The sequence below is a fragment of the Halosimplex aquaticum genome (genome assembly GCF_028747785.1).
GTDB classification, from domain to species: domain Archaea; phylum Halobacteriota; class Halobacteria; order Halobacteriales; family Haloarculaceae; genus Halosimplex; species Halosimplex aquaticum.
In genome coordinates this window covers 1,404,413-1,457,192 of the sequence record NZ_CP118158.1, presented here as the reverse complement: position 1 = coordinate 1,457,192, position 52,780 = coordinate 1,404,413, and the positions used below count along the sequence as shown (strand labels likewise).

Annotated in this window: 65 protein-coding genes (2 of these 65 cut by a window edge); 29 read left to right on the top strand and 36 right to left on the bottom strand. The window is 67.7% G+C overall.

The genetic code is table 11. From position 1 onward, the window contains the following. Positions 1–906, bottom strand: the 5' portion of a protein-coding gene (locus tag PSC72_RS07290; RefSeq protein ID WP_274325231.1) for an ABC transporter substrate-binding protein. It extends 309 nt beyond the left edge of the window; only the first 906 of its 1,215 coding nucleotides appear in the window; the start codon lies at positions 904–906; its stop codon lies off the left edge, out of view. Further along, positions 907–2,145 (bottom strand): ABC transporter substrate-binding protein, encoded by a 1,239-nt coding sequence (locus PSC72_RS07285; protein WP_274325230.1) that lies wholly within the window; start codon positions 2,143–2,145, stop codon positions 907–909. It lies immediately after the preceding gene. A 179-nt stretch (positions 2,146–2,324) separates the two neighbouring features. On the opposite strand from PSC72_RS07285, the gene PSC72_RS07280 reads away from it, so the two are divergent. After that, positions 2,325–3,422: an aminopeptidase gene (locus PSC72_RS07280; protein ID WP_274325229.1), complete on the top strand. Its 1,098-nt coding sequence runs from the start codon at positions 2,325–2,327 to the stop codon at positions 3,420–3,422. A 54-nt stretch (positions 3,423–3,476) separates the two neighbouring features. Then, positions 3,477–3,908, top strand: a complete 432-nt coding sequence (locus PSC72_RS07275) for a dCTP deaminase/dUTPase family protein (protein WP_274325228.1) — start codon at positions 3,477–3,479, stop codon at positions 3,906–3,908. A 10-nt stretch (positions 3,909–3,918) separates the two neighbouring features. Here PSC72_RS07275 and PSC72_RS07270 read toward each other — a convergent pair whose 3' ends face one another. Beyond that, complete coding sequence (locus tag PSC72_RS07270; RefSeq protein WP_274325227.1) at positions 3,919–4,146, bottom strand: hypothetical protein; 228 nt, start codon at positions 4,144–4,146, stop codon at positions 3,919–3,921. 105 nt (positions 4,147–4,251) lie between these two features. Between PSC72_RS07270 and PSC72_RS07265 the strand changes: the two genes are divergently transcribed. The 3 genes from PSC72_RS07265 (at position 4,252) to PSC72_RS07255 (ending at position 5,794) form a co-directional block, all read left to right on the top strand. Next, the gene (locus PSC72_RS07265) at positions 4,252–4,695 is read left to right on the top strand and encodes a GNAT family N-acetyltransferase (RefSeq protein ID WP_274325226.1); all 444 of its coding nucleotides are present in this window, start codon (positions 4,252–4,254) and stop codon (positions 4,693–4,695) included. 109 nt (positions 4,696–4,804) lie between these two features. Then, a complete protein-coding gene (locus PSC72_RS07260; protein WP_274325225.1) occupies positions 4,805–5,191 on the top strand; it encodes a 30S ribosomal protein S6e in 387 nt (128 codons plus the stop codon). 126 nt (positions 5,192–5,317) lie between these two features. Then, the gene (locus tag PSC72_RS07255) at positions 5,318–5,794 is read left to right on the top strand and encodes a hypothetical protein (protein ID WP_274325224.1); all 477 of its coding nucleotides are present in this window, start codon (positions 5,318–5,320) and stop codon (positions 5,792–5,794) included. Between the two features lie 58 nt (positions 5,795–5,852). On the opposite strand, the gene PSC72_RS07250 is transcribed toward PSC72_RS07255, so the two are convergent. The 3 genes from PSC72_RS07250 to PSC72_RS07240 form a co-directional block, all read right to left on the bottom strand. Then, complete coding sequence (locus PSC72_RS07250; protein WP_274325223.1) at positions 5,853–7,025, bottom strand: inorganic phosphate transporter; 1,173 nt, start codon at positions 7,023–7,025, stop codon at positions 5,853–5,855. Positions 7,026–7,133: 108 nt separating this feature from the next. After that, complete coding sequence (locus tag PSC72_RS07245; protein ID WP_274325222.1) at positions 7,134–7,832, bottom strand: DUF5828 family protein; 699 nt, start codon at positions 7,830–7,832, stop codon at positions 7,134–7,136. Next, the gene (locus PSC72_RS07240) at positions 7,832–8,014 is read right to left on the bottom strand and encodes a hypothetical protein (RefSeq protein WP_274325221.1); all 183 of its coding nucleotides are present in this window, start codon (positions 8,012–8,014) and stop codon (positions 7,832–7,834) included. The genes PSC72_RS07245 and PSC72_RS07240 overlap by 1 nt, the downstream gene beginning before the upstream one ends. 408 nt (positions 8,015–8,422) lie before the next feature. On the opposite strand from PSC72_RS07240, the gene PSC72_RS07235 reads away from it, so the two are divergent. Continuing rightward, a complete protein-coding gene (locus PSC72_RS07235) occupies positions 8,423–8,881 on the top strand; it encodes a hypothetical protein (protein ID WP_274325220.1) in 459 nt (152 codons plus the stop codon). Between the two features lie 389 nt (positions 8,882–9,270). On the opposite strand, the gene PSC72_RS25715 is transcribed toward PSC72_RS07235, so the two are convergent. Beyond that, a complete protein-coding gene (locus tag PSC72_RS25715; protein ID WP_456071267.1) occupies positions 9,271–9,435 on the bottom strand; it encodes a hypothetical protein in 165 nt (54 codons plus the stop codon). A gap of 670 nt (positions 9,436–10,105) precedes the next feature. Here PSC72_RS25715 and PSC72_RS07230 point away from each other — a divergent pair. The 5 genes from PSC72_RS07230 to PSC72_RS07210 all read left to right on the top strand — a co-directional run bounded on the left by PSC72_RS07230 (position 10,106) and on the right by PSC72_RS07210 (position 13,286). Continuing rightward, the gene (locus PSC72_RS07230; protein WP_382261850.1) at positions 10,106–10,984 is read left to right on the top strand and encodes an aldo/keto reductase; all 879 of its coding nucleotides are present in this window, start codon (positions 10,106–10,108) and stop codon (positions 10,982–10,984) included. Positions 10,985–11,238: 254 nt separating this feature from the next. Then, positions 11,239–11,742, top strand: coding sequence for a prolipoprotein diacylglyceryl transferase (locus PSC72_RS07225; protein ID WP_274325219.1), 504 nt, complete (start codon positions 11,239–11,241; stop codon positions 11,740–11,742). A gap of 23 nt (positions 11,743–11,765) precedes the next feature. After that, positions 11,766–12,137, top strand: a complete 372-nt coding sequence (locus PSC72_RS07220) for an SPW repeat domain-containing protein (RefSeq protein WP_274325218.1) — start codon at positions 11,766–11,768, stop codon at positions 12,135–12,137. A gap of 112 nt (positions 12,138–12,249) precedes the next feature. Then, positions 12,250–12,621 carry a cupin domain-containing protein gene (locus PSC72_RS07215; protein ID WP_274325217.1) on the top strand — a complete coding sequence of 124 codons (372 nt, stop codon included), beginning with the start codon at positions 12,250–12,252 and terminating at the stop codon, positions 12,619–12,621. Beyond that, positions 12,618–13,286, top strand: coding sequence for a hypothetical protein (locus PSC72_RS07210; protein ID WP_274325216.1), 669 nt, complete (start codon positions 12,618–12,620; stop codon positions 13,284–13,286). The genes PSC72_RS07215 and PSC72_RS07210 overlap by 4 nt, the downstream gene beginning before the upstream one ends. On the opposite strand, the gene PSC72_RS07205 is transcribed toward PSC72_RS07210, so the two are convergent. The 6 genes from PSC72_RS07205 to PSC72_RS07180 all read right to left on the bottom strand — a co-directional run bounded on the left by PSC72_RS07205 (position 13,283) and on the right by PSC72_RS07180 (position 18,396). Continuing rightward, the gene (locus tag PSC72_RS07205; RefSeq protein ID WP_274325215.1) at positions 13,283–15,124 is read right to left on the bottom strand and encodes a carbon starvation CstA family protein; all 1,842 of its coding nucleotides are present in this window, start codon (positions 15,122–15,124) and stop codon (positions 13,283–13,285) included. The two genes, PSC72_RS07210 and PSC72_RS07205, sit on opposite strands and share 4 nt — an antisense overlap. 187 nt (positions 15,125–15,311) lie before the next feature. Further along, positions 15,312–16,088: a twin-arginine translocation signal domain-containing protein gene (locus tag PSC72_RS07200; RefSeq protein WP_274325214.1), complete on the bottom strand. Its 777-nt coding sequence runs from the start codon at positions 16,086–16,088 to the stop codon at positions 15,312–15,314. A gap of 171 nt (positions 16,089–16,259) precedes the next feature. After that, on the bottom strand, positions 16,260–17,204 hold the full coding sequence (locus PSC72_RS07195) for an ArsA family ATPase (RefSeq protein ID WP_274325213.1): 945 nt from the start codon (positions 17,202–17,204) through the stop codon (positions 16,260–16,262). 16 nt (positions 17,205–17,220) lie between these two features. Continuing rightward, complete coding sequence (locus PSC72_RS07190) at positions 17,221–17,535, bottom strand: hypothetical protein (protein ID WP_274325212.1); 315 nt, start codon at positions 17,533–17,535, stop codon at positions 17,221–17,223. 107 nt (positions 17,536–17,642) lie between these two features. Next, a complete protein-coding gene (locus PSC72_RS07185; RefSeq protein WP_274325211.1) occupies positions 17,643–17,867 on the bottom strand; it encodes a hypothetical protein in 225 nt (74 codons plus the stop codon). A gap of 118 nt (positions 17,868–17,985) precedes the next feature. Continuing rightward, positions 17,986–18,396, bottom strand: coding sequence for an SRPBCC family protein (locus tag PSC72_RS07180; protein ID WP_274325210.1), 411 nt, complete (start codon positions 18,394–18,396; stop codon positions 17,986–17,988). 197 nt (positions 18,397–18,593) lie between these two features. On the opposite strand from PSC72_RS07180, the gene PSC72_RS07175 reads away from it, so the two are divergent. The 3 genes from PSC72_RS07175 (at position 18,594) to PSC72_RS07165 (ending at position 20,514) form a co-directional block, all read left to right on the top strand. Further along, complete coding sequence (locus PSC72_RS07175; RefSeq protein WP_274325209.1) at positions 18,594–19,118, top strand: hypothetical protein; 525 nt, start codon at positions 18,594–18,596, stop codon at positions 19,116–19,118. 61 nt (positions 19,119–19,179) lie between these two features. Next, complete coding sequence (locus PSC72_RS07170; protein ID WP_274325208.1) at positions 19,180–19,617, top strand: thiol-disulfide oxidoreductase DCC family protein; 438 nt, start codon at positions 19,180–19,182, stop codon at positions 19,615–19,617. Positions 19,618–19,674: 57 nt separating this feature from the next. After that, positions 19,675–20,514, top strand: coding sequence for a YihY/virulence factor BrkB family protein (locus PSC72_RS07165; RefSeq protein ID WP_274325207.1), 840 nt, complete (start codon positions 19,675–19,677; stop codon positions 20,512–20,514). 15 nt (positions 20,515–20,529) lie between these two features. On the opposite strand, the gene PSC72_RS07160 is transcribed toward PSC72_RS07165, so the two are convergent. The 5 genes from PSC72_RS07160 to PSC72_RS07140 form a co-directional block, all read right to left on the bottom strand. After that, the gene (locus tag PSC72_RS07160; RefSeq protein ID WP_274325206.1) at positions 20,530–20,955 is read right to left on the bottom strand and encodes a hypothetical protein; all 426 of its coding nucleotides are present in this window, start codon (positions 20,953–20,955) and stop codon (positions 20,530–20,532) included. Positions 20,956–20,999: 44 nt separating this feature from the next. After that, complete coding sequence (locus tag PSC72_RS07155) at positions 21,000–21,134, bottom strand: hypothetical protein (protein ID WP_274325205.1); 135 nt, start codon at positions 21,132–21,134, stop codon at positions 21,000–21,002. Positions 21,135–21,383: 249 nt separating this feature from the next. Further along, positions 21,384–22,859 (bottom strand): tRNA guanosine(15) transglycosylase TgtA, encoded by a 1,476-nt coding sequence (gene tgtA, locus PSC72_RS07150; RefSeq protein ID WP_274325204.1) that lies wholly within the window; start codon positions 22,857–22,859, stop codon positions 21,384–21,386. 25 nt (positions 22,860–22,884) lie between these two features. Continuing rightward, a complete protein-coding gene (locus tag PSC72_RS07145) occupies positions 22,885–23,172 on the bottom strand; it encodes a hypothetical protein (RefSeq protein WP_274325203.1) in 288 nt (95 codons plus the stop codon). A gap of 37 nt (positions 23,173–23,209) precedes the next feature. After that, positions 23,210–23,764, bottom strand: a complete 555-nt coding sequence (locus PSC72_RS07140) for an NUDIX hydrolase (protein ID WP_274325202.1) — start codon at positions 23,762–23,764, stop codon at positions 23,210–23,212. 135 nt (positions 23,765–23,899) lie between these two features. On the opposite strand from PSC72_RS07140, the gene PSC72_RS07135 reads away from it, so the two are divergent. Beyond that, the gene (locus PSC72_RS07135; protein ID WP_274325201.1) at positions 23,900–24,367 is read left to right on the top strand and encodes an NUDIX domain-containing protein; all 468 of its coding nucleotides are present in this window, start codon (positions 23,900–23,902) and stop codon (positions 24,365–24,367) included. 52 nt (positions 24,368–24,419) lie between these two features. After that, on the top strand, positions 24,420–25,661 hold the full coding sequence (locus tag PSC72_RS07130) for a hypothetical protein (protein WP_274325200.1): 1,242 nt from the start codon (positions 24,420–24,422) through the stop codon (positions 25,659–25,661). A gap of 31 nt (positions 25,662–25,692) precedes the next feature. Here the strand turns inward: PSC72_RS07130 and PSC72_RS07125 are convergent, their stop codons facing one another. Then, positions 25,693–26,997, bottom strand: a complete 1,305-nt coding sequence (locus tag PSC72_RS07125) for an outer membrane protein assembly factor BamB family protein (RefSeq protein WP_274325199.1) — start codon at positions 26,995–26,997, stop codon at positions 25,693–25,695. Between the two features lie 322 nt (positions 26,998–27,319). Here PSC72_RS07125 and PSC72_RS07120 point away from each other — a divergent pair, with 322 nt between their 5' ends. Together PSC72_RS07120 and tmk are read left to right on the top strand one after the other, a co-directional pair. After that, on the top strand, positions 27,320–27,781 hold the full coding sequence (locus PSC72_RS07120) for an ester cyclase (protein ID WP_274325198.1): 462 nt from the start codon (positions 27,320–27,322) through the stop codon (positions 27,779–27,781). A gap of 123 nt (positions 27,782–27,904) precedes the next feature. After that, positions 27,905–28,510 carry a dTMP kinase gene (tmk, locus tag PSC72_RS07115; RefSeq protein ID WP_274325197.1) on the top strand — a complete coding sequence of 202 codons (606 nt, stop codon included), beginning with the start codon at positions 27,905–27,907 and terminating at the stop codon, positions 28,508–28,510. A gap of 38 nt (positions 28,511–28,548) precedes the next feature. Here the strand turns inward: tmk and PSC72_RS07110 are convergent, their stop codons facing one another. Continuing rightward, positions 28,549–28,899, bottom strand: a complete 351-nt coding sequence (locus tag PSC72_RS07110) for a hypothetical protein (RefSeq protein WP_274325196.1) — start codon at positions 28,897–28,899, stop codon at positions 28,549–28,551. Positions 28,900–29,423: 524 nt separating this feature from the next. Between PSC72_RS07110 and PSC72_RS07105 the strand changes: the two genes are divergently transcribed. After that, entirely contained in the window at positions 29,424–30,494 is a 1,071-nt protein-coding gene (locus PSC72_RS07105; RefSeq protein ID WP_274325195.1) for a thiamine pyrophosphate-dependent enzyme, read from the top strand. Between the two features lie 57 nt (positions 30,495–30,551). Here PSC72_RS07105 and PSC72_RS07100 read toward each other — a convergent pair whose 3' ends face one another. After that, positions 30,552–30,782, bottom strand: coding sequence for an Lrp/AsnC family transcriptional regulator (locus tag PSC72_RS07100; RefSeq protein WP_274325194.1), 231 nt, complete (start codon positions 30,780–30,782; stop codon positions 30,552–30,554). Positions 30,783–30,952: 170 nt separating this feature from the next. On the opposite strand from PSC72_RS07100, the gene PSC72_RS07095 reads away from it, so the two are divergent. Together PSC72_RS07095 and PSC72_RS07090 are read left to right on the top strand one after the other, a co-directional pair. After that, the gene (locus tag PSC72_RS07095) at positions 30,953–31,633 is read left to right on the top strand and encodes a potassium channel family protein (protein WP_274325193.1); all 681 of its coding nucleotides are present in this window, start codon (positions 30,953–30,955) and stop codon (positions 31,631–31,633) included. Position 31,634: 1 nt separating this feature from the next. Beyond that, entirely contained in the window at positions 31,635–31,865 is a 231-nt protein-coding gene (locus tag PSC72_RS07090; protein ID WP_274325192.1) for an Lrp/AsnC family transcriptional regulator, read from the top strand. Positions 31,866–31,913: 48 nt separating this feature from the next. On the opposite strand, the gene PSC72_RS07085 is transcribed toward PSC72_RS07090, so the two are convergent. The 7 genes from PSC72_RS07085 to PSC72_RS07055 form a co-directional block, all read right to left on the bottom strand. Further along, complete coding sequence (locus PSC72_RS07085) at positions 31,914–32,861, bottom strand: aldo/keto reductase (protein WP_274325191.1); 948 nt, start codon at positions 32,859–32,861, stop codon at positions 31,914–31,916. 111 nt (positions 32,862–32,972) lie between these two features. Beyond that, the gene (locus tag PSC72_RS07080) at positions 32,973–33,563 is read right to left on the bottom strand and encodes an NUDIX domain-containing protein (protein ID WP_274325190.1); all 591 of its coding nucleotides are present in this window, start codon (positions 33,561–33,563) and stop codon (positions 32,973–32,975) included. A gap of 102 nt (positions 33,564–33,665) precedes the next feature. Continuing rightward, positions 33,666–33,869: a hypothetical protein gene (locus PSC72_RS07075; protein WP_274325189.1), complete on the bottom strand. Its 204-nt coding sequence runs from the start codon at positions 33,867–33,869 to the stop codon at positions 33,666–33,668. A gap of 87 nt (positions 33,870–33,956) precedes the next feature. Continuing rightward, positions 33,957–34,847: a DMT family transporter gene (locus PSC72_RS07070; RefSeq protein WP_274325188.1), complete on the bottom strand. Its 891-nt coding sequence runs from the start codon at positions 34,845–34,847 to the stop codon at positions 33,957–33,959. 55 nt (positions 34,848–34,902) lie between these two features. After that, the gene (gene upp, locus PSC72_RS07065; protein WP_274325187.1) at positions 34,903–35,583 is read right to left on the bottom strand and encodes a uracil phosphoribosyltransferase; all 681 of its coding nucleotides are present in this window, start codon (positions 35,581–35,583) and stop codon (positions 34,903–34,905) included. A 459-nt stretch (positions 35,584–36,042) separates the two neighbouring features. Continuing rightward, positions 36,043–36,741 carry a type 1 glutamine amidotransferase domain-containing protein gene (locus PSC72_RS07060; protein WP_274325186.1) on the bottom strand — a complete coding sequence of 233 codons (699 nt, stop codon included), beginning with the start codon at positions 36,739–36,741 and terminating at the stop codon, positions 36,043–36,045. 106 nt (positions 36,742–36,847) lie between these two features. Then, positions 36,848–37,045, bottom strand: coding sequence for a hypothetical protein (locus PSC72_RS07055; protein WP_274325185.1), 198 nt, complete (start codon positions 37,043–37,045; stop codon positions 36,848–36,850). Between the two features lie 157 nt (positions 37,046–37,202). On the opposite strand from PSC72_RS07055, the gene PSC72_RS07050 reads away from it, so the two are divergent. The 4 genes from PSC72_RS07050 to PSC72_RS07035 all read left to right on the top strand — a co-directional run bounded on the left by PSC72_RS07050 (position 37,203) and on the right by PSC72_RS07035 (position 42,834). Continuing rightward, on the top strand, positions 37,203–37,520 hold the full coding sequence (locus PSC72_RS07050) for a hypothetical protein (RefSeq protein WP_274325184.1): 318 nt from the start codon (positions 37,203–37,205) through the stop codon (positions 37,518–37,520). Positions 37,521–37,618: 98 nt separating this feature from the next. Then, the gene (gene arcS, locus PSC72_RS07045; RefSeq protein ID WP_274325183.1) at positions 37,619–39,457 is read left to right on the top strand and encodes an archaeosine synthase subunit alpha; all 1,839 of its coding nucleotides are present in this window, start codon (positions 37,619–37,621) and stop codon (positions 39,455–39,457) included. A gap of 161 nt (positions 39,458–39,618) precedes the next feature. After that, complete coding sequence (locus tag PSC72_RS07040; protein WP_274325182.1) at positions 39,619–41,586, top strand: hypothetical protein; 1,968 nt, start codon at positions 39,619–39,621, stop codon at positions 41,584–41,586. Between the two features lie 156 nt (positions 41,587–41,742). After that, positions 41,743–42,834, top strand: coding sequence for an archaeosine biosynthesis radical SAM protein RaSEA (locus tag PSC72_RS07035; protein WP_274325181.1), 1,092 nt, complete (start codon positions 41,743–41,745; stop codon positions 42,832–42,834). Positions 42,835–43,181: 347 nt separating this feature from the next. On the opposite strand, the gene PSC72_RS07030 is transcribed toward PSC72_RS07035, so the two are convergent. Together PSC72_RS07030 and PSC72_RS07025 are read right to left on the bottom strand one after the other, a co-directional pair. Next, positions 43,182–44,426: an ABC transporter permease gene (locus tag PSC72_RS07030; RefSeq protein WP_274325180.1), complete on the bottom strand. Its 1,245-nt coding sequence runs from the start codon at positions 44,424–44,426 to the stop codon at positions 43,182–43,184. Positions 44,427–44,428: 2 nt separating this feature from the next. Beyond that, a complete protein-coding gene (locus PSC72_RS07025; protein WP_274325179.1) occupies positions 44,429–45,151 on the bottom strand; it encodes an ABC transporter ATP-binding protein in 723 nt (240 codons plus the stop codon). A 128-nt stretch (positions 45,152–45,279) separates the two neighbouring features. On the opposite strand from PSC72_RS07025, the gene PSC72_RS07020 reads away from it, so the two are divergent. Continuing rightward, positions 45,280–45,810, top strand: a complete 531-nt coding sequence (locus PSC72_RS07020) for an NUDIX hydrolase (RefSeq protein ID WP_274325178.1) — start codon at positions 45,280–45,282, stop codon at positions 45,808–45,810. 59 nt (positions 45,811–45,869) lie between these two features. Then, positions 45,870–46,058: a preprotein translocase subunit TatA gene (locus PSC72_RS07015; protein ID WP_274325177.1), complete on the top strand. Its 189-nt coding sequence runs from the start codon at positions 45,870–45,872 to the stop codon at positions 46,056–46,058. Between the two features lie 233 nt (positions 46,059–46,291). Here the strand turns inward: PSC72_RS07015 and purQ are convergent, their stop codons facing one another. From purQ to PSC72_RS06995, 4 genes are read right to left on the bottom strand one after another with little or no spacing between them, the layout of a single operon-like run. Continuing rightward, entirely contained in the window at positions 46,292–46,969 is a 678-nt protein-coding gene (gene purQ / locus PSC72_RS07010; protein WP_274325176.1) for a phosphoribosylformylglycinamidine synthase I, read from the bottom strand. Continuing rightward, positions 46,966–47,217 carry a phosphoribosylformylglycinamidine synthase subunit PurS gene (gene purS / locus PSC72_RS07005; protein WP_274325175.1) on the bottom strand — a complete coding sequence of 84 codons (252 nt, stop codon included), beginning with the start codon at positions 47,215–47,217 and terminating at the stop codon, positions 46,966–46,968. Before purS ends, purQ begins: the two co-directional genes overlap by 4 nt. Before the next feature lie 49 nt (positions 47,218–47,266). Further along, positions 47,267–47,929 carry a DUF7504 family protein gene (locus PSC72_RS07000; protein WP_274325174.1) on the bottom strand — a complete coding sequence of 221 codons (663 nt, stop codon included), beginning with the start codon at positions 47,927–47,929 and terminating at the stop codon, positions 47,267–47,269. Beyond that, complete coding sequence (locus PSC72_RS06995) at positions 47,926–48,858, bottom strand: GAF domain-containing protein (RefSeq protein ID WP_274325173.1); 933 nt, start codon at positions 48,856–48,858, stop codon at positions 47,926–47,928. The genes PSC72_RS07000 and PSC72_RS06995 overlap by 4 nt, the downstream gene beginning before the upstream one ends. A gap of 205 nt (positions 48,859–49,063) precedes the next feature. Here PSC72_RS06995 and PSC72_RS06990 point away from each other — a divergent pair, with 205 nt between their 5' ends. Then, positions 49,064–50,062: a formyltetrahydrofolate deformylase gene (locus tag PSC72_RS06990; protein WP_382261381.1), complete on the top strand. Its 999-nt coding sequence runs from the start codon at positions 49,064–49,066 to the stop codon at positions 50,060–50,062. Positions 50,063–50,251: 189 nt separating this feature from the next. Here the strand turns inward: PSC72_RS06990 and PSC72_RS06985 are convergent, their stop codons facing one another. Together PSC72_RS06985 and PSC72_RS06980 are read right to left on the bottom strand one after the other, a co-directional pair. Then, on the bottom strand, positions 50,252–50,638 hold the full coding sequence (locus tag PSC72_RS06985; RefSeq protein WP_274325171.1) for a CHY zinc finger protein: 387 nt from the start codon (positions 50,636–50,638) through the stop codon (positions 50,252–50,254). 19 nt (positions 50,639–50,657) lie between these two features. Beyond that, positions 50,658–51,710 carry a phosphoribosylaminoimidazolesuccinocarboxamide synthase gene (locus PSC72_RS06980; protein ID WP_274325170.1) on the bottom strand — a complete coding sequence of 351 codons (1,053 nt, stop codon included), beginning with the start codon at positions 51,708–51,710 and terminating at the stop codon, positions 50,658–50,660. A 238-nt stretch (positions 51,711–51,948) separates the two neighbouring features. Here PSC72_RS06980 and PSC72_RS06975 point away from each other — a divergent pair, with 238 nt between their 5' ends. Continuing rightward, positions 51,949–52,780, top strand: partial view of a sodium:calcium antiporter gene (locus tag PSC72_RS06975; protein WP_274325169.1) — the 5' portion only. 203 nt of this gene lie beyond the right edge of the window; only the first 832 of its 1,035 coding nucleotides appear in the window; its start codon is at positions 51,949–51,951; its stop codon lies off the right edge, out of view.

Below are 52,780 nucleotides of genomic sequence, written 5' to 3'. Positions count from 1 at the left end.
GTGGAAGTCCTTGATGTCCGTGCTGGCGAGGGCGTCGCGCACCTTGAGGTCCCGCAGGTGTTTGAAGCCGGACCCCTCGCCGACGACGTAGGGGTAGTACTGCTCGGGTTCGTTCCCGACGCCCCAGAGGACCGCCACCGCCGGCCGCTCGCCCTGGTTCGGGACGACCGGGGCGAGGTTGGACTGGAACTCGTCGTGGACGGCCTCGAAGGCCTCGTACCGGTCGGTCCGCTTGAACACCTGCGCCAGCTTCTCGAAGCCCTCCATCAGGGTGTAGTAGCGGTAGTCGGAGTGCCAGGGGTAGTGCTGGGCGTAGATGCAGTTACCGAAGATGGGCGCGACCTCCTCGCGGATCTCGGCCACGTCCGACTCCTCCCAGCCCTTGAAGCGGTTCATCAGGAAGTTCGGGTCGAAGACGTGCACGTCGGCGTCGAGTTCGAAGAACAGCTCCTTGCTGACGCCGTCCTGGTAGAGCGAGACCATGTCGCTCTTGTCGACGCTGACGCCCGGGATCTCGTCGTAGTACTGGGTGTGGTAGCGATTCGTCAGCCAGACGCCCTTCGGCGGCTCCAGCCCGAGTGCGATACCCATGTCGGCCCACGAGCCGTTGTTCGCGACCCACGTCTCGGGCACCGACTCGAACTCGACGCTGCCGACTGGCTCGATGGAGACGGAGTAGGGCGTCTCGGCCGCGGAGTCGGCGGTCGCCGTCCGCTCCGGCGTGTCAGTCGGTGTCGCCGTCGGTTCGGCCGTGGGCGTGTCGGTCGGAGTGGCGGTCTGGTCGGCGCCGCCGTCGGCCGGCGTGTCCGTCGACTCGCCCTCGGAACACCCCGCCAGCAGGCCGCCGCCGACGAGCGCGCTCCCGTACCGGAGCCACTCGCGCCTGGTCGGTCCGCCGTCGCTCATCTATAGGTCCCCGTTCACGATCTGTCCGACCCGCTCGCGGTCGAACAGTTCGGTATCGGCGCCGTACAGTTCGCCAGCGAGCCGTTCGGTGAGCACGAGGTTCGTGATCGGGCCCTGATAGAGGCTGCCGGCGCGGTAGACGTCGCCGTTCTGGACGGCGGTCAGCGCGCTCGCCGTCTGGTGGTCTTCGAGGAACGAGACGGTGGTGTTCTGGAACTCCGAGCGGGACTTCGCCTCCTGCCCGCGGAGCAGGATGACCGGCGGGTCGACTTCCAGCAGCGTCTCGAAGTCGATCGCCGCGCGCTCGCTGTGGAAGTCCTTCACGTCGGAGTCCGCCAGCGCGTCCTTGACTTTCAGGTCCCGGAGGTGCTTGAAGCTCGTCCCCGAGCCGATGGTGTACGGGTAGAACTGCTTCGGCTGGTCGCCGCTGCCCCAGACGACCGCGACCGACGGCCGCTCGCTCCGGCCGGGGACGACCGGGGCGAGGTTGGTCTGGAACTCCTCGTGGACGGCCTCGAAGGCCTCGTAGCGCTCCTGTTGCTGGAAGACCTGCGAGAGCTTCTCGAAGGCCTCCATCATCGAGTAGTAGCGGTAGTCCTGGTGCCACGGGTAGCCGGTCGAGAAGATGCTGTTGCCGAAGAACGGACCGACCTGCTCCCGGACCTCGTCGATGTCGGCCTGCTCCCAACCCTTGAAGCGGTTCATCAGGAAGTTCGGGTCGATGACGTGCACGTCGGCGTCGAATTCGAAGAACTGCTCCTTGCCCACGGCCCCGCCATCGGAGAGCGAGACCATGTCGCTCTTGTCGACGCTGACGCCCGGGATCTCGTCGTAGTACTGGGTGTGATAGCGACTCGTCAGCCAGACGCCCTTCGGCGGTTCCTGCCCGAGCGCGATACCCATGTCGGCCCACGAGCCGTTGTTCGCGACCCACGTCTCGGGCACCGACTCGAACTCGACACTGCCCATCGGTTCGATCGAGACCGAATACGGCGTCTCGACGCCGGACTGCGTGCTCGTCGGCGCCTCGGTCGTCTGTTCCGGCGTCTCCGTCGGCGTCGCCGTCGATTCGGCCGTGGGCGTGTCGGTCGGTGTAGCGGTGGTGTCGCCACCGTCGTCGGCCGGCGTGCCCGTCGACCCGGAGTCGTCCGAACAGCCGGCGATCGCCCCGGTCGCACCGAGGGCCGCCGCGATCTTTACGAACTGTCGTCGTGACCGCCCGGAAGTCTCGTCGTCCATGTCTTTTAGGCACCCCTAATTCTATAAAGGCGTTGCGGAATTTAGGCGATCCTAAAGCGGTGCGAAGCGGGCATATATCGTGAAAGAACGGGAGGATCCGGGTCACCTCGAACCGTCGAGGGCGGAAACGCGTAGGGCGACCACGCCACCGTTTTGGCCGTGGCGGCCGATTTCCGGCCATGGACGAACGCGTACGCGAGCACGCCGAGACGCTGGTCGACTGGAGCGCGCGCATCGAGGAGGGCGACGACGTGGTCGTGACCGTCGACGAGGGCGCGCACGACCTCGCCGTCGCCGTCGCCGAGGCGCTCGGAGAGCGCGGCGCGAACCAGACGACCGTCTACAGCTCCGAGGAGGTCCAGCGCGCGTATCTCCGCGCACACGACGGCGAGTTCGACGAGGACTCGATACACGAATTATCGCTATACGAAAACGCGGACAGCGTGCTCTCGCTGGTCGGCGGGCGCAACACCGCGGCGACCGCCGACGTACCCGGTGAGCGGACTCAGCGCTACGACCGCGCTCGACAGGACATCAGCGAGGCTCGCCTCGCGACCGACTGGGTGAAGACCGTCCATCCCACGCGCGCACTCGCCCAGCAGGCCGGGATGGCCTACGAGGAGTACGCGGACTTCGTCTACGACGCCACGCTCCGCGACTGGGAGTCCCTCGCCGAAGAGATGGGACAGCTCAAGGAGATTCTCGACGACGGCGAGGAAGTCCGCATCGTCAACGAGGGGACCGACCTCACCATGTCCATCGACGGGCGGACGGCCGTCAACTCGGCGGCGAGCGTCGCCTACGACTCGCACAACCTGCCTTCTGGCGAGGTGTTCACCGCACCGTACGGCACGGACGGCGTCATCACCTTCGACGTGCCCATGACGATCCGCGGCCGCGACGTGCGCGACGTGAGGCTCACGTTCGAAGACGGCGTCGTCGTCGACTGGGAGGCCGGCCAGGGCGAGGCGGTCGTCGACGAGGTGATCCAGACCGACGAGGGCTCGAAGCGCCTGGGCGAACTCGGAATCGGCATGAACCGGGGCATCGATCGCCCGACCGGACGGATCCTCTTCGACGAGAAGATGGCCGGGACCGTCCACCTCGCGCTCGGGCGCGCCTACGACGCGAACCTGCCCGAGGGCGAGGGCGGCAACGACTCGGCGGTCCACGTCGACCTCATCACCGACATGACAGGCGAGTCCCGGCTGGAAGTCGACGGCGAGGTGATCCAGCGGGACGGCGTCTTCCGCTGGGAAGACGGTTTCGAGGCGTAGCGCCGACGCCGGTCTGCCCCACTCTTTTGACGCGAGCGAGCGTCACGACCGAATATGACAGACCTGACGGCGTTCGTCGACGGCATCGTCCACGAACTGACCCAGACCGAGGGGCGAGGGCTGGATCTGACGGTCGCGGAGGTCTACGAGGTCACAGCGCCGGGCCGCGTCGACTTCGGCGGGGGCGAACTGGAGGCCGCGGATCTCGCGCCGCACGACCGGCAGTACCGGAACGAGGGCGACGACTACCAGTGGTGGCACCTCGACGAGGGGCAGTACCTGATCGAGTACAACGAGTCGCTGGCGCTCCCGGGCGATCTGACCGCAACGGTCCAGACCCGCGACGCCGTGCGAACGCGGGGCGCGTTCCACCCGACGATCCGGACCAGCGAACTCGATCGGGTCCCGCTGTCGGTCGGCGGCGCCGGGATCCGGCTGAAGGAGAACGCTCGGGTCTCGACCGTCGTCGACGTCGAGCGGGCGTAGCAACGGACTCTCAGTCCCGCTCCTGCCGATCCGCGAGACGGTGGACTCCGTCGGCGATGGCTTCGAGCGCCACGAGGAGTCGCCACAGGAAGTACGCGCACGCGACGATCAGCCCCGGAAGCAGTCCGAGCAGCAGTGTTCCGTGGACGAACAGGGCGTACGCCACCACGACCGCGTAGGCTGGCACGAGGCCGACGAGTACCATTCGATGGAGCGAGGGCGGGGACCATCCAGACATGGGCGGTCCGTCGGTCGTCCGTGGCAAGAAATTTCCGACTATCGCGGGCCGTCGCGGACCACGAGCATTCATTGTCGACGCCCCCGCAGGCCGAGTCGAACGGCGATGGCGACGGCCAGACTCATCGGGGCGGACGAACTCGACGACCTGCTCGACCTGTATCGGATGCTCAATCCGGACGACCCGGCGCTCGCTCCGGGGGACGTGGAGGGGCTCTGGCAGGAGATGATGGCGGACGACGACCTCGATATCGTCGTGGTCGAACACGACGGTCGCCTCGTCGCGACCTGCGTGCTCTCGGTGACGAAGAACCTGACGCGAGGCGCCCGGCCGTTCGCGCTAGTCGAGAACGTCGTGACCCACGAGGACTACCGGGGCGAGGGCTTCGGCACGCAGTGCGTCGAGGCCGCCGTCGACCGGGCGCGGGCGCGGGACTGCTACAAGGTGATGCTCCTGACGGGGTCGGAGGCTGGATGGAAACACGAGTTCTACGAAGGCTGCGGGTTCGACCGGGACGCGAAGACGGGGTTCACGCTGGACCTGACATAGCGTCCGAGGGGTGGATTGCCTGCGAGGGGAGTTCGTACACGCCGGGGGAGGCCGGGATCGGACGAGGCGTTCCGACGGGCTTTTGAACGCGCGCTGATTGCGGACTTATATGGCAGATTTCACCGTCGCCGTCTCCGACCCGGAGGACGGCCACACGTACCAGGTCGAGATCGACGGACAGGACGCGAACCGATTCATCGGCCGAGAGATCGGCGAGGAAGTCGACGGCGGCGCCGTCGGCCTCTCGGGCTACACGCTGGAGATCACCGGCGGCTCCGACGAGACCGGCCGACCGATGCGCGACGACGTGCGCGGCACGGAACTCAAGCAGATCATGCTCGAAGGCGGCACCGGCTACGACCCCAGCCGCGACGGCGAGCGCAGGCGCGTGACCGTCCGCGGCCGCGAGGTCGGCGAGGCCACCCGCCAGATCAACGCCCGGATCGCCGAGCGCGGCGGCGACGACCCCGCGGACCTGCTCGGCGACGAGGAGTAAGGTCGCGCTCTCCCTCCGGTCGAAGGCGTCGCTCCGTCCCTTTTCCGTTCGCCGCGTGATACGTGTTGACCAACGCCGCGAGACCCGTCCCCAGCGACTATCACGGTCCCGCCGGTCGGTCTGACCATGGACTCGATCGCCGATCGACAGTTCCGGGCGCTCGCGGTCGGAGACTCCCAATCGCGGCGGCGGTTGATCGTGACGGTCGCCGGGCTGTTGGCAGCGGGAACGGCCGCGTTCCTGCTCGGACTCCACGAGGGGTTCATCTTCTGGATCGCGGGGTCGTTCGCCGTCGCGGCCGTCGCCGGGGCGCTCCGCGCGGGGGTCGTGCCGGGCGTCGCGGCGACGTGGTCGGTCTCGCTCTGGAGTTACACGTTCCCGCCGCTCGTGGGGTACGTCACCGGCGCCTGGGGGCCGGCGTCGCGGTACAGCTATCCGCGGATGGCCGCGTTCGCCTACGGCTCCGCCCGCGCGGAGCTACGGGGCGGCCTCGAAGCCAGCGTCACCAGCGGCCTCCGACTGGCGGTCGCCTTCGGCGTCGTCGGCTACGTCGTCGGGTACGGCGTCCGCCGAACGGTGGATCGGGCCGTCGCGAGCGGATAGCTCGCTCGGGATCCCTCTCGGTCCCCGACCCCGACAGACGCGACCGGCGCCGAGGGACTCACAGCAGGGTGTCGACGGCGGTGAACGCGCCGTAGCTCACGCCGAGCGCGAGGACGAGCGAGCCGACCCACGCGGCGACGGTCTTGAGCATCTTCTCCTTGCTGACGGCGCTGTTGCCGGCGGCGTAACCGCTGCCGACGATGGCCGAGACGATGATCTCGTTGAACGAGACGGGGATGCCGAAGAAGACGGCGGTCTGGGCGATGGCGAACGACGGGATGAGCGCGGCGATGGACCGGCGGGGGCCGAGCGAGGAGTAGTCCTGCGAGATCGCCTTGATCATCCGCGGAGCGCCGGTCCACGAACCGATCAGGAGGCCGATACCGCCGCCGATTAGCACGACGACGATGGGGAGGTCGAACGGACCGAGCAGCGGGACCAGCGGTCCGATCGCGAGGCCGACCTGGCTCCCTCCGGCGGAGAAGGCGACGAGGCCGCCGAGGACGAGCAGGAAGTGCCGCTGGCCTCGGTTGCCGTTCTCGCGGACGTCCCACCAGAGGGCGGCGGCGGCGAGGGCCGCGAGCGCGAGCGAGACGAGGGCGAGCAGGGCGAGCGGCGGCCCGCCGATCGCGGTCGCGATCGAGGCGGCGATCGACGACTGCTCGCCGGCCGACCCGAGGAAGACGAACTCGACGTTGGCGAGGATGATGCCGACGACGCCGCCGAGCGCGGGGACGGCGAGTCGCTCGGGCACGCCCTCGCTCCGGAGGAAGCGGGCGGTCGCGTAGGCGATGCCGCCGCCGACGAACGGGACGGCGAGCCACAGCGCGGCGATCTGGCGGTACTTGGCCCAGGCGGGGTCGCCGCCCAGCGCCAGTCCGACGCCGACGACGGCGCCGGTGACGGTGAACGCGGTCGCGATCGGATAGCCGGCGAAGACGCCGAAAGCAACGAGGATCGCGGCGGTAGTGAGGCCGACCACGGCCGCGACCGGCGAGAGGGTGACGCCGCGGATGAGTTCCTGGCCGACCGCCTCGGTGACGTTGGCGCCCTGGAAGACGGCGCCGGCGAGGCCGAGGATCCCGACGACGAACCCCGCGCGCATCACCGAGATCGCGTTCGCGCCGACGGCCGGCGCGAAGGGTGTCGATCCCGACGACCCTGCGCCGATCGCCCACGCCATGAACAGACTCGCTCCGGCGGCTACCAGCAGTATCGCCAGCGATGCCATCTGCGGACGGCTAACGGTGGTTCGTATAATAGCCTGCCGACTGCGGCCACGGGTGGCGGAACGGCGACCGCCGGGTGGTCGGGAGAGTCGTGTCGAAGCGCGCCCGACTCAGGTCGTCTCGGCGTCGGCCTCGGCTTCGGGGTCGGGCGCTTCGACGCCTTCGGCGGCCTCGGCGGCCTCGGTCGCCTTCTCGGTGTCGACGTGCCAGCGGTCGACGGTCGACTCGTAGTCGGCGAGCTTGTTCGAGACCTTGATCTTCAGGTCGTCGTCGTTGACGTTGATCTCGAAGACGTACTCCGGGCGGTCGTCGCCGTTGACCCGCTGGAGGTTCGCGCTGACGAGTTCGTTGTCGAAGTAGTACGGCGCGATCTGGGTCATCACGTTGCGGTAGACGGCGTCCTCGACCTTGCGGACGGCCTTGCGGCCCGCCGAGTCGGCCGCGCGGGCGACGTAGTCCAGCGACTCACCCCACTTGTCGACCGCCTCGCCGGTGTCCTCGTCTTCGAGGCTCTCGTAGGACTCCGTGAGCTTCTCGCCGGCCGTCTGGAGGTCCTCGTCGGGGTCCTTGCCGGCCTTCTCCCCCTCGCCCTCCTCGACGCTGGCCTGGTCGGCCGTCTTCTCGTTGACGTCCTCGTCGAGCCGCTCGTGGCTCTTGGGGCGCCACTCGTCGAACTCCTCCAGCGCGGCGAGCGAGACGCCCTCGTCGTCCTCGCGGAGGTCCTTCAGCGCGCGGACGATGCGTTCGCCGTGTTCGACGGCGTCGACCCAGCCGCCGCGGGTCTTGAATCCTGAGACGCTCTCTTCCATTATCGTCCGTAGGTGAGCCGCGTCGCGACCTCGTCTATCTTTCGCTTGGCGCGGCCGACCAGGATCTGTGGTTTCGCGACTGCCCGCATCTCCCCCTCCGGGACTTCGATGCGCGCGCCGCCGAACGGGTCGCGGTCGTCGTCCGCGTCGCCTTCGGCTGTCGCCTCGACGACGCTGGTCATGCTGCAACGACCGCACGCCTCTGTCTCTTTCGGAGCCATCGATTCGTGCCGGTGTTGGCTCTGGGCGCGGTTAAAGTTTACACCACCATCTTTTTCGCTGGGGGTCGCCGCCAGCGACCCCCCAGCCAAAAACATGGGTGAAAAAGGCTCGGCCTCGCTTCGCTCGGCCGCGTGAACCGCGCTCACTGCGTTCGCGCGGATGCTCAATACAGGTCCGGTATTTAGCAGGATCTACGGCTGGAGTTCCGCCGTTGAAGTCGCCACCTTCTCTATTACTCGCTCGGTCATTGATCCCTTTGATATGTCACGCACAGCCATTTTTGGCCGTGCAGATCTAGCTAGAGCCGGTTCTCGATGAAACTGCAGCACCCAACACGTAGCCGGTCGTCTGAGTCCTCAGAGAGCGAGATGGATGCACAGATTCGGGAGGAGGTGAGAGACGCGATCGCGGAGTCAAACGTCGAGATTAAGCCGGCGAACGAGTCGGGCGGTCGGGGGAAGCTCGCGCTGATAGCGCTCATCGGCGGCGTGATCGCGATCGGGTACTGGCTCCGAAAGTCCCAGCAGCCGACCAAAATGCTCCAGAGCGCGGCGAGCGAGATCGCCGACCGGACTAAGCACGTCACCGAGCAGACCGCTGATACGATCCAAGAGGGCGGCGAGACGGTGACCGAGCGCGTCGAAGAAGGATCGGAGAAAGCCAGCGAGCAGGTCGAACAAACCAGCGAGACAGTGGCCGAACGCATCGAGGAAAGATCGGAGAAAGCCAGTGAGACAGTCGAACAAACCGGTGAGACGGTGGCCGAAGAGGCCGAAGAGGCTGGCGAGAAGGCTGCTAAGAAAACGAATAAGAGCGGTAGCAGTTAGACTGACAGTTCGGGGAGTGCTACTTCGGTGACGAAAGCGGACTCTGGCGGTCCACGTCGGGTCCAATCGCTTGCCGTCGGTCCAGCAGAATCGGAGGACGGTATCCGGTTTCGAACGCAGAGCCACAGAATGAGTAAAACAAACGCCCGGTTGCCCTCAGCTGTAGCGGCTGCTTGTGTGCTGGTGCGGTCGGGAGTTGACCGTCGTTTCGGTATCGGATTGGCGGTGTTCTCGGCGTGGCGCTTTGTCGGTCACGACCCCTGTAGGCATTGTGCGCGCCGAGGGGATCTCATCGCGTTCTACCGTGTAAGAGAAGTAAGGAATTCCGACATCGCCGACCTGATGTTCAATATAGTGGAGCTACGGTTCAGTTCATCCAGCTCGTCCGCTCATTCCGTGACTGTCTCCCCAAACACAACGGAATCTATGCTTTGCTCATCAGAGAGGACGTACTTTTCGCGCCCAATCTGAAAACGACCAACCTCGTCTTCGGCTTCGAGTGTAGAGAGGGCCTTACCCACCGATGCTTTCGAATAGGCTGTCCGGGTGACCAACGTAGATTGTGGGACTACGTTTCCCTCCCACTCGGCGAGCAGGTGTCGGTATAGTCCTTACGTGTATCGTTCGCGTCATACCTGTGGGCCGTCTTCGCTGTCTCTGTCGCGTCACTGGGTACATCTATCGACCATGTCTCGGTTGAGATCTGGGCACCGAGGGACGACACAACTACCTCAACCGCTGTTCGCCACGAGTACCCCATGTTGACATCTCCTACACTGTGAGTTCAGAAGCGTCTACTTCTCACCAACCAGTTCGATACAGGTTGCAACAGTGTGGCAAGTGAATCAAAAAGTACACAGCGCGCATGCTCAGGCCTAACGTTGAAGAATACGTCGGCGATAGTAAGGCGGAATGCTCCGACAAGAGATGAGGACTGACAACCAACGAGGTAACGAACGAGGCCGAGGCGGCAGACAGCTGCGGAAGGGCTTACCCCTCGCAGCTGCGTTCATTGCAGGCTATCTGCTCCAGCCGCGGCTCGACAACGCCGGGAACCCTGAGAAGTCGGGCACCGATAACGGCGGACTGACCGATATCGTGTCGCAGGTGCGCCAGAAGAGAGCGTCTAGCGGCAGTGAAGTAGCCGCTATTGAGGGGCTGATCGATCGAATAGATTCCACGGAAAGCGCCCCGGATGAGGCAGAGGCAGACTCCACTCAGGCCATGAACCCAGCTGATGTTAGGATCGCCGACACTGAACGGGCACTTACTTCCCTTTCCGCGCCGACAACTCGTGGAATGCCGATGCTCGGCATCGGCACCCATCACCACGCGACGTACGATGAATGCTTGGAGAACGTCCGACAGGCGCTCCAGATAGGCTACCGCCACATCGATACGACCGTCCGACGAGAAGCCTATTATAATGAGTCCGCGGTCGGCGATGCTGTGGCTAAGTCCGAGGTCACCCGCGAGGATATCTTCGTGGCGACAAAGGTCGATCCCGCCGACCTCAACCCCAGAAACATTCGGATCAGCGTCGAGGCAAGTCTCGATCGACTTGGGATGGAGTACGTCGACATGCTGTATCCCCGCTGGCCGACCGACAGGTACGAGGCTGGCGAGACGCTGGACGCCTTTGGGACCCTCTACGAGGAGGGGCTTATCGGGAGGATCGGCGTGAGTAACTTCACTGTCGAACTCCTTAAGGAAGCCCTCGACGTGTCCGAGAAACCGATCTTTGCCAACCAGGTTGAGATGCACCCCCTGCTCCCGCAGGAAGAACTCCGAGCGTTTTGTGCCCGAGACGACGTTGACGTAGAGCTCGTCGCCTACTCGCCACTCGCCCGCAGCAATGTCGAGGACGTAGACGAGTTACAAGATGTGGCTACCAAGCACGAGGCGAGTCCCGAACAGATCAGTCTCGCGTGGCTCCGCGAAAAAGGGGTAAGCGCCATCCCACGGGCCACGACTACGGAGCACCTCCGGGAGAACTGGCTCAGTCTCGGCGTGGAACTCGACGATAAGGATATGGCGACGCTAGACTCTATTGAGGAACACCGGCGCATCGTCAACCCCGATGATGCGCCGTGGAACCGGTGACGGGCGACATGATTACCGTTTCGAAGATGGCTGGTAGTATCGATCTATCGAAACCGACTCTCCACTGTTAATAAGATACATATCATGGAACATGCTCAAATTTCAACAATAATCATAGATGACTTCGACAATTGAGTCTATATAAGCAAGAAGAAGGGGTCCCCGTAGGGAAGCATACAGTAGCACGCGAATGTCTGTAGTGCGCTTTAACCCTATGCGTCCTTATCCGAGACTGAGTTCCGATGAAAGGCCCAATGATCAGCAGTCTGTCCGGGTCCTCAGAGACCGATAGGAACGAACAGATCCAGAAAGCAGTGGCAGACACAATCAAAGAATCGAACGACAAAGTCGTTGAGATTAAGCCAGCGAATGAATCAAAGGGGAGCAGTATGGTTTTGAGGATGATACTTGTCGTCGGTGCGTTTGCGGCGGGTTACTGGCTACGGAAGTCACAAAAGCCGACCAAGAAACTTCAGAGCGCAGCGAGCGAGGCTGCAGACCGGACCAAGCAAGTGACTAAACAGGCCGCCGATACGATCAAGGAGGACGGTGAGACAGTGACTGAGCGTGTTGAGAAAGAGTCGGAAAAAGCGGGTGAGAAGGTCGAACAAACGGGTGAGACGGTGGCTGAGCGCGTCGAGGAAGGGTCGGAAAAAGCCAGTGAACAAGTCGAACAAGCGGGCGAGAAAGCGGCCCAGGAGGCCGAGAAAGCCGGTGAGATGGCCGCTAAAAAAGCGAACGAGAGCGGTAGTAGTTAGACCGACAGTTCGAGAAGTGGCTCTTGGCACTCATCGCCCTGCTGGGCGGTTGGATGATCATGCAGGCGCTGGTGCTCGATCTCGTCGCGTCGCAGTTCTACAACGACGTCATCATCGGCATTGCCCTGCTCGCGCTCGGTGGGTACAACTACTACCGCCGTGCGGACGAGAAGTTCACCAGTATCGCTGCCGCGTCGCTGGCCGCACTTCTCGAGCTGTGGCTGATCGCCGCGCCGTTCATGTTCAGTGCTGACGGCGGCGCCACGGAGACGGGGAACGACTTCGGCTTCTGGGACGACATCCTTGTCGGGCTCGCAGCGGCCATCCTCGGCGTCTATAGCGCCTTCAAGGCCCGCGACCACCGCGAAGATATGCGGAGAGCGACTCCGAACTGATACCCTCTTTTCCCATCACCGATTCAAGCACTACTCAATTTGCAGATAGACTGAACGCGACTCCACGAGCCGGGGGAGACGTTTTTACCGCCCGCGTTCGTTCGTCCGTGTCATGGGATACCACCACGTGGACGTCGGCGAGATCGACCCCACGCCCGACCGGCCGAGCGTCCAGCGGTCGATATCCGACGCGGTGGGGCTGGAGAACGTGGCGGTCAACCGTTACGAGGTCGAACCGGGCGAGGCGATCCCGCTGGCGTACCACTACCACGACCGCCAGGAGGAGGTCTTCTACGTGCTCTCCGGGACCCTCTCCGTCGAGACGCCCGGGGAGACGTACGACGTGGGCGCCGACGAGGCCTTCGCGGTCGAACCGGACAGTCCACAGCGGGCGTACGTCCCCGTGAGCGCGGACGAACGGGCGGTCGCGCTGGTCATCGGGGCACCGGCCGTCGACGACGTCCATCCGTACGAGGACGCATGAGCGACGGAGACCCGGCCGACGGCGACGCGGGAACCGCCGACCAGGAGGTCGATTCGGGCCGCGGTGACCCCGACGAGTCGCTCGAACCCGCCGAGGACGACCCCGACGTGCCCGAGTGGGACGACGAGTACTTCGACCGGGTGAGCGACCGGCTCATGTACAATTACGACCTGGAGAAGGACGTGCGCGCGGGGGACGAGCCGTTCGCGCTGGGCGGCGAGATGCGGATGCTGAACAAGAAGCACTTCCTCCACCCCTCGATCACGCTCGGCGAACACGAGTCGTTCGAGTACGTCTACGCTCGCCGCCAACCTGCGGTTCGCGTCCCGGATCTGGAGCGGTTGGTCGAACTCGGTCACGACCTCGCCGACGAGCGGATCGACCCCAGCGAGGACCATTTCAGCACCGAGTTCGTGTTCGTGCTCGTGACGGAGTCGATCCCCGAGGAGGTCGCGTCGTTCGTCGGGGAGTTCTCCCAGCGGGAGCTACTGAACTACGGGTACTACGGCCACTACGAGATCCACCTCGTCGTCGTGGCGCCGGAGGACGAGCGGATCGAGGCGAGCCGCGGCGCCCACGTCGAGGAAGCGTTCCGGCTCTGGGCTCCCATCGAACGAGAGGAGCCCGGACTGTTCGACCTGATCACCCGGCGGTTACAGCTCTAGTCGTCGCCGGGTTCGCTCGCGCCGGTGAGGGCGCCGCCCCCGCTTCTCACCTCCCGGATGTTGTCGTAGCCCATCTTGAATATCGACCACGCGAGATACACCAGCACGAGCGCGATCGCGATCTGGATCGCGGCCGTGATCTGGGTGAAGATCGTGACGTTCTCGACGCCCCACTCGCCCTGGATGAACTTCTGCCAGAGGTTCTGGTAGAGCGCGAGGTACAGGAGCGCCAGCGACGTCATGGTGAGCATGATGGCCATCGGCACGCCGGTACTGAGCAGCTGTTTGCGGTCGTTCCAGTTGGCGAGCCAGATGGTGGCGACGAGCAGCGCCAGCGCGGCGAGCGTCTGGTTGGCGCCGCCGAACAGCGGCCACAGGTCTGCCCAGCGACCCGACGACACCAGGATGTAGGCCGGGATGACCTGTACGGCGGAGTTGACGTAGCGGTTCGTGGCGTACTCCTGGTAGGTGGTCTCGGGGGACCCGACGATCTCTTCCAGCATGTACCGGCCGAGGCGGACGGCCGTGTCGGTGCTGGTCAGCAGGAAGCTCACCAGCACGAGCCCCATGAACGTCGCGGCGAACGTCGCGCTGATCCCGAAGGTGGCGTTCCAGATCTGGCCGCCGCCGGTCGCGAAGTTCGGCAGCGCCAGCCCGATACCCGAGTAGTTGCCCTCGGGGATCGAGAACGCGACGCCGACGGTGACGATGGCGACGGTGGCAAGTAGACCTTCACCGAGCATGCCGCCGTAGCCGATGAGGCGGGCGTCGGTCTCCTTGTCCAGTTGTTTCGCCGTCGTGCCCGACGACACGAGCGAGTGGAACCCGCTGATGGTGCCACAGGCGATCGTGACGAAGAGGATCGGGAACAGCGGCGCCGCGACCGGGAGGTCGGGGTTGCCCCAGAACGTCGTGAACGTCGGCGCCTCGATGGCGAGCGTTTCGCCCGCGCCGGTGAACGTCCCGACGATCACCGCGAGCAGCGTCCCACCGACGCCGACGTACAGCAGGTTCGAGGTGAGAAAGTCCCGCGGCTGGAGCAGCACCCAGACGGGGAGCACGCTCGCCACGAAGGCGTACAGCGCGACCACCGGGACCCAGGCGCCGATGTTGGGGGCGCCCAGCAGCGCCGGGAACGGGAGCCCGCCGAACAGAACGATCGTCCCCTCCGGATAGGGGCCGAAGGGGCCGGCCCCCGGCACGAGCGCGACCGGGTACTGGACGCCCACCCAGACGCCGGCGAACACCGCGGCGACGAACGCCACGGCGCCGGGGATGAACGGCAGGTCCAGCTGATAGAGATACACGCCGAACACCAGTGCGAGCGCGATGAACACGGCGCTCGCCGTGGCCGACTGCGGATACGCGGTGAACACGAGCGCGACGACCAGCGCGAACACCGCGACGACGAGGATGATCGTCAGGAACGCGAACCACAGGATCATCTGCTTGCCGCGTTCCCCGACGTACTCGCTGATGATGTACCCGATCGACTTCCCGTCGTGGCGGACCGACGACGACAGCGACATGAAGTCGTGGACGCTGCCGAACAGCGGGTTGCCGATCGCGACCCACAGGAACGCCGGGACCCATCCCCACCACACCGTCGCGGTGATGGGCCCGACGATCGGCGCGCCGCCCGCGATACTCGAATAGTGATGCCCCAACAGAACCGGCTTCTTCGACGGCACGTACTCCTGCCCGTCCTCGTACTTGTGGGCTGGTGTCTCGTTCTCCTCGTCGAGTTCCACGAACTGCGCCAGATACCTCGAGTACCCGAGATACCCCGCGCTGAACGTCCCGAGAACGAGTACCACCAACCATATTGCCTGCACCATGGTATCGTGCCCCACCCTACTAATGTGGTAAAAGATACTTAAAGATTAGAGGGCGTTTGTGAGCGGTTCTACAGGTAAAGCGGTGATTGACGACGGAGACGCCGTCTGTGGGGCGACGCGGCAGTCAGCGTCCGGGTGCTTGGCCGACCACCCCGCCGCCCAGTCGGCGTGTGGGCGGTCGCGCCGCTCACTCCTCGACGTACTCGATATCGAAGTTGACGGCCAGGTCGAACTGGTCGGTCCGTGACTCGCCGGAGTAGCCGACCCAGTGGAGGCTTCCATTGGCGGTGGCCTTGTACGAGTACGTTCCCGGTTCCGGGTCGGGATTGTCGTAGACGTTCTCGTCATCGAACGCTAGCGACGCGTTAATCCCCCCGTGTCGGCACGTCGGTTGCCCGGACGACCCCTTCACCGTCCCCCAGTCGGCGGTGATCGACGACTTGTCGTCGCTGTAGCTCGAAGAGGTCCCCTCCGGCCCCGGGATGACGGTGAGCGCAGTCAGCGGTTCGAGCGCGTAACTCGCACCGGTCATCGCGACTTCCAGCGGGTACGGCGCGTCCTGATCGCCCCCTTCCCCCCAGAGGTCGTGGGAGTGGAACGCCGCGTCCATCGGGTTGTCCCCGACCGGTTCGACCCCGATGTCCAGTCCCCGGACCTCGTGCCAGGTCATGTCGGGAACGTTGATGTCGACCCCCCAGAGGATGCCGACCGGATTCATGTTGTCGGTGGTCTCCTGCCGACGCGCGACCGCCAGCTCGAAGGTGAACTGGTTGTCGCTCGAAAATCCGTCGAGGTCCGCTTTGTCGCTTTTCCCGTCGAGGTCACAGTCGCACGAACGAGTCCCCGCGCTCGCTTCGCCCCCGAGCAGGCTCGTCGCGCCGGTGAGACTCAGCCCCCCGATCGCACCGTGCTTGATCACGTCTCGTCTACTCCACGTCCCTGCGAGGTTGTTGCCATCTGACATGGCATTGTATTATAGTTACTAATCTATAATAAATCTAGGTACTATATTAGCCATTGACAGTAATCTGGCGCAGTCTCCGGTTTCGGTCGATGAGCGGGGAAGTGACCGGTCAGAACCTTGCGGTGGCTGGCGATCAAGTCGGACCGACAGCGGACGGGGTGGCGGTTCGAGTCAGATCTCCAGTTCCGCGGCCACCGCGGCGAGGAGGTCGCCTTTCACCTCGCGGACGCGCGACTCGATCTCGGCGACGACGGGTTCGTCGAAGTCCTCGCGGACCCGTTCGATGCGCTCGCGCTCGGTCGCGACGCGGTCGCGGAGGTAGCGCCCGCCGCGGCCCCGGTCGTCGTCGTCCGGCGCGGGCGTGACCTTGTTGACGACGAGGCCGTCGACAGAGAGCCCCTGGTCGCCCATCTCCGCGACGGACCGCTCGGTCTCGCGGACGGACAGTTCGTCGGGGTTGAGCACGAGGAAGAAGGCCGACTCCTCGCGGAGCGTCCGTCCGGCGAACTCGAACGTCTCCTTGCGGCCCTGCAGATGGGCGATAAGCGGGTCCTCGTCGATCTTCCGGCGGGCCTCCTTTTCGCCGATGGCGGCCTTCTCGAAGAGGTCGACCGACTTCGCGCGCTTCTGTACCAGGCGCTCGATCCACTCGCCCAGAAAGTCGGGGAGCGCGAGCAGGCGGAGGGTCCCGCCGGTCGGCGAGGTGTCGAAGACGACGCGGTCGAAGTCGTCCGCCTCGCGCATCACCTGGATGAACCGGTCGAACAGCGCCGCCTCGTAGGCGCCGGGCGTGCGGTGGGCGAGTTCGATCTGGCGGTCGATCTCGTTGACGATGGCGGCGCTGACCTGCTCGGTCATCCGCCGCCTGATGTCCTGCATGTGCCGCTCGACCTCCTGGTCGGGGTCGATCTCCATCGCCCAGAGGTTCTCGTGGCCGTCGACGGCGGCCGGGTCGTCGCCGAACTGCTGGTCGAAGACGTCCGACGTGCTGTGGGCCGGGTCCGTCGAGACGACGAGGGTCCGCTGGCCCGCGTTCGCGCACTTGAGCGCGTACGCACAGGAGACGGTCGTCTTGCCGACGCCGCCCTTGCCGCCGAAGAAGACGAACTTCTCCACGGTCACTCCCCCCGCATCAGTGGAAGTGGTACTGCTGGCCCTTGCGTTCGAGCAAAGAGTCGCGGTCCCACATCCGCCGCTCCCAGCCCTCGAACTCGTCGGCGAGGTACGGGAGCAGTTCGACCGTGTAGTACGACACCGGACTGGGGATGCCGAAGGCGTCGGCGAAACACGCGAAGAGGAACGTGTCCTCGACGTCCTCGGCCTCCTTCTCTATCTTCTCGAAGGAGGGGTGCTCGATCATCCCGTGGTAGAGCCCGTGCAGCCACTCCTCGACCCACGTCCGGAACGACTCGATGCGCCGATGGAGCGGTCGCCCTTCGTCAGTCATGATTATTCCATACACACCGCGAGACCTAAAGGTTACAGCGGACCGCCGCGGTCGACTCCGCCGGCGAGCGCTGCGGACCGATTCGCCGTCTCCCCGTCGAGACCCGATCAGCAGGCGCACCCGGTCGACGCGGCGGACCGCTCGAACGTCATCGCCTCCCCGCATTCGGGACAGTCGGGCGCGTCGTCGCCGTCGACATCCAGATCGAGCACCCGCTCGCCGCAGTCGTGACACCAGTAGGCCCCCTCGGATTCGCGGGTGGGATCCCCGCCCCGGTTCGGATTCCGGGTCGAGGCCGCGAACAGCTCCTTGACTGTGGTGAGCACACCCATGGGCGTGTCGACCTGCGACCGGCGGGACCGTAAATGTCCGGCCGGTCGTGCGACTCGTTCGCACGACCGGCGGAGATCCGGCCGAAGCGTCCCGGCATGCGACCGCGGATCCCTGCGGCTATTCGAGGTCGGTCGCCAGCCGATCGAGCGCCCGGTCGAGTTCGCCCCGTCGCTTCCAGGCGGCGACGCGGTCGGTGAGCGCCGGGAACGGGAGGCCGAGTCCGACGCCCGAGCGTGCGGCGACGCGGGTCCCCTCGTCCTCCGGTTCCCATGAGATGTCGGTCCACATCTCTTCGAAGGGACCGGCGTCGCCGACCTGCTCGTAGCGCAGTCCGCCGTCGCGGCGTTCGAACCGGAGCGAGACGCCGACGCCGCGGGCGCCCGCGGTCACGACGGTCGCCTCGTCGCGCTCGTCGACCTCGATCACGTCGAAACTCCCCTCGTACTCGACGACGACGCCCGGCGCGAGCGCGCGGCTGACTTCCGCCGGCGTGGCCGCAACGAACTCCTCGACCGAGACTACGCGCATCGACCGGTCCGTCGCCGCCGCGCGGCATAAACGCTCGGCCGGGTCCGCGACCCGGGACCGCGCGCGGGCCTGCGAGCGGGACCCGGGCGAAATCCTTAGGGGCGGACCGTTCGATCTCTCGATGACATGTCTGGGGTGCCGGTCAGCGCGCAGGTGGACTCACGCCGCAATTGCCGTCGAGCAAGGGAGGTCGGCGCGTGACGGACGGAGAGACAGATCGGGCGATCGGCGGTGGCGACCGCTCGCCGCGGGAACTCAGTCGCCGGGCCGCGCTCGGTGCGCTCGCCGCACCGGTAGCCGTCGGCGGCTGTCTCGGCCTCGGCGGGGGCGGCCGAGACACCGTCGTCCTCACCGGCGTCCAGCTCTACAACTGGACGAGCGAGTCCATCGAGGTCGAACTGACGCTCTCGATCGACGGCTCGGAGGCGTTCGCGACGACCACGACCGTCGCCTCTGACGACACGGCGGGGATCGCCCGGGACTGGTCGGGCGAACCCGGGAGCTACCGCCTGCAGGCGAGCGTGGCCGACGGGTCGCTCGGCGTCGACGCGACGCTCCCCGACGGCGGCTGGCGCCGCGGCCGCTGCGCCTGGGCGGAAGTCGACTTCGGCAGCGACAGGCAGGCGCGGGAGGTCGGCGGCGCGACCGACACGCCGTCGGCCGGCGCGCGACTCCGGGAGAACGACGAGGGCCCCTTCCAATCGCAGTGTCCCGCGGAGTAGTCGCGGACCGCTCCGACCGGCGGACGGCCCTTGAAGTGCCCCGGATGCGTAGGTCCAGGCGATGACGACAGCGATCCCGCGGGACAAGCCGATCCTGTTGTTCGACGGCGTCTGCAACCTCTGTAACGGGTCGATACAGTTCGTCATCGACCACGACCCGGAGGGGGTGTTCCGCTTCGCGCCGCTGCAGTCCGAGGCCGCCGAGGCGCTGCTCTCGGACGTTGGCTTCGACGACTACGACTTCGGGACGTTCGTCCTCGTCGAGGGCGACGACTACTACACGAAGTCCGAGGCCGCGCTGCGGGTCGCCAGTCGGCTGGAGTTCCCGTGGTCGCTGGCCGGCGCGTTGCGGGTCGTGCCGGGCCCGCTCCGCGACGCCGCCTACGACGCCGTGGCGAGCCACCGGTACGCCGTCTTCGGCAAGAAGGCCCAGTGCATGATCCCGTCGCCCGAAATTCGGAAGCGATTCGTCGAGATGGACCCGATGGACGCCGAGTAGCCGTCGGGAGCGAGCGCTCGGCGCAACGCGGAAGAGCGCCGGAGCCCAACGACCGACATGGGCGAACACGACTCCCGGAGCCGGTCGCTCGACCGGCCGGTGGAACTGGCGCGGACGGTCGTCCGCCACGCGCTGGCGACCGACGTGCCGTTCATGGCGGGCGCGATCGCCTATCAGGCGTTCATCTCGCTCCTGCCGTTGCTCTTCCTGCTGGTCGTCCTCGCGGCGACGGTCGGCGGGACGGACGTGACCAGCCGCCTGCTGACGATTACGGTCGGCCGGCTCCCGGCGGACGCGCGCGACCTCGTCCGGACGGCCGTCCGAACCGCCGTGAGCAACCGGGGTAACTCGATCGTGGGCGTGGCCGTCCTCGGATTCGGGTCGGTCGCCGTCTTCAACGGGTTCGACAAGGCGTTCACCGACCTCTACGGCGTCGAACGCGGGGCGACTCTGCCCGACCAACTGCGCGACGCCGGCGTCGTCCTCGGGGCGCTCGCCGTCTCGCTCGTCGCCATCGCGATCGCCTGGCAGCGGGTCCTCCTCCCGGCGCGAGTCCCGCTGTCCGGCGTCGTCGGGTTCGTCCTCCTCACCGTGGGCCTCGCCGTCGTCCTGTTCCCCATGTACTACGTGTTCCCGGAGGTGTCGCTCGGGTGGCGAGAGGTCGTCCCCGGCGTCGCCCTCGCGGCCGTCGGCTGGGCGGCGCTGCAGGCGCTGTTCCAGTTCTACGTCCGGTTCGTCCTCCAGTCCGAGGCGTTCGGCGTCGTCAGCGGCGTCCTCCTGCTCGCGACGTGGCTGTACTTCAGCGGATTCGTCCTCCTGCTCGGGGGCGCGCTCAACGCCGTCGTCGGCGGCTACACCGCCGAGGGCGCGAGCGACGAACGACTGATCTCGTTTTGAGTCGGGGCGGGCACGTCACTCCCGGTTCCGCCCCTGGTAGTCCGTCGGGTCGACCATCAGAATCTCCTTAATCTCGAACTGCTGGTCGCCGTTCTCGTCGAGGTGGCGGACCACGTACTCGCCCGGGAGGGCGTCGTCGAACTCGACGAGCAGTCGGTAGTGGAACGTCTCGGTGTTCCCCATCACGAGATCCGAATCCTGGTCGTCCTCGTCGATGCGGATCGTCACCTCCAGCGTTCCTCGCTGATCCGTCTGAAGGGCCAGGGAGTCACAGACGAGGTCGTGTCGGAGGTCGCCGTTTTTGACGCGCCCGAGGACGACGATCCGGCCTTCTCCGGCATCGAAATCGATCGTCGCGTCGTCCGTCTCCGATTCCGGCCACCGGTGTTTGGGAACCGCGTCGAGGAACTCGACCCGAGCGATCCCGTCGTCGATTTCCATAGCTGACAGGACGAGCGGCCAGAGCGTAAAACGTGGGGCGTCCGCTACTCCCGTTCCTCACGGAGCCGCGTTCGTGTCCGTTCGAGTAGCTGCTTCGCGTAGTAGATCGCGAACAGCAGGACCAGCGTCGCGACGAACCACTGGTCCGGACCGGTAGACGGCGTTACGAAGTCGCTCACGGACAGATCCCCAAAAGTGACCGTTGTAGTCTTTCTGTCGGAAACCGCAGTTGGAGAGGGTGACAGCAAGCGCTGAAAGCCCTCGGCGCGCTTCGCTCGCCAGGACACTATGATAACGACCGGACAGCACCGCACCTCACGCCTCCCCAGCCGATTCGCTCAGTCGCTTCGCTCCATCGCTCATCCCTCGCGCGGCTTCGTCGCGGCACGGAGGCCGCGACAGCGCACGCCACGGCAGAAATCCAGAGGCTATTCGTCGCTCTTCAGATTCCACAGTTCGACGCGCTCGGGAACGTCGGCGAGCGCGCTCGTCGGCCAGTCGTCGTGCGCGAGCGTGAACGCGGTGTCCGGGTGGGCCTCGACGAGTCGACGGACGCCCGCCGCGGCGGCCTCGTAGGCCGGGGTGTCGAGGCGCTCGGGGACCTGTGCGGTGAGGGGATAGCCGTCGGCGAGCGCGCGGGGGAACGGGCCGAACGGCGGCCGAACCGACCAGCACTCGTCGAAGCCGTCGGCGTCGTTGCCCTCGGTCAGCAGGATCGAATCGCCGCGCGGTTCGAGGCGGTCGAGGCGCCGGCGGTGACGCAGGACTTCGGGTCGCTGGGCGCTCTCGCCGGAGAGGTGGAAGAACGTGTCCTTGGAGACGGGGTCGGTCCGCTCCAGTTGCGCGGTGTGGTCGAGCAGGGCGCGGTAGCCGTCGAGCATCGCCGGGTGGCTCCGGGCGCGCGCCTCGACGAGTTCCATCAGACTCCCCCGGCGGATGGCCTGCTTGATGGTCCGCAACTCGCCGTAGGAGACGTGGAGGTTGTGCTCGGCGAGCAGGCGCTCGCGCTCCTCGCCGTCCATCGCCTTGAGTTCGGCGGGCGTGTGGCTCGTACAGACCGGACAGGAGCAGGGGAAGTACTCCAGGTCTTCGAGGTGTTCGGTCGTCCGGACGGTCATGTAGCGGTCGTCGCGGGCGTAGATGGCGTAGGCCGCCGAGTCGAAGAGATCGCATCCGAGTGCGACGGCGAGCGCGAACATCATGGGGTGGCCGGCGCCGAACAGGTGGACCGGCGCGCTCTCGGGGAGGCCGCGCTTGGCGGCGGCGACGATGTCCACGAGGTCCGCGTAGCGGTACTCGTTCATCATCGGGACGACCGCGCCGACCGGGAAGACGTCGAGTCCCGACTCGGCGGCGTGAGCCCCGGCTTCCTCGCGAAGGCCGGGGTAGGTCGACCCCTGGACGGGCGCGTTGACGAGCATGTCGCCGGTGTCGACCTCGGCGGCGGTCGCCAGTCGGTCCTGGGTGGTCGCGAGTTCGCTCTCTGCCTGCTCGCGCGACGCGTCCGGCGGCGTCGGGATGTCGACGGGCGTCCCGATGTCCGAGCCGATCCGGTGCTGGAACTCCAGGATCTCCTCGGTCGTCACGTCGATCTCGCCGTACTCGGCGAGCTGGAAGGAGCCGGAGTCGGTGACGATTGCGCCCGAGAAGTCGAGCAAGTCGTGGAGCCCCTGCTGTTCGACGGGGTCGCGCAGGTCGTCGCTGCCGTAGAGGACGTAACTGTTGGTGATGAGGATCTCCGCGCCGAACTCGGATTCGAGCTGCGCGGGCGTGACGGTCTGGAGATGCGGGTTGATGACCGGGAGGAGCGCGGGCGTCTCGACCGTGACGCCGGCGCGGGGCACCTCCAGTTCGCCCAGCCGCCCGGCGGCGTCGTAGCGGTCGACCTCGAAGACGTCTGCCATTGCCCGCGATATCCGGCGGGCGGGCCTAAGGGTTGTGTTCCTCGCCGTAGAGGATGTCGTCGATGTCTCCTTCGTCGGTCTCGACTCCCGAGGAGAACATTCCCTCGTCCATCCGTTCACGCTCTTCTTCTGAAAGCGGGACTGTACCCTCTTCGAGCGATTCGATGAGTTCGTCCGGTGACTCCTGTGCTGACGCGACGAGTTCGTACAGGATGGCTTCTTTTGTGAGCGATATACCCATCTCCACTTCGACCGCATCCTGCAGATCCGCCAACCGTGACGCGAGTACGTCATTGATCACCATCTCCGGCATTGTATCTCGTCGTATTCACCGTGGGATACTCAAGATTTCACAGTTCTATCTCACCGAACAGCGCGAAGTACAGCACGCCGAGCATCGACCGGCCGTCGCGCAGTTCGTCCTGACGGGCGGCGTCGACCAGCGCGTCGAACGTCGTTGTCTCGACGCGGATGTCCTCGTTGTAATCGAGGTCCTGCTCGCCCGTCGGCTCGCAGTCGCGGGCGACGAAGTAGTGGAACACGGCGTCGGCGAAGCCGTTCGTGGGTTCGACAGTCGTGAGGTGCTCGACGCTCCTCGGTCGATACCCCGTCTCCTCTTCGAGTTCGCGGGCGACGCAGTCTTCGGGATCGGTGTCCTCCGGTTCCATGCCGCCGGCGGGGAGCGCCCAGTTCACGCGGCCGACCGGCTGGCGCCACTGCTCGATGGCGACCACGTCCCCGTCGGCGGTGAAGGGGAGGACGACGACGCTCTCGCCCTCTGAGAGGTAGTCGAACTCCGCCTCCTCGCCCGACGGGAAGCAGACGGTGTCGGTGACGATATCGAACCCCTCGCAGGTGTAGGAGGTCCGGCTGTCGAGCGTCTCCCAGGCGAGTTCGTCGGTCATGGCGGAGAGCGGCGGCGCCACCGAGTTAGAGGTATCGGCTGTGGCCGGTGGAGCGCGACGGGCGGAGGACGGCCGAGCCCCGACTCGCCGGTGGTCCCTCGAAACGCCGAAGGGCGCACCGGTCGATGCGTCCCCATGGAGGTCCACGACGAGTTCATCCCCGAAGACGAGTTCGCGACGGTACTGAACCGCGTCCCGCAGGCCTGCGTCGAGGTCGTGCTGGAGCGGGACGGCCAGGCCTTGCTCGCCCACCGGACGAAGGAACCGGCGAAAGGCGAGTGGTTCTGGCCGGGGAGTCGCCTCTTCAAGGGCGAACGGCTGGAGGACGCCGCCCGCCGCGTGGCTCGCGAGGAACTCGGCGTCGAGGTGACCGTCGAGGAGCGCGTCGGCGTCTACGAGCACTTCTGGGACGCCTCCTCGATCGACGGCGTCGATTCCCGGCACACCGTCAATATCGTCTACCGCGTTCGCCAGACCGACCCAGCGGAGTCCATCGAACTCGACGAGCAACACGACGACTACCGGTTCGTCACCGGCGACGAGGACGGCCTGCACGAGTACGTCGAACGCTATCTCGCGGACGTGGAACTGGGCGGCGACTGAGCGGTCCCCGTCGCGAGAGCGGCTTTTTCCGTCCAGCGGCCGAACGCGAGGTATGGAGGAGTCGCCGCCGCGAGCGACGGAGAACCCGGTCGCCGCGCGCGCGGTCGCGGACCGGAGCACGGTCGTCGACGTCGGACTGCTGGTCGCGACGTCCCCCGGGACCGACACCGAGCGGATGAGTGCGTTCGCGGCGCGACTCGCCGGCGACGCCGCGGACGAACTCGAAGCGGCGACCGAGGCGGGCTGGCGGTTCCACGCCGAGGAGCCCGAGTCGCTCGCAGACGCCGACGCGCGCCGGCCCTCGCAGTTCCTCGACGAGGCCGCACTGCGCATGGTCGAGGGACCCTACGATCTGGTAGCCGTCGTCACCGACGTTCCGCTGCTGTCGCGCAATCACCGACGCGTGGCCGGCCTGGCCTCGCCGCTGAGTCGCGTCGCCGTCGTCTCCACGTACCGGCTTCGCGTCAGCGGTCGCGACCGGCCACGGCGACCGCTCGACTCGGCGGCCGTGCGCTGGAACGGCGCGACCGCGCTGCTCCACCAGATCGGACACGTGCTCGGCGCCGGTCACGACCCCGCGGGCGGCGTCATGGCGCCCTACGAGTTCGATCCCGACCGCGCCTCGGTCCCCGAGTTCGCGGCCGACGTGAGTCAGTACCTCGAACGCATCGCGACGACCATCCCCGAGGAGGAGGTCGAGTCCCGGAGCGTCCCCTGGCTCGTGTGGTTCCACCTGCTGAGCGCAGCGCGGAACGGCCGGCAGTTGCTCCGGGCGCTGGCGACCAGCCGCGCGCCCCTGCTGCCGCTCTCGCTGCCGAAGCTCTCGACTGCGGCCGTCGCGCCGACGCTCATCCTCGTGTTCAGCGCGGAGACGTGGGACGTCGGGCTCAACCTCGACAACGCGACGACGGTCCTCTTCGCCGTGGTGAGCGTCCTGCTGGCCGCGGCGTACGTGGTGTTCTCGCTGAACCTGAACGTCCCGCGCAAGCGCCGCGGCGTCGTCACGGAACACGTCGCGCTGCTCAACGTCGCCATCCTCTGCATCCTCGTCGCCGGCATGGTCGGCCTGTTCAGCCTCGTGGGCGGGATCATGCTCGTCATCGAGTTCGTCGTCTTTCCGCCGAACCTGATGACCAACTGGCCCAGCCTGGAGGACCCGGTGGTGACCGTCGTCGACCTCGTCCGGATCGGCGCGTTCATCGCCACTATCGGCGTCCTCTCGGGCGCGCTCGCCGGCGGACTCGAAGACCGGACGATACTCCGTCACCTCGCGCTCTTCCGCGCTCGGCCCTGAGATCAACAGCCGCAGCGGCGGTCTCCCGCCGTCACTCCCCGCCGCGCTCGACGACCTTGTAGAGGCCGCCGCTTTTCGCTTCCTCGCCCGATCCGGCGTCGGTGCCCTCGCTCTCGCCGCCGCCACCGTTCAGATACGCCTTCGACGCGCGGTCGGTGAAGTAGACGGCGCCGTCGGCGACCAGCGGCGCGCTCGACACGACGCCGACGCCCTCGACGCCCCACACCTCGTCGCCGGTCGCCTTCTCCACCGCGTAGCAGTTGTGGTCGTACGACCCGACGAGGACGTGCTCGCTCGTGACCGTCGGACAGCCGATGAGCGACCCGCCGGTGTCGAACGACCACCGCTCGCGCCCGGTGTCGACCGTCAGGGCGTACAGTCGCGAGTCGTGGCTCCCGACGTAGACGGTGCCCGTCTCGGCCTCGACGGCCGGGCCGGACATCACTTCCGCGTTCGATTCGAACGACCACTCCTTGGTCCCGTCGTCGAGCGCGACCCGGTACACCGTCTTGTCCCACGATCCGAAGAAGGCGCTCCCGTCGTGGGTCGCGATCGGTCCCTTGATCGGCCTGCCGGTCGAGAACGTCCACTGGAACTCGAGGTCGGGGTACGACCACGCGTAGAGGTCGCCGTCGTTCGAGCCGACGACGAGGCGGCCGGCCTGTCGGTCGATCGCGCACGTCGAATGCGGGTGGTCCGTCGGGCGCCGGTCCTCCCACTCGATCTCGCCGGTGACGGCGTCGACGCCGAACATCGCGCCGCTGGGCTCGTAGTACTCGACCGCGATGTATATCGTGCCGTCGTGGTACCCCGGGCTCGACCCGATGGCGTCGCCGAGTTTCGTCCGCCAGTAGCGCTCGCCGGTCTCGAGGTCGAAGGCGTACAGCGCGCCGTCGTACGCGCCGATGTACACCGCGCCCTCGACGACCGCGGGCGTCCCGTGGATGCCCCGGCCCGTCCGCTCGACGGTCGCGGTCCAGACCTCCTCGCCTTCGGGCGTGACCCGCCGGATCTCCCGGTTGTCGCCCGGAACGACGATATCGCCGCCCGGCACTTCGATCGGGCTCGCCTTCGCCGCGGTGTGATCGCCCGTGTTTACCCCCCGGATCGTCCACTCGACCTCCGGGTCGGTCGGGACCGTCGCGTCCGGGTAGACGCCTTGCCGCCGGAGGCCGCCCCGGAACTGCGTCTCGACGAGCGCGTCCAGCGGTCCGGTATCAGTCTTCACCGGCCTGTCGAGCGCCTCGCCGGGGGCCGCCTGACAGCCCGCGAGCCCGATCGCCGCGCCGGCGCCGACAGCGCCCAGGAACGTCCGTCGTGAGAACCCCTCGTCCATTTGCTCGGTAGTGGTCACGATATGGTTTTACTATTTCGGCACGCCGCCCTCGATGCGGTCGGTCAGAGCCGTACCGCGGGACCGCGAACTCGACTCGACTGGCAGGCGAGATCTGAGACGGTACGGTTCGACCCACTCGAGGTAACGCTCGCCTTCCGCCGTCTCGACAGCCTCGTCTCGCGAGTCGGCTCTCGGATACGCTCCGGTTCTTCGAAGATGCTCTCACGACCGGGGATAGGACAGCATTTCACACTGTTCACTCAGTTATAACAATGTGGACGCGATGCCTCCGGTCGATCGCCCGCCAGGTGCGGGGGAGACAATGACCACAACAGAAGACAACGAAGCCGTCGCCCGGCGGATCTTCGAGGACGTCTGGCAGAACCACGACTACGACGTCATCGACGAGGTCGTCGCCGAGGACTACGTCCTCCACGACCCGTCGATACCGGAAGACGCCGGGTGGCCCCGCGGCCGCGAGGGGTATCGACTGATGGCCGAGATGGGGTCCGGCATCATCGACGGACCGCTCGAAATCGAACAGCTCCTCGCGGCGGGAGACCACGTCGTGATCCGCTGGAAGCAGACCGGCACGCACGTCGGGGAGATGGGCGGCATCGAGCCGACCAACGAGGAGGTAACCATCACCGGCATCGAGATCGACCGGTTCGAGGACGGCCAACTCGCCGAGACGTGGCAGGAGGTCGGGATGATTCCGATGCTCGTACAGACGGGCGCCATCTCGGCGGACGTCTTCGCGCCGGAAGAGCCGGCCGACGACTGACCGCCGACCCTCTCAGGGGCGAGAAACGTCGCCAGACCCGATCGACCGGACGGTCCCGTCCCCGAACGGAACCATCGATCGGGGCACCGAGTCGTTTACGTGAGGGCACCGAGACACTCGGGTATGCTCGTCACGCTGGAAGGGCTGGACGGGAGCGGCAAGTCCTCGGCGGCCGACCACCTGGCCGAGAGCGACGCCGTCCCCGACGACGCGGTGTTCACGCGCGAACCGACGGCGTCGTGGTACGGCGAGGCCGTCGAGCGCTCGATCGGCGATCCCGACGCCGACTCCGTGGCCGAACTCTTCCTCTACACCGCCGACCACGCCGACCACCTGTCGCGGACGATCCGACCCGCTCTCGACGACGGCCGCCTCGTCGTCTCCGACCGCTACTCGGACTCGCGGTTCGCCTACCAGGGCGCGACGCTGGCCGACTACCCCCACCTCGACGTCGCCGACCCGCTCGACTACGTCCGAGAGATCCACGCGCCGTTCACCCGGAAGCCCGACGCGACCGTCTACCTCGACGTGGACCCCGAGACGGGGGCCCGCCGCGCCGGGTCGACGAACAAGATGGAACAGGTCGAGTTCCTCGAATCGGTCCGCGAGAACTACGAACGGCTGATCGACGACGACCCCGAGCGGTTCGTCCGCGTCGACGCGACCCGCTCGCAGGAGGCGGTGTTGGCGGACGTGGAATCCGCCGTGCTCGACGTTCTCGGGGAGTGACGGAGCGGAACGGAATGGAACGAGGGTGATTCTGCGTATCAGCGGTTCTCGTAGCGACTGGGCCGTTCGTCGTCCCAGCGCTCGGGGAGGTCGACCTCGTCGGGGGAGGGCATCCAGAAGTAGTCGAAGGTGATGCCGGTCACCGTGGGCAAGAGGATGACGACGGTGACGACGACGCCGGCCGACCCCAGGTCGGGGCCGAGCGGGAGGATGCCGCTGAACACCAGCGTCGAGAGGAGGAGCGCGACGGGGACGATGAGGGCGGCGTAGAGGAACCCGCCCCAGCGCGTCTTCAGGCGCACGCGGAAAAAGCGGGTCATCAGGGCGGCGACGGCGCTGTGGACCAGCAGGATGAAGACCAGTTCGAGCGCCTCGATGGCCGTGACCATACCCCGGCTTGGCGACGCGCGCTCTTTGAGGTGTCGACTGCGAGTGAGTGATGATGGTAGCGGCGGGTTCGATTGCGAACCTGCCGTGGCTATCAGCGTCGCGAGTGAGTATCCGAGCGACACCGCGAACAGCGTGAAAGCCCCGAGCCGTTCGACTCGCGCGGGACGCTCTGCGCTCCTCGCTCCGCTGCGGTGCTTGAGGTCCCGTGCTTCGCCGAACGGCTCGCCCCTTTTATTCCCGCCCGCACAGACTGGCCGATCAGCCGACACGGGTGGGAATGAAAGGGGCCGCCGGTTCCGGGAAGACGCGCGACGTAAGCACCGCAGGCCGAAGGCCGAGGAGCGCAGCGAGCGCCTCGACCGGAACCGGCGGGGGCTTTCACCCTGTTCACGGTGCTGTCGATTCCCGAACCCGATGCGGCGTTCACTCTATCTGAAATTTCCGACAGCAAACCGCCGACAGCAGGTTCTACTCCCCGGACCCGACACAACGGCTTTGCCCCGTCCGCTCCAAAATCGACCCGATGCACCGCGTCATCGGCGAGCGGTCGCTGGAGGAGACGAGCGTCGATCCCGATCTAGCACGGTCGCTCCTGCGCGATATCGTTCGCGCCCGCGTCTTCGACCACCGGGCGGTCGCGCTCCAGCGCAGAGGGTGGATGAGCGGCTATCCCCCCTTCGAGGGCCAGGAGGGGTCGCAGGTCGGCGCGGCCCACGCGCTGGCCGACGACGACTGGCTGTTCCCGACCTACCGGTCGAACGCGATGCAACTCGCCCGCGGCCGGCCGCCGGCCGACATCCTCCGCTTTCGGCGCGGCCTCTCGGGGTTCGAACCCGAAGCGGCCGCGGGCGACTCGGCTGACGGGACAGGCCACGACGGCCGCCGCGGGACCACCTTCACCGCGGCGACGCCCATCGCGACGCAACTCCCCCACGCCGTCGGCGCGGGGATGGCGGCGACGCACCTCGGCGAGGACCACGCGGTCTGTGCGTACCTCGGCGACGGCGCCACCTCGGAGGGGGACTTCCACGAGGCGATGAACTTCGCGGGCGTGTTCTCGGCGCCGGTCGTCTTCTTCTGCGAGAACAACCACTGGGCGATCAGCCTGCCCGAGGAGCGCCAGACCCGAAGCGAGACGATCGCGCAGAAGGCCAGCGCCTACGGCTTCGACGGCGTCCGCGTCGACGGGAACGACCCGCTGGCGGTCTACGAAGTCGTCGCCGAGTCCCGGGAGCGAGCGCGATCGGGCGACCCGGTGCTCGTCGAGAGCCTCACGTACCGCAAGGGCGCGCACTCGACCAGCGACGACCCGGACCGCTACCGCGGCGACGTAGACCTGCCCGAGTGGCGCACCGCCGACCCGCTGGAGCGCACCGCCGAGTACCTGCGGGAAGCCGGCGCGATCGACGAGGCGTTCGTCGACGACGCTCGGGAGAGCGCGAACGCGGAACTGGACGAGGCCGTCGCGGCCGCGGAGTCGACGGCCGAACCCGACCCGGAAGCGGCGTTCGACTACGCCTACGCCGAGTTGCCGCCGCGGGTCGTCGCACAGCGACGCGAGGTCGTCGAACGCGGTCGCTCCGGTCAGGACTAGCGGGGGCGGCGGTCCCGGAGCGGTCGCATCGGAGAATCGCGGACGGCGGAGCGGAACTCAGTCGAGGCAGATGTACGTCTTGGTGTCGGCGACCCCGCCGAGGTCGCGGAGCTTCGTCGCGACCCCGTGCATCAGGTCGTACACCTCCTCGCCCGTCGCCTCGACGATGATGTCGTACTGCCCGGCGACGATGTGCGCCTCTTCGACGCCGTCGAGGTCCCGGATCGACGCGAGGAGTTCCTCTGACTTTCCGGCCGCCGTCTTCACCATGATAAAGGCCCGCACCATCGTACTCGAAACTTCTGCTGGGCGGGCCAAAAACCTTCCCCCGACGCTCCGAAACCCCGAGAAACCGGCCCGAGTGTCACTATTACACACACCTTCGTTCAGAGCGAGTCTCGGGGTCGCGAGCGGCGGGCGGAGGTACCTTTATTCCCCGCCTCGCCGTACGGATTGACATGCGATTCGTTATCGTGGGTGCCGGCCGCGTCGGACTGCGGACGGCGCGGGCACTCGAAGACAGCGGACACGACGTGGTCCTCATCGAACGCGACCCGAACAAGGTCGACCGCGCGAAGGCGGAGGGGTACCAGGTCATCGAGGGCGACGGCAGCGACGAACAGGTCCTGCTGTCGGCGGATCTGGGCGACGCCGACGCGCTGGGCGCGCTGACGGGCGACCTCTCGACGAATTTCGTCGCCTGCATGGTCGCGAAACACCACGGCTGTCGCACGGTCCTGCGCATCGACGAGGAGTACCGCGAGGAGATCTACCGCAAGTACGCCTCCGACGTCGACGAGGTCATCTACCCCGAGCGCCTCGGCGCGATCGTCGCCAAGAACGCCCTGCTGGGGGGGAACATCCGCGCCGTGGCCGACATCGCGCAAAATCTCCAGCTCGTCGAGCTGACGGTGACGAACGACTCGCCGATGCGCGGCTACACCCTGAGCGAACTCGAACTCCCGGCCGACACCGAACTGCTGGCGTTCGGCAAGCAGGGCGACGCGCTCACGATCCCCGACGATGACGTGTCCATGGAGGTCGGCGACACGCTCGCCATCCTCGCGGACTTCGAGAAGCTGGACGACGTGCGCCAGATCGTCGTCGGCGAGGCGGTCGCGGCGAAGGGGGGTGCCTGAGATGGTCCGCGCCTACGTCATGGTCAAGGCCCACTCCGGGGACGCCGAGCGACTCAAATCCGCCATCCTCGACGTCGAGGGGGTCGAGAGCGCCTACATCGTCGCCGGCGACGTCGACTTCATCGCCACGGTCGACGTGGCGGAGACCGCCGACGTGAAAGCCGTCGCCGCCACCCACATCCAGAACATCGACGGCATCGAGGACACCCAGACCTACGTCGCGATGGACTAGCGGTTCTGCGGTCTCTTTTCCGATCGACGTGTCGTCGGGCTGCGGCCGTCAGGCGTGATACGCGTCGGTGATGCGGTCGAACTGGTCAGTCGAGAGCGACACGTCCATCGCGCCGAGGTTCTCTTCCATCTGGTCGGTCGTGCGAGCGCCGAAGATGGGGACGCAGGTGAACTCGCGCTGGTCGGCGAGCCACCGCAGCGAGACCTGCGCGGGCGTGGCGTCGACCTCGTCGGCGACCGCGCGGACGGCGTCGAGCACGCGCCACTGCCGGTCGGAGAACTCCATGTCCCAGTCGTGCAGCGCCGCGCGCGAGTCGTCCCCGGCCTCGCCCTGCTCGTACTTGCCGGTCAGGAACCCGCCGTCCAGCGGCGAGTACGGACAGACTGCGAGGTCCTGGTCGGCGCAGACGTCGAGGTAGTCCTGCGGCCGGTCGGTGGCGTTGAACCGCGGCTGGGTCGCTTCGAACCGCTCCAGTCCGTCGACTTCGCTCACGGAGAGGCCCTTCATGAGCTTCCACGCCGCCATCGACGACGCCGCGAGGTAGTGGACCTTCCCCTCCTCGACCAGGCGGGTGAGCGTCCGGAGCGTCTCCCGGATCGGCGTGTCGTCGTCCCAGCGGTGGATGTAGTAGACGTCGAGGTAGTCGGTGTCCAGGCGGTCGAGGCTTTCCTCGATCTCCGCGCGGACGTTCTTGCGCGAGAGGTTGCTCGAGAAGCGACTGACGCCCGCGTTGTACACCTTCGAGGCGATCACGTAGTCCTCGCGGTCGCGCTCGGCGAGCCACTCGCCGATCCACTCCTCGGACTTGCCGTTCCCGTAGCTGTTGGCGGTGTCGACGAAGTTGCCGCCGGCCGCCGCGAACGCGTCGAGCAGTTCGTGCGCCTGCTCGCGGTCGGTCTCGACGGTCCCGTCGCTCCCGGTCTTGTTGAACCGCCACGTCCCGAAACACAGTCGGGAGACGTCGAGCCCCGTCGCGCCGAGTTTCGTGTACTCCATGGGCCGAAACCGGCTGGAGTCCGGTTAACCGTAGCGGAAGCGGAAGCTGCTCGAAACCGGACGGGGTCATGCGTCCGCCCCAATCACCGATTCACGCGTCCGCTACCGTCGTCACTTCACGTGCGGCGCGAAGAGGTCGGCGTACCGCGTCTCGCGCCGGAGCGCTTTCTTCGACTGGTCGCGCAACACGTCCAGGCCCATCTTCCACGAACGAGTCTCGTCGGGATTGGGCATGTCGCGCAACACGTGTTCCGATTCCGCGAACTCGCGGGGCGTCCAGAATCGGGCGTCGGTCGCGTCGGACCCCGCTTCGAGCGGCCCCGTCGTCTCGCTGCGGTCGACGGCGTAGTAGACGTGCATCCGGAACATGTCCTCGTCGACTTCCTTCCCCACGTCGTAGAGGTACACGAGTTCGTCCGGGTCGACGGACAGCCCCGTCTCCTCTTCGAGTTCCCTGGCGACGCCCTCGCGCGGCGACTCGGGGATCTCCGGCACGCCCTCCGGGATCTTCCACGTGCCTGCCTCCCGGAAGTCCTCGACGAGCAACAGCCGGTCCCCGTCGACGACGACGATTCCGCTGCCGAGGACGGCGTTGTGGAACACGAAGTCGTCGCAGGCGTCACAGCGGTACACCGTCGGCCCCTCGACGAGTTCCAGTTCCGACCCGCAGTACGGGCAGTAATCGGGCGGATAGTTACCCATACCCACACCGGACGCGGCCCGAGCACGTAACGGTGCCGTCGAAACGATCGTGAGAGATACGCCTGGTGAGTAGACCGCCGCGATCGCCGTTCGCGGCCAGCGTCACGGAGAGCCCGCCAGCGACCGCAACTCGGCGGCGACGACACCGATCAACAGGCCCGCGATACCGCCGGCAGACGCCCAGAGGAGGGGATTCCCCCCGGAGCCGAGCAGTACAGCGGCCGCTGCGCCCGCGATGGCCCCGAGGGCGCCGATCTCGCCGGCGCGATCGTCCGGGTCCGGACGCAGGAGTTCTCGCAGGTCCATGGACGGTCGACGCTCGACACCGGCAAAAAGCCCACCCTCGCAGCGTCCGTCGCTCGGTTCTCCGGAACGCACGGTCGCCCGACGGCCTCAGCCGCGGACCACGAAGACCACGCCGAGCACGACGAGCAGTGCCCCGGCGACCAGCCGCCGCGTCACCCGCTCGTCCTTCCGCAGGAAGAGCGCGGCGCCCCCGATCACGAACAGCGTGCTCGTGCTCAGCACGGGCGTCACGACCGTGACCGGCGTCCGCGCGAGCGCCTCGTAGTACGAGAGCAGGTACACCGTGTTGGCGACGCTCGCGGCGACGAGCCACCGGTTGACGCCGATCGGCTGGACGCCGCCCTCGCGCATCGCCCGCCACAGGAGATAGAGGCCGAACCCCGCCGCCGCCGCGGCGACGCGGACCGTGACGGCCACCAACACCGGGGTGCCGTCTGCGAACCCGATCTTCGTGAATATCGGGTCGATGCCGAGGAACAGCGCCGCGGCGACCGGGAAGGCGAGCGCGACCAGCAACTGCCGGCCGGACTCGGTCCCGGGCGCCGCCCGGCTGTCGAGGCTCACGACGACGGCGCCCGCGAGGAGGAGGGCGACGCCGAGTAGTAGAACGGGCGTCACGCGTTCGTCGAGCACGAGGACGGCCGCCCCCAGCGCGAACAGCGGGACGAGCGCCCGGAGCGGTTCGGCGCGGCTCGCCCCCAGTCGCTCGATGCCGACGAAGTAACAGGCCCGCGCGAGGAGCGACCCCAGGAGCCCAGCGACGGCGAACGCGGCGACCGCCGTCCCCGTCAGCCCGTACTCCGGATACGCGCTGGCGCCGGCCACCGGGAGCAACACGAGCAGGTTGACGCCGAACATCACCGCGATGACCTCGGTGATCGACCGGGTCCGCGTGCCGAGACGGACGGCGAGACTCTGGGCGGCGAAGGCCAGCGCCGCCAGCACCGCGAACCCGACGCCCACGAGCGACTGCGTCATCGCGACGCCGATACGGCGGACCCGACGTCCGCGCCGGCGTCGAACGGACGTCCGCTCACTCGGTGGTCCGGAACGCCCGGTCGCCGGCGTCGCCGAGCCCGGGGACGATGTAGCCGTCGTCGTCGAGTTCGTCGTCGATGGCGACGGTCAACAGATCCGCCTGCGGGAACGCCTCGTCCACCCGGAGGAGCCCCTCGGGCGCGCTGACGGCAGAGAGAACGAAGAGGTGTTCGGGGTCGGGCTGGCCCTCCAGCACGCGCTCCAGCACGGCGCACATCGTCGACCCGGTGGCGAGCATCGGGTCGGCGACGATGACGGTGTCGTCCGGTTCGATGTCGGGGAGTTTCACGTAGTCGACCGAGATGGGGAACTCGCCGTCGTCGTCCATCCCCGCCTCCTCGTCGCGGCTGGCCGAGATGACGCCCTGGCGCGCCCGCGGGAACGCCTTGAGCAGCCCCTCGACGAAGGGGGTAGCCGCCCGCAGGACGTTCACGATGACGACGTCGTCCAGCCCCTTGACGCGCTCGCCCATCGTCTCGGTGAGCGGCGTCTGGACCGAGACGTACTCGGTCTCCATCGCGCCGTCGATGATCTCGTAGCCGCAGATCCGGCCCAGCTTGACCAGCCCCTTCCGGAACGCCACCTGTTCGGTCTCCACGTCGCGCAACTGCGTCAGCATGTCCCTGGCGAGCGCGTGCGTGACGAGGCTCGCGTCGCCGCGGTCTTCGATCGTCATACGCCCGTCTCCGTGCGGCCTCCCCAAATATCCACCGCGCTCCGGATCTGTGGTTGCTGTAGTAGTCGGTAGGGACACCACTGACGGCAGTGAAACCCGCCCGCTAGCAGTCGGAACCGCAGACGACGACAAGCGACGAAAGCCCTCGGCCCGCTCGCGCGGTCTGTGCGGGATATCCTCGGTCGCTGTCGCTCCCTCGGATAGAGCCCGCGCAGACCGCGCGACCTGGCCTCGCCCTTTCAGTCCGCCAGGACCGGCCCGCACAGTACCGCACCGCGCCACGCGCCTCCCCAACCGACTGCGATGCTCCCTCGCTCCGCAGGCTCCGCTCGGTGCGCTTCTCATCCCTCGCACGGTTCCGTCGCGAGATGAAACTCGCGACAGCGCGCGCCTGATTGAACGGTCACCAGTCTACGAACGGTTCGAAAGATAGACGAACAGCGAATCGAGACCGCGGCCTCAGTCGCCAGCCGCAGCGGCGACGCCGAGTTCGTCGAGCAGCGCCTGTGCGGCCGCGGACGACGATTCTGGGCCGCGGGCTGTGACGAGGTCGCCGTCGACGGTGACGCTCGCGTCGGCGTCGAGTTCGGCGTCCCAGTTGCCGCCGGCGGCTTTCACCTCGTCTTCGACCCAGTAGGGGAGCTTCCGACCGTCGGGCATCCGGTCGTCGTCGTCGACGATGCCCTCCTCCCACTCGTTGGGGAAGCCGGTCACGTCGCGCCCGTCGACGAGGAACTCGCCCTCGTCGGTGCGGGTGAACGCGAGGATGCCGACGGCGTGGCAGACGACGAGCGCCGTGCCATCGTCACCGGCGACGGCGTCGCGCAGCAGCGCTCGGGCGTGTTTGTCCTGATTGACGTCCCACTCGGTGCCGTGGCCGCCGGGGAAGACGACGGCGTCGTACCCGTCGGCGTCGACCCGCGCGACGGGTTCGGGGTCGTTCAGTTCCGCGTGGTTCTCGTGGACCTCGCGGGCGCGTTCGGCGGTCTCCTCGCCCACCTCGTCGGGGTCGACCGACCGCTCGTCGACGACCGGTGGGTCGCCCGACGGCGTCGCGACTGTCACGTCCACGCCCGCGGATTCGAGCGTGGTGAGCGGCTCCACGCACTCCTCTGCCCAGTACCCTTCCTCGCTGACGACGAACAGTGCCGAAGTCATGGCGTGCGCGCTACGGCCGCGAGACTGGTAAGGGATCCTCCGCCCGACGGCCTTGCCGGAACCAGCGACGGAGACGGGGGTGGAGAGAACGGGTCTCGCTCTCCCTTCACCGCAGGACGGCGAGGTACGTCACGACGGCGAGAAACAGCGTCGCGACCGCGACGTTCGCCCAGGTGAACTCGCCGATCCCCACGAAGTCAAGCGCGTAGACGACGCCGAGGCTGAACGCCAGCGACAGGAGGAGGTCGAGCGCGAGCAGCACGCGGATGTCGCCGTCCGATGGCGTCTCGCCGTCCGTCGCCATACCCACGAGCGCGGCCGCCGTCCTCTTAGGTGTGCGGGTCGGTACCACTCGGGGCGGTCGGTGGCCACCATGTCCCGACCCCGGTCTCGACCGCCTGCGCCGGCGGCCTTGAACACGCCCGGCCAAGACGTAGGAGCGTTCGGGCCCAACCGGGCGCATGAAGCTCCGGAACCGGGAGGGGACGGCGGTCGACCCGGTCCCGTTCCTGGTCGTGACGGGCGTCGCCTTCGCGATCGCGTACTCCTACGGACCGCTGTACTTCGCGGCGCTCGGGCTCCCGATCGGCTACGGCGTCGCCGTCTCGACCGCGCTCTTCCTCGCGGCGACCGCGGGGACGTACTACCGGCTGGTCTGGACGCACCGGCCGGTTCGCCGCGAGGAGGTACCGGTCGGCGAACGCTTCGAGCGGCTCGTGCTGGCGACGGTTGCCTGCGTCGGCGTCGTCGCGCTGCTGGCGCTGCCGCTCGCGATGTGAGAGTCGAACGCGCTCGCAGCGGGAGCGGCCGCCGCTCACGGGAACGCCGGCGGGGCCGAGACGATAGCCTCATCCCGACACGCGCCGACGAGAGAGACATGACCGACCACTTCGAGGTCCACGAGCGCGACGGCGCGGCCCGTCTCGCCGAGTTGCGCCTCGACTCGCCGGTGACGACGCCCGCGCTGGTCACCGACGCGGACCGCGCCGACGGCGCGAGCGGTGCCGCCGGCGCGACCGCGGACGACGGCGACAGCGCTCCCGAAGCGGGCCTCGCACACCCCGTCCTCACCGACCCCGGAAGCGGCTGGGCGACCGAGCCCGACGCCCCCGAGGGCGACGACGCACACCTGACCGTCCTCCCCGCCCGCGGGTTCCCGGCGGGGACGCCCGAGGAGGTCCAGGACGCCTTCGACGCGGAGTATCCGACCGTCGACTTCCCGAGCGCCGCCGTCGTCTCCACGGAGACGGCGACCGACCACGGCACAGACGCCTACGTCCTCTCCGGGGCGCCCGGCCTCGTCGGGCACGCCCGGGCCTTCGTGGACGCGATGATCCGGGTGCGTGAGGCGATCCCGCCGGACACCGCCCTGTACCTCCCCGGCGTCGCCACGCCCGCGAACGTCGCGACGCTGGTCTACGCGGGCGTTGACCTCGTGGACGCCGACCGGGCCGTCGTTCGGGGGACCCAGGGCCGCTACCTCACCGTCGACGGCCACCAGTTCCTCGAAGACCTCGACGAACTGCCCTGTGCCTGCCCGGCCTGCCAGCAGCCCCGCGAGGAGTTCGACCGCGCGGACTGCGCCCGACACAACGTCAACGCGCTGGCCGCCGCGCTCAAGACCGTCCGCCGGAGGATCCGCGACGGCCGCCTCCGGGACTACATCGAGGGCCAGGCCCGTCACGAGCAGTGGCTGACCGCCACCTTCCGCCGGCTCGACCAGCAGTACGGCTACCTCGAAGAGCGCACGCCGGTCCTCCGGCAGGCCGAGATCACGGCGGCGACCGAGGACACCATCCGCCGCGTCGAGATCCAGCGATTCGCCGAGCGCGTCACCTCCCGGTACCGCAACCGCTTCGACAACCCGCTCGTGCTCGTACCCTGCTCGGCGGCGAAACCTTACAGCGACTCCCAGAGCCACAGGCAGTACCACGACGCCGTCCAGTGGCGCGCCCACAAGGTGTCGATGACCTCGCCCATCGGCGTCGTCCCGCAAGAACTCGAACTCACCTACCCCGCCCAGCACTACGACTCCGTGGTGACCGGCCGCTGGAGCGCCAACGAGATCGAGTTCGTGGCGAACGTCCTCGAACGGTACCTCGAACGCACCGACTACCCGCGGGTCATCGCGCACGTCCCCGACGACTACCGCCCGATCTGCGAACGCGTCGAGGAGAGCCTCGGGACGGAGTTCACGTACACCGTCGAGGACCACCCCACCACCACGGAATCGCTCGGCAACCTCGCCAGCGAGCTCTCCGGCGAGCCTGCGTACGGCAAGCGCGAGCGCCAGCACAACACCGTCAGGGCCATCGCCGACTACCAGTTCGGGGCGGGCGCGGGCGACGCGCTGTTCGACGACCTCACCATTCGGGGCAGTCAGCCCGGTCTCCAGGCCCACGACGGCGACGGCGAGCAGCTCGCCGTGGTCGTCCGTCCGTACGGGACGCTCGCGTTCACGCTCGCGGGCGCTCGCCGCTGGGTCGAGAGCGAGGCGCCGACCAAGCGGATCGAGATCGACGACTTCGTTCCCCACGGCAGCGTCCTCGCCCCCGGCGTCGTCGACGCCGACGAGTCGATCCGCGTCGGCGACGAGGTCGTCGTCGAGGGACCGAGCGCGTTCGCCGTCGGCCGCGCGGAGATGACGGGGCCGGAGATGGCCGCCTCGACGCGCGGAATCGCCGCGGAGGTCCGCCACGTCGACGAACTGGACTGACGCCGCCGACCCCGGCACGGACCCCCAGCCCGCTCCGCCGCTATCGCCTTCGATAATCCCCCCGCAATAGTTATCTCGGGGAACGGGAAAGTTCGGTGCAACGTGACTCTGCGGACCGAGCAGCCGGGCGGGACCTGCGTAGAACGTGGGAGGGGAGCCGCGTGAGCGGCGACTCGGCCCGCTACTCGTGGCTGCCCGCGGAGGCGGAGCGCGACCGCCTCGCCGGCCTCGGTGCGACGCTGACGCGGGTGCTGTTCGGCGGGCGGCCGGGGCTGGCCCTGTTCTGCGGGTCGCTCGCGCTGTTCGTCCTGACCTGGCGCGTCGGCGTCTTCTTCAACGACATCGGGCTGTTCGTGCCGATGCTCGAACGGATGAGCGAGGGACACCTCTCGTTCGGGAGGATGGGCGAACTCGACTACGGCTATCCGGGGATGCACTACCACGACGGGCTCGTCTACGGCCGCGGGTACGGCGTGGTCGGGCTCGCGCTCCCCGTCCTCTGGGGGCTGGAACTGCTGGACCCGCTGGTCGACCTGCGCTGGCTGGTCGTCGTCGGCTGGAGCGGGCTGGCGCTGGCGACGTGCGCGCTCGTCGGCGACCAGATCGGTCGGCGCCGTCGCGGACTCGCCGTCGGGGCCGGTCTCGCTGCGGTGGCCCTGATCGGCAACGCCTGGTTCCACAAACCGTTCCAGAGCGACCTGATTATCATGGCGCTGCAGCTGTCGACCATGTTCGCTGGGGCGGCGATCGTCGTCGCCGTCTATCGACTGCTCGCCGACCGGCACGGCGAGACCGTCGGTCTCCTCGGCGGCGCGACCGTGCTGTTGGGGACGCCCGTCGCGTTCTGGGCGACGACGCCGAAGCGGCACACGCTCACCGCGATGTTCGTCGTCCTCGCGCTCTACGCCTTCGCGCGGAGTCGTCGAGACGGAGAATCGGTGCGGAACGCGGCGCGCTTCCGGGGCGGCGCGTACGCCTGCGCGGGACTGCTCGCCTGGGTGCACGCGCCGGAGGGGTTCACCCTGTTCGCGGCGATCGCAGCCGTCGACATCCCGACCGCACGGCGAAACGACGCGCGGACGCTGGCCGTCGTCGGCGGGATGTTCGCCCTCTCGCTCGTCCCGTTTCTGGTGACGAACGCCCTGATATCGGGCAATCCGGCGTTACCACCGCACTTCCTCGACGCGTACCACGGGCAATCGCCGGCAGACGTCGGAGTCGGGGGGGTGAACGGCGACGGTGGCGGCGGAATCGGAAGGGGAGGGAGTACAGGCGGAGTCGCATCCGACGGGTTCTGGCCCGTCGCGGTACTGTGGACGGTCGTCGGTGCCGTCCTCGGGAAGTTCGACGCCATCTCCCCGTTACTCCAGCGCGCCGCCAGCATGTACGTGAACGGATTCGTCACGCTGTTCACCGACCCGGACGACATCGTCGAGATCGGCATCCGGTGGGGCCAGAACAACCACGAAACGAGCAACATCTTCTTCGACGGCGGAACGAATCTCTCGCTCGTCGAGTCCGCTCCCGTGATCGCGGCTCTAATCGCGCTGCCACTCCGACGGCGGATCGGCGAACTCCGGGCGGGTACCGTTCGACTCCGCGACGCCGTCGACCCCGTCGACCTGGTGGTCGTCGTGTTCGCGGGGCTGTTGACCTGCCTGTACATGAACCGGCTTCCGGTCCACGCCATGGTCACCGTCCGCTATCTCCACCCGCTGTATCCCCTCGCGGTGTACGCTCTGTTCCGGATCCCGCGGGTCCGGTCGATACTCCGCACGCGGACCCGGACCGCGGTCCTGGGCTACGAGGCGGCCGTCCTGTTCGGTGCGCCGATCGCGTTCGGCAGCCTGCTCGTCTTCGAGACGGCCAAGGGACAGGTCGTCCAGCAGTTCGGCGTCGCGTCGCTGGTCGTCGCGACGGTGCTCGCGGTGGCTCTCCTGCTCAGTCGACGGGACGACCGGGCCGAGACAGTCGCCGCCGGCGCGTTCGGCGCGGCCGTCGGGCTGGCGACGGTCTACCTCCTGTTGACGGCGTTCGTACTGATGCACTACGGTCCCTCGGCGCTGCCGGCGGTCGACGCGCTCGCCGGCGAGTTCCGCTGGTGGACGCTGACGATGCCCGAGGGGTGAGCGAGCGGCTGGGATCCGTCGCTCGTCGTCCCGCTCTCGCGAGGTGAAAGGCCGGACCGCCGGAAGGCGACACAGTCACCTTCCGTGCTCTCGGACTTCGCAGGGCGAAGTCCGGGACCGCCGAGGTTTTATCGCCCGACCGGGTAGACTGGCCCAATGAGCAAGCCGAGCCCCGACGTCTACGAGCAGGGCAAGGGGATGGACGCCCACAACAAGGTGATGCGCGAGGTGCGCTCGCGCAACGACGCCAGCTACGACCCGCGCGAGCCCACGCGGGTCTGGCTCGACGAGGACAACACCCCGGACGGCTTCGTCGATTCCCTCACCATCATCCTCAACACCGGCGGGTGCCGCTGGGCGCGCGCCGGCGGCTGCACGATGTGCGGCTACGTCGCCGAGTCCGTCGAGGGCGGCTCCGTCGCCCACGAGGACCTGATGGCCCAGATCGACGCCTGTCTCGAACACGAGCGCGAGCACGCCGAGGACCTGCGCGGCGAGCAGGCCGACCTGATCAAGATCTACACCTCCGGGTCGTTCCTCGACGAGCGCGAGGTGCCCGCCGAGACCCGCCGGGCCATCGCCGAGACCTTCGGCGACCGCGACCGCATGGTCGTCGAGTCGCTCCCGGACTTCGTCGACCGCGAGAAGGTCCGCGAGTTCACCGAGCAGGGCCTGGAATGTGACGTGGCCATCGGACTGGAGACGGCGACCGACCGCGTCAGGCACGACTGCGTGAACAAGTACTTCGACTTCGCGGACTTCGAGGACGCCTGCGCCGAAGCGAGCGCCGTCGACGGCGGCGGGATCAAGGCCTACCTGCTGATGAAGCCGCCGTTCCTCTCGGAAGGCGAGGCCGTCGCGGACATGAAACGCTCCGTCCGGCGCTGTATCGACGTCGAGGGCTGTCACACCGTCTCGATGAACCCCTGCAACGTCCAGCGCTACACGATGGTCGAAGACCTCTACCACGACGGCGGCTACCGCCCGCCGTGGCTCTGGTCGGTCGCCGACGTGCTGGAGTCGACCGCGGACGTCGACGGCATCGTCGTCTCCGACCCGGTCGGCCACGGTTCCGACCGCGGCCCGCACAACTGCGGCGACTGCGACGACCGCGTCCAGCGGGCCATCAAGGACTTCGACCAGCGCCAGGACCCCTCGGTGTTCGACCAGGTGTCCTGCGAGTGCGAGCGGACCTGGGAGGCCGTCGTCGAACGCGAACGGAGTTACTCGCTGCCCCTCGCCCGATAGCCGCGACCGTCTCTCCCGGCTCTCGACTCGGGCCGGGCCGACCCGGTTCGACCCGAAACGATCCCCTCCGAGATCGGGATGTCGTGAACAGTTAGCACAGTTCGGGGCGCCGGTGTGACGCGGTTACACTTTCACTCCGGTTGCCGTGGGTTTTTATGCTTCAGGGATCAACGGCCTCATAGGGGCCCTGGAGACCCCGATGTCACACGCTCCAGACCCCTACGTTCCCCTATCCTATCTTCCCGACTTCGCCAGCGGCGGCGCCGTCGGCAGAGAATCGCGGCGAAGACGGCGCGGCGCGTGCGGCGACCAGCGGGGCGAGGAAGCGCGAGAAGCCGCAGAGCGGGTTACTGCTGGACGAGACGGATGAGTCGGTCGAGCCAGCCGGCGTTGCCGGTGATCGGCCGGTCCGACTCGAAGAGTTTCACCGCGAGCCACACCGCCGCGAGCGCGAAGACGATCTCGTAGCCGATGCCCGCCAGCACCAGTCCGCGGTCGTCGAAGAGGAGTCGCTTGGGCGCGATGATCGGGTGCGTGAAGGGGATGGCGAGCAGGACGCCCTTCGCCGCCGGTCCGAGCACGTCCACGTCGGTGAACATCGTCGCGAACATCGGGACGATGGCGAGTCCCGACAGCGGGAGCAGGAGCATCTGCGCCCCCTGCTGGCTGTCGGCGAACAGGCCGAGACAGAGGGCGACGGCGAGCGTCCCGACCAGCGTGAAAAACAGCGAGACGCCGATGAGCACGTAGTCGCCGGCGCCGAGCGTGAGCGCGCTGTTCCCGCCGACCTCGCCGATTGAGAGGTTGCTAAAGGCGATCCCGCCCGTGTAGAGCGCCGTCGCGATGAGGCCGACCACCGACCCGCCGACGAGCTTCGCGGCGACGATCGACCGGCGCTCGACCGGCATCGACAGCAGCGTCTCCAGGGTCTTGTGCTCGGTCTCGCTCGCCATCGAGTTCATCACCATCTGCCCGGAGAAGACGATGGCGAGCATGATGATCACCGGGACGAAGATGAACTGCGAGGTGAAGGCGGTCGAGACGACGCCCGGCGGCGCCGACAGCTGGCGGCCCTTAACGTAGGTGGTGTGCTCGCGCTCGATCGGATCGAGTTGGGCCTCCGTCGCGCCGGTGACCGCGACGGTCACGTTGTGCGCCGACTGCGAGAGCAGTTCCTCGACCTGCGCGGAGCTGGCGATGCCGACGATGCTGACGCTCTCGACGCTCGTGTAGAGGTGGACCCGCCCGCGCTCGCCGGCCTCGATCCGCTCGGTGAAGTTCTCCGGTATCTCGACGACCGCGCTCCCGCCCGCGGCCGTCGTCTCGTTCATCGCCGTCTCGACGGAGCCGTTCGCGGTCCGGTGAGCGAGGGTCGACTCGTCGTCGAGCGTGGCGACGACGACGTCGCCGTACTGGCCGTCGTCGCGGTCGACGACGCCGACGGTCGGCTCCTGGCCGAGTTGTGCCTCGACGCCGGAGAACCCCTGCCCCATCCCGACGAAGATGAGCGGGAGCAGGAGGATCGGCAGGATGTAGCGCGGCCGCAGGAGTTCCCTGGCCTCCTTCCAGACGAGGCGAGTGAAGGGGCGCATCGTTACGCGACGACCTCCAGAAAGACGTCTTCGAGGTTCTCGGCGTCGTATTCCGCCATCAGCTCCTCGGGGGAGCCGCTGGTGACGATGGCCCCGTCGTTGAGCAGCCCCACGCGGTCGCAGAGGTACTCGACTTCGAGCATGTCGTGGCTGGAGAGGAGGATCGACCGCTCGTCGTCGGGGAACCCCTTGACGACTTCCCGGACGGCCTTGCTGTTCTGGACGTCCAGCCCCGAGGTCGGTTCGTCGAGGATCGCGAGGTTGGGGTCGGTCATCAGCGCGCTCCCGATCAGGAGCTTGCGGGTCATCCCCTTGCTGTAGGCCTGGGTGTCGTCGTCGATGCGGTCGCCGAGGTCGGCGATCTCGACCCCGCGGTCGACCATCGCCTCCGCTCGCTCGCCCTGCGCGTAGAAGTCCGCGACGAACGTCAGGAACTGCCGGCCGCTCATCGACTCGTAGGCGCCCGCGTCCTCGGGCAAGTATCGGATGGCCCGGCGGACGGCGTCGGGATCACTGTCGACGTCGTGGCCGGCGACGGTCACTGTCCCGTCGTCCTTGTTGAGCAGCGTGGCCAGCGTCCGCAGCGTCGTCGTCTTCCCGGCGCCGTTCGGCCCGACCAGCCCGAATATCTCGTTCGGCCGGACCTCGAAGGAGAGTCCGTCGAGGGCCTGTACGTCCCCGTACCGTTTCCGCAGGTTCTCCACCTGCACTGCCTGGGCGGCCATGATGGACGGCAGGTGCGCCCATCAGGTAGTTGACTGTTCTGGTTGGCGGCGAGTGCGAAGAGACGTCCTCGGTGGGTTACGACCGGGTTCCGGTGGAGTTTTCGAGTGCGAGACGAAATCGGTCGGCTATGGAGCGGACGGATCCCCGGGAACGGTACGACGACTTGGTCGTCAACTCGGAGCGCCACGAGGTCGACGCCGAGCGCTTCGACGAGGTCGGCGAGTCCGAGGTGTTCCGGTCCGGGTGGGGCGTCGCCGGCGTCGTCTTCGGCGCGGACGAGCGGATACTGGCCATCCGCAACGAAGCGTATCCGACCGAGTGGACGCTCCCCGGTGGCGCAGTCGAAGACGGGGAGTCGTTGTCCGACGCCGTGGTCCGCGAGGTGGCCGAGGAGACGGGCGTCGGGATCGAGCCCGTACGCCCGCTGGGCGTCGACGAGAGCCTGGTCACCGATGGGGAGCGCAGCGCCGTGATGCGCTTCGTCCACTTCCTGGCGCGAGCGACCGATCCCGCGGTCGACCGCGCGCGGGACCTGGGCGACCCCGACGAGGAGATCACCGAAGCGCGCTGGCTGGACGAGTTGCCCGATGACGTCTTCAATCCCGAATACACGCGCGACGTGTACGAGTTGGCGAGGGTGCTCGACTCGGATCGATAGCCGGTTCGGGACGGTCGAACGAACACCAGACCTACAAGTCGGCCGCCGGACATCCCGCTGTGACGGTTCCCCTCCAGATACCCGGTGCCACCGAGTTGCTAATCGTCCTGATGGTCTTCGCGTTCTTCGTCGGCATCGCCGGCGGTATCGTGTTCCTCGTCCGCCGGTTCGGAGACTCCGGCAAAGACCAGCGGATCGACGAACTGGAGCAGCAGGTCGAGGAACTGCGCGAGGAGCGCGATTCCTGAAGCCGGTCGTTTTCAATGGTATGTGCCGAAAAATTCCGGTTCGATCCTTCACGCAACCGGGTTCATACTGCACAGCACCGCGCCTCACGCCTCCCCAACCGATTCGCTCAGTCACTCCGTTCCCTCGCTCATCCCTCGCACGGTTCCGTCTCGCGGTCTCACTGTCGTTCGACACGCTCGACAGCGCGCGCCACGCATCGAATCAAAGAGGCGAAACTACGAAGGGAAGATATTTATTCGGCGAACGCGCGGAGGACGCCCTGGCCGTCGGTGCGTCCGATGTCGGGGAGAGAGACGCGCTCGGGATGGGGCATCAGGACGGCGACGGACTCGTGCTCGCCGGTGACGCCGGCGATGCTGTGTTTCGAGCCGTTGGGGTTGGCCTCGGGGGAGACCTCGCCGTCCTCGTCGCAGTAGCGGAAGAGGACGCGGTCGTCGGCTTCGAGTTCCTCCAGGCGCTCGTCGTCGATCTCGTAGCGGCCCTCGCCGTGGGCGATGGGGAACTCGACGACTTCGCCCTCCTCGAAGTGGTCGGTCCAGGGGGTGTCGGCGTTCTCGACGCGGAGGTGGACGCGCTCGCACTGGAAGCGGGCGCTCTCGTTGGTCGTGAACGCGCCGGGCGTGAGCGACGACTCGCAGCCGATCTGGGCGCCGTTACAGATGCCGAGGACGGGCGTCCCTGCGTCGGCTGCCTCGCGGACCTCGTCCATGATGGGCGAGCGGGCGGCCATCGCGCCGGCGCGGAGGTAGTCGCCGTAGGAGAAGCCGCCGGGGAGGACGACGCCGGTGGTGTCCTCCGGGAGGCCGTCCTCGTGCCAGACGAGTTCGGCGTCGATGCCCAGATGGGCGAGCGCCTGGACGGTGTCGCGGTCGCAGTTGCTCCCGCCGAACTGGATGACGGCGACGGTCATCGCTCCTCGACGGCGACGTCGTAGTCGTGGATGGTCGGGTTGGCGAGCAGTCGGTCCGCCATCTCGCCGGCGCGTTCGCGGGCGTCGTCGGCGCTTTCGGCGTCGAGGTCGACCTCGAAGACGTCGGCGGCTCGCAGGTCGTCCAGTTCGAAGCCGAGCCGTTCGAGCGCACGTTCGGTCGTCTCCGCCTCGGGGTCGAGGACGCCGTGTTTGAGCCGGACCTCGACCGTCGCGGTGTAGGCCGTCATTGGGTGGAGAGCGGTCACCGGCGGCCAAAACGCTTGTGACTCGTGTCGGTCAGGCGGTCTCGAACGCGACGGGCTGCCAGCCGTCCGGCTGGTCTGCCAGTCCGCGGACGCGGACGGCTCGCTCGCCGTCGACCTCGCGGAGCTCGACCTGCCCGTCGAACGCCTGGGCGATCGAGGTGAGCGTCTGGTCGTCGACGGCCCCGGGGTCGATGGCGCAGACGCCGAGCCCGTCGGCAGTCCGGATGCGGCCGGTGAGCGTGTGGACGAAACGGAAGACCGACTTCGCGGGCGCGCAGACGAGGAACGGCGAGAGCGTGTAGACGCCGGTCCGGACGTGTCCGGCCCCGTTGGCGTGGATCCGCTCGTACAGCGCGGAGAACTCGATGCCGGCGCCGGTCAGGTCGCCGGGGCTCCCGACGGCGTGGACGTTGCACTCCGCGTTGTCGACGCTCTCCTCCGTGCAGTCGACGACCCCGACCCTGGCGAAGTCGAGGTCACCGCCAAGTGCCTCGTAGTCGGTCAGCGTCTGGCGTCCGTCCACGTCGGCGGCCAGGAACAGCGCCCCCTCGCGAGAGTGTCGACGAAGCAACATCCGCAGTGTGAGTTCGCGAATACCGCCGAGGGCCGGCCCGGTCACGAGGATGTTCGTCCCGGCGTCGACCGCCTCCAAGGGGAGGCCATCGAACGAGTAAGTCGGCTGCTCGATGTTCACGGGCCGTCACCGCCGCCGTCTGCGTTCCCTTCGACCGTCTCTCCCCGTTCGGCAGTCGCAGTCTCGTTCAGTCGCCGTCGCAGTTCGAGCTGGTCCATCGCTTCCGCGGCGAACAGCCGCAGCGTCGCGAGTTCGTCTTCGGAGAACTGCCGCGGCTCGTCGTGAGTCAGACAGAACGCGCCGATCGTCGCGCCGCGCGGCGTCTCCAGTGGGACGCCGGCGTACGCCCTGATGTCCAGTTCGTCGAGGCGGTCGTTGTCGGCGAAGCGGTCGTCGGCGTGCGTGTCCTCGACGACCATCAGGTCGTCCCGGAGGATCGTGTGCGTGCACATCGAGTTCTCGCGGGAGAGCGTCTCCCAGTCGGCGCCGGCACAGGCGAGAAAGCGTTCCTCGTGGGCGTCCACCAGGCCGACGAAGGCCACGTTCACGCCGAAGTGCCGGCGCGCGAGCGTCGTCAGTCGGTCGAACGCCTCGGCGGCCTCCAGTCCGGGACGATCGTACTGTTCGAGCGCCGCGAGGCGTTCGTCTTCCGCGGTCGGCAGCGGGTAGCCGACCTGGGTGCGCTCGCTGACGACGTTGCCGACGAGTCGCGCGAGGGACTCGCGCGCGTCCGGCATGTCCCGCGGCAGGTACTCGACGACGACGTCGCCGCGCCGGGCGGTGTCGATCCGGGCGGGCGACGCGTCGGTGAACAGGATGACCGGCGTGTCGGGCGTCGTCTCCCGGACGCGTGCGGCGACGTCGAGCCCCGTCCCGTCGGGGAGGTCGTAGTCGGTGACGACGCAGTCGACGGAGCCCGCGTCGAGCGCGTCGCTCGCCTCGGCGACCGAGGCGGCATCGACGACGTCGCTACCGGCGGCGAGCGCGTCACGTGTCGCGTCGCGTTCGCGCTCGTCGGCGTCGACGGACAACACAGTCAGTTCGCGCATAGACGTCTCTGCGGTCCGTAGTTACTCCACCCCCATAACTCTCCGCGTGCGCGATCCATCTGTGATAGTCGCGTCGCCGTGATAGACCGTGCGAGTCCGCGACGGGCGACGGGAAACCTTTAGATGCCGACGCCCGTCAGCGATACCCGATGACTGTCCGCTCACGCACGCGCTCGCCGGTACGAGCCCGGCCGAGGTGGTCGCGATGACCCGCGAACTGACCGAGATCGTCGTCGTCGGCGACGACGACACGGGGCTCATCGCCGAGATCACCTCGACGCTCTTCGAGCGCAACATCAACATCGAGGACCTCGACCAGGCGGTCCGCGAGGGCGTCTTCCGCATGACGATGCGGGTCGACACCTCGGAGATGATCGTCAAAGAAGAGACGCTGCGGGAGAACCTCCACGAGCTCGGCGACGAACTCGGCGTCGACGTGCAGGTGCGGTTCCCCGACGACCGCGAGACCCAGCAGATCGCGGTCCTCGTCACGAAGGAGTCCCACTGCCTGGAGGCGATCTTCGAGGCCTGGGCGAGCGGGAACCTGGGCGCAGACGTGGAAGTGGTCATCGGGAACCACTCCGACCTGGAACCGCTCGCCGAGAAGTACGACGTGCCGTTCCACGACATCGGCGACGAGAAGGGCACGCCCGACGAGGGCGAACTGCTCGACCTGCTGGACGAGTACGACACCGACCTCGTCGTGCTGGCGCGCTACATGCGGATCCTCAGCCCCGACGTGGTGTTCCGCTACGAGGACCGCATCATCAACGTCCACCCGTCGCTGCTACCGGCCTTCCCGGGCGCGTCGGCGTACATGCAGGCGATCGAAGAGGGCGTCCGCATCGCGGGCGTCACCGCCCACTACGTGACGACCGACCTCGATCAGGGGCCGATCATCACCCAGCGGGCGTTCAACGTCCCGGACGACGCGACCGAGGAGGAACTCCAGCAGATCGGCCAGCCGCTGGAAGCCGAGGCGCTGCTGGAGGCCATCGACCTGCACCTCAACGACGAGGTGACGGTCCACCGCGGCCGGACGAAGCTCCGAGACTCCGAGGGGACCGACGCACAGCTCGGCGCCCCGAAAGACCTCGAACAGGCCAACCCCGACCGCCCCATCGACGGGCTCGGCGAGTACGTCGCCGACCAGGACGACGACGAGGAGAACGAGACGGAAGCGGAAGCCGAAGCGGACGACTGACCGGCGAGCGGACCGCTACCGCCGTCGACGGAGGTTTTTCCGGAGACTCCGCCCTGACGACGATTTCTGGCGAGCAGGCGACACGGGCGACACGCAGAGCGGAGTGTCGCACTCCCGCTGAGCGCTCTGCGACGGCGTTCAGGTCACGCCGCGGAGTGGCCCGCTCTCGCATTTGAAGGTTCGGAAGCCTCAGTCCTCGACGGCGAAATACCGGTCGCGATGGCGGCGACAGCCCGGATTGAACGCCGCGTCGCAGTCCGGACAGGCGTCGTCGCAGTCGAGATACGCGCGGACGGAGAGTGTCTTACCGCAGGCGCCGCATAGCACCGTCGGCTCGTCGAACGCGTCGCGCGGCACGCGCTCGGGGTCGTGGTCGGTCACCGCGTCGTGGCAGCGGAAACAGGGATAGTAACAGTCGCAGCAGGGGAACCGGAGCGCGACCACGTCGACGGTCGAATCGTAGTGCGCACAGCGCGTCTCGGGGTCGACCTCGACGCCGCGAAGGGGGACGGAAAACCGATCGTCCGTCTCGGGCGGTGCGGTCGTTCGTCGGTCGACGTCCGGTCTGTCCGTCATCGGTCGGGAGAGCAGACAGTCAGAGATCGCGAACCGCGTCGACGGCGGCATCGAGCGCGGGTGCGTCGAAGGCGTCGCGGCCGACGTAGGCGTTGGTACCGGCGCAGTAGAGGTCGCGTGCGGCGCGAATAACGCGGTCGTCGAGCGGTTCGGGCTCGCGGTCGCACAGCGACTTCCAGTCGGCGACGCCGCGCTCGTCGGCCTCGCGCTTGGCGGCGGAGACTGCCTCGACCCACTCGGGCTGGGTCCGCTTGTGGTACTGGCGGATGACCTCCTTGGAGACCTGCTGGCCGTCGTAGGAGAAGCGGTTCTCGTCGAACGTCCCGACGACGTCGGCGACGCGGATCTCGCCCTCGTAGTAGAGACACTCGATCTTCCCGTCCTGGTGGGTGAGCCCGGCCTCGTCGGCGCGCTCGGTGACGAGCCGGTTCACCTCGGTCGCGACGGCCGCGAGGTCGTCGACGCCGGCGACGCCGGCGATCCGGTCGGCCTCCTCGGAGGAGAGGTAGCGGTCCTGCTCCTCGTACTTCGTCGAGAACTCGACGATGGGGTCGTCGAGTTCGACGGCCTCGTCGGGCCACTCCTCGAAGTCGAGGCCGTGGTCGGCGGGGTCGGTGCGCGTGCGGAGCGAGGAGCCGACGCCGACGCGGTTGCGGAAGACGATCTCCAGCGGGACGAGGAAGTTCTCGCCGGCCTGCTCGTGGTATGTCTCGTAGTCGTAGCCGCTGGGATCGTCGGTATCGTCGCCCTCGAAGGGCAGGTCGGGGACCTGCGTGAGTTCGATGACCATCTCGCGGGGCGCCGCGCCCGAATCGAGCGCTTCGTCGAGGGGGACCGGGCCGTCGGTGTCGGGGGTCGAGACGCCCTCGTAGTGGGTGGGGACGCCCTCGCGTTCGAGCAGTTCGAAGTTGAACGCGCCCATCGTACAGAGCGAAGCGCCTTTATCCGGGATCTCGTCGGGCATCTTTCCCCAGTCGAACACCGAGTAGTCGTCGGTGAAGGCGAACGCGCCGCGGCCGAGTTCGTCGGCCGTGGCGGCCCGCTCCACCCGGAACTCCTTCACAGAGGTCATTGGCGGAGACTCGCTCCCCCGTGTCAAAGACGTTTCTCACTCGCGATGGCCGGCGTTCCAGAAGCCATCCGACTGTCGCGAGTGGCAACGGGGTTCGATCGCCTGGCGGTCACCCCCGTGCCGAGGACCCCTCGACTGGCCGCCTCCGGATCGGCGTCACACCTGCTGCTGTGCGCGCTCGATTCGGGCGCTCCACGTCCCCAAACACATACAGCCCTCGCCCGTGGAGGTGCGCCCGATGGTCGAATCCATCGGGCTCGCAGTCGGCATCATCGTGGTAACGACGGGCGCGGTCTGGCTGGGCAGTTCCTGGCTGGAGTCCGCGAGCGAGGAGCTGTCGGGGTACTACGGGCTCCCGCAGGTCGTCCAGGGGTCGGTCGTCGCCGCCGTCGGGTCGAGTTTCCCCGAACTGGCGACGGTCGTCTTCTCGGCGGTGGTCACGGGGTCGCTGGGGATCGGTGCGGGCGCCATCGTCGGCTCTGCGATCTTCAACGTCCTCGTCATCCCCGCGATCGCGGGCATCTCCACCGAGGACGACATCGAGGCCAACCGGACGCTCGTCTACAAGGAGGCTCAGTTCTACATGCTCGCCGTCTCCGTCCTCGTGATCACCTTCGCGATGGCCGTGATCTACTACCCCGACGCGAGCGCCGACCACATCGCCGGCGAGATGAACCGGTCGCTGGCGGTGATCCCGCTCGCCCTCTACGGCCTGTATCTGTTCATCCAGGCGCAGGACACTGCGGACCACGTGGCCGACCCCGAGACGGGCGAGGGCGTCGACCCGCGTCGCCAGTGGGGATACCTGCTGGCCGGGCTGTTCGTCATCCTCGTCGCCGTCCACGAACTCGTCGGCGCGGTCGAAACCATCGGCCTCGCCTTCGGCATCGACGAGTTCATCATGGGCGTCACCGTCGCCGCCGCCGCGACGAGCCTGCCGGACGCGCTGGTGAGCGTGCGGGCCGCGCGCGACGACCGCGGCGTCGCCTCGCTGGCGAACGTCCTCGGTTCGAACACGTTCGACCTGCTCGTCGCTATCCCGGTGGGCGTCCTCATCGTCGGCGCGTGGA

What these genes read in the sequence shown, in the direction of transcription:
- PSC72_RS07285 (WP_274325230.1), bottom strand. Translation starts at nt 2,145, where the DNA reads ATGGACGACGAGACTTCCGGGCGGTCACGACGACAGTTCGTAAAGATC.
- PSC72_RS07280 (WP_274325229.1), top strand. Translation starts at nt 2,325, where the DNA reads ATGGACGAACGCGTACGCGAGCACGCCGAGACGCTGGTCGACTGGAGC.
- PSC72_RS07275 (WP_274325228.1), top strand. Translation starts at nt 3,477, where the DNA reads ATGACAGACCTGACGGCGTTCGTCGACGGCATCGTCCACGAACTGACC.
- PSC72_RS07270 (WP_274325227.1), bottom strand. Translation starts at nt 4,146, where the DNA reads ATGTCTGGATGGTCCCCGCCCTCGCTCCATCGAATGGTACTCGTCGGC.
- PSC72_RS07265 (WP_274325226.1), top strand. Translation starts at nt 4,252, where the DNA reads ATGGCGACGGCCAGACTCATCGGGGCGGACGAACTCGACGACCTGCTC.
- PSC72_RS07260 (WP_274325225.1), top strand. Translation starts at nt 4,805, where the DNA reads ATGGCAGATTTCACCGTCGCCGTCTCCGACCCGGAGGACGGCCACACG.
- PSC72_RS07255 (WP_274325224.1), top strand. Translation starts at nt 5,318, where the DNA reads ATGGACTCGATCGCCGATCGACAGTTCCGGGCGCTCGCGGTCGGAGAC.
- PSC72_RS07250 (WP_274325223.1), bottom strand. Translation starts at nt 7,025, where the DNA reads ATGGCATCGCTGGCGATACTGCTGGTAGCCGCCGGAGCGAGTCTGTTC.
- PSC72_RS07245 (WP_274325222.1), bottom strand. Translation starts at nt 7,832, where the DNA reads ATGGAAGAGAGCGTCTCAGGATTCAAGACCCGCGGCGGCTGGGTCGAC.
- PSC72_RS07240 (WP_274325221.1), bottom strand. Translation starts at nt 8,014, where the DNA reads ATGACCAGCGTCGTCGAGGCGACAGCCGAAGGCGACGCGGACGACGAC.
- PSC72_RS07235 (WP_274325220.1), top strand. Translation starts at nt 8,423, where the DNA reads ATGGATGCACAGATTCGGGAGGAGGTGAGAGACGCGATCGCGGAGTCA.
- PSC72_RS07230 (WP_382261850.1), top strand. Translation starts at nt 10,106, where the DNA reads ATGAACCCAGCTGATGTTAGGATCGCCGACACTGAACGGGCACTTACT.
- PSC72_RS07225 (WP_274325219.1), top strand. Translation starts at nt 11,239, where the DNA reads ATGATCAGCAGTCTGTCCGGGTCCTCAGAGACCGATAGGAACGAACAG.
- PSC72_RS07215 (WP_274325217.1), top strand. Translation starts at nt 12,250, where the DNA reads ATGGGATACCACCACGTGGACGTCGGCGAGATCGACCCCACGCCCGAC.
- PSC72_RS07210 (WP_274325216.1), top strand. Translation starts at nt 12,618, where the DNA reads ATGAGCGACGGAGACCCGGCCGACGGCGACGCGGGAACCGCCGACCAG.
- PSC72_RS07205 (WP_274325215.1), bottom strand. Translation starts at nt 15,124, where the DNA reads ATGGTGCAGGCAATATGGTTGGTGGTACTCGTTCTCGGGACGTTCAGC.
- PSC72_RS07200 (WP_274325214.1), bottom strand. Translation starts at nt 16,088, where the DNA reads ATGTCAGATGGCAACAACCTCGCAGGGACGTGGAGTAGACGAGACGTG.
- PSC72_RS07190 (WP_274325212.1), bottom strand. Translation starts at nt 17,535, where the DNA reads ATGACTGACGAAGGGCGACCGCTCCATCGGCGCATCGAGTCGTTCCGG.
- PSC72_RS07185 (WP_274325211.1), bottom strand. Translation starts at nt 17,867, where the DNA reads ATGGGTGTGCTCACCACAGTCAAGGAGCTGTTCGCGGCCTCGACCCGG.
- PSC72_RS07180 (WP_274325210.1), bottom strand. Translation starts at nt 18,396, where the DNA reads ATGCGCGTAGTCTCGGTCGAGGAGTTCGTTGCGGCCACGCCGGCGGAA.
- PSC72_RS07170 (WP_274325208.1), top strand. Translation starts at nt 19,180, where the DNA reads ATGACGACAGCGATCCCGCGGGACAAGCCGATCCTGTTGTTCGACGGC.
- PSC72_RS07165 (WP_274325207.1), top strand. Translation starts at nt 19,675, where the DNA reads ATGGGCGAACACGACTCCCGGAGCCGGTCGCTCGACCGGCCGGTGGAA.
- PSC72_RS07160 (WP_274325206.1), bottom strand. Translation starts at nt 20,955, where the DNA reads ATGGAAATCGACGACGGGATCGCTCGGGTCGAGTTCCTCGACGCGGTT.
- tgtA (WP_274325204.1), bottom strand. Translation starts at nt 22,859, where the DNA reads ATGGCAGACGTCTTCGAGGTCGACCGCTACGACGCCGCCGGGCGGCTG.
- PSC72_RS07145 (WP_274325203.1), bottom strand. Translation starts at nt 23,172, where the DNA reads ATGCCGGAGATGGTGATCAATGACGTACTCGCGTCACGGTTGGCGGAT.
- PSC72_RS07140 (WP_274325202.1), bottom strand. Translation starts at nt 23,764, where the DNA reads ATGACCGACGAACTCGCCTGGGAGACGCTCGACAGCCGGACCTCCTAC.
- PSC72_RS07135 (WP_274325201.1), top strand. Translation starts at nt 23,900, where the DNA reads ATGGAGGTCCACGACGAGTTCATCCCCGAAGACGAGTTCGCGACGGTA.
- PSC72_RS07130 (WP_274325200.1), top strand. Translation starts at nt 24,420, where the DNA reads ATGGAGGAGTCGCCGCCGCGAGCGACGGAGAACCCGGTCGCCGCGCGC.
- PSC72_RS07125 (WP_274325199.1), bottom strand. Translation starts at nt 26,997, where the DNA reads ATGGACGAGGGGTTCTCACGACGGACGTTCCTGGGCGCTGTCGGCGCC.
- PSC72_RS07120 (WP_274325198.1), top strand. Translation starts at nt 27,320, where the DNA reads ATGACCACAACAGAAGACAACGAAGCCGTCGCCCGGCGGATCTTCGAG.
- tmk (WP_274325197.1), top strand. Translation starts at nt 27,905, where the DNA reads ATGCTCGTCACGCTGGAAGGGCTGGACGGGAGCGGCAAGTCCTCGGCG.
- PSC72_RS07110 (WP_274325196.1), bottom strand. Translation starts at nt 28,899, where the DNA reads ATGGTCACGGCCATCGAGGCGCTCGAACTGGTCTTCATCCTGCTGGTC.
- PSC72_RS07105 (WP_274325195.1), top strand. Translation starts at nt 29,424, where the DNA reads ATGCACCGCGTCATCGGCGAGCGGTCGCTGGAGGAGACGAGCGTCGAT.
- PSC72_RS07100 (WP_274325194.1), bottom strand. Translation starts at nt 30,782, where the DNA reads ATGGTGCGGGCCTTTATCATGGTGAAGACGGCGGCCGGAAAGTCAGAG.
- PSC72_RS07095 (WP_274325193.1), top strand. Translation starts at nt 30,953, where the DNA reads ATGCGATTCGTTATCGTGGGTGCCGGCCGCGTCGGACTGCGGACGGCG.
- PSC72_RS07090 (WP_274325192.1), top strand. Translation starts at nt 31,635, where the DNA reads ATGGTCCGCGCCTACGTCATGGTCAAGGCCCACTCCGGGGACGCCGAG.
- PSC72_RS07085 (WP_274325191.1), bottom strand. Translation starts at nt 32,861, where the DNA reads ATGGAGTACACGAAACTCGGCGCGACGGGGCTCGACGTCTCCCGACTG.
- PSC72_RS07080 (WP_274325190.1), bottom strand. Translation starts at nt 33,563, where the DNA reads ATGGGTAACTATCCGCCCGATTACTGCCCGTACTGCGGGTCGGAACTG.
- PSC72_RS07075 (WP_274325189.1), bottom strand. Translation starts at nt 33,869, where the DNA reads ATGGACCTGCGAGAACTCCTGCGTCCGGACCCGGACGATCGCGCCGGC.
- PSC72_RS07070 (WP_274325188.1), bottom strand. Translation starts at nt 34,847, where the DNA reads ATGACGCAGTCGCTCGTGGGCGTCGGGTTCGCGGTGCTGGCGGCGCTG.
- upp (WP_274325187.1), bottom strand. Translation starts at nt 35,583, where the DNA reads ATGACGATCGAAGACCGCGGCGACGCGAGCCTCGTCACGCACGCGCTC.
- PSC72_RS07060 (WP_274325186.1), bottom strand. Translation starts at nt 36,741, where the DNA reads ATGACTTCGGCACTGTTCGTCGTCAGCGAGGAAGGGTACTGGGCAGAG.
- PSC72_RS07055 (WP_274325185.1), bottom strand. Translation starts at nt 37,045, where the DNA reads ATGGCGACGGACGGCGAGACGCCATCGGACGGCGACATCCGCGTGCTG.
- PSC72_RS07050 (WP_274325184.1), top strand. Translation starts at nt 37,203, where the DNA reads ATGAAGCTCCGGAACCGGGAGGGGACGGCGGTCGACCCGGTCCCGTTC.
- arcS (WP_274325183.1), top strand. Translation starts at nt 37,619, where the DNA reads ATGACCGACCACTTCGAGGTCCACGAGCGCGACGGCGCGGCCCGTCTC.
- PSC72_RS07035 (WP_274325181.1), top strand. Translation starts at nt 41,743, where the DNA reads ATGAGCAAGCCGAGCCCCGACGTCTACGAGCAGGGCAAGGGGATGGAC.
- PSC72_RS07030 (WP_274325180.1), bottom strand. Translation starts at nt 44,426, where the DNA reads ATGCGCCCCTTCACTCGCCTCGTCTGGAAGGAGGCCAGGGAACTCCTG.
- PSC72_RS07025 (WP_274325179.1), bottom strand. Translation starts at nt 45,151, where the DNA reads ATGGCCGCCCAGGCAGTGCAGGTGGAGAACCTGCGGAAACGGTACGGG.
- PSC72_RS07020 (WP_274325178.1), top strand. Translation starts at nt 45,280, where the DNA reads ATGGAGCGGACGGATCCCCGGGAACGGTACGACGACTTGGTCGTCAAC.
- purQ (WP_274325176.1), bottom strand. Translation starts at nt 46,969, where the DNA reads ATGACCGTCGCCGTCATCCAGTTCGGCGGGAGCAACTGCGACCGCGAC.
- purS (WP_274325175.1), bottom strand. Translation starts at nt 47,217, where the DNA reads ATGACGGCCTACACCGCGACGGTCGAGGTCCGGCTCAAACACGGCGTC.
- PSC72_RS06995 (WP_274325173.1), bottom strand. Translation starts at nt 48,858, where the DNA reads ATGCGCGAACTGACTGTGTTGTCCGTCGACGCCGACGAGCGCGAACGC.
- PSC72_RS06990 (WP_382261381.1), top strand. Translation starts at nt 49,064, where the DNA reads ATGACCCGCGAACTGACCGAGATCGTCGTCGTCGGCGACGACGACACG.
- PSC72_RS06985 (WP_274325171.1), bottom strand. Translation starts at nt 50,638, where the DNA reads ATGACGGACAGACCGGACGTCGACCGACGAACGACCGCACCGCCCGAG.
- PSC72_RS06980 (WP_274325170.1), bottom strand. Translation starts at nt 51,710, where the DNA reads ATGACCTCTGTGAAGGAGTTCCGGGTGGAGCGGGCCGCCACGGCCGAC.